Genomic DNA, 56927 nt, shown 5'->3' with positions numbered 1-56927 from the left:
GACGCCTGCACGTCTGCCGACCTCGGCCAATTCGGCGTGAACTTGCTCGCGGCTCAAAGAACCCGCAGCACCTCGAACTGCTGTCGGATGGGAGCGACGTGTATCGACACCTCATCACCCTCGCATTTGCCCAGCATTGCCCTGGCCAAAGGGGCTTCGCTGCTGATGACCTGAACAAGCTGAGCGCCGCTGACCAATTTCATGCTGCCCCCATCCGGGCCGAGAAAAAGCTGTTGCTGCCTGTCGTCGGAATCGACCAGGCAGACCAGCGAGCCGAGCTGTATGCCTTTGATGGCGTCGTAGGGCTGCGGGCGGAATCGGCGCCAGTTGGCCATCGCCTGGCGTATGGCTTCGGCGCGCCGAGCCTGGCCGGTGGCCAGGTAGGCGGCTTCGAGTCCCAAGGTGTCGTATTTGTTCTCGGCGATGTTTTCTTCGTGCGTCGCCGTTTCATGGGCTGCCCGCACTGCCTGTTCGGCTTGCAGCAGGTCTTCGGCGAGCCGTTTCAGCACCTGCTGTTGCAGCAAGAATTTATCCATGACGAAGGTCGGCATTTCGAACAAGCAAAGGGCTGGTTTTAATTGTGACGGGCTCCAGAAACCTTCTACGTTTCTGTTGGCTGCGGGTCAAATTCGGCTTCTGGCCGAAGCTGTGTGAAGACGCTCGAAGGGCGTGTTCGAGGGTAGCCAAATCATTCTCGAAGCCTTGATCGTCGATCCTGGCGCGACCTGAGAGGTCGACATTCACGCGAATGACGCAACACCAGCGTTTTCACACAGCCTCGGCCGGAGGCAGTCCGATCCAATTCAGAGTTTGAGATCTCTTGAAGGTAATGAGGGCGCTCCTTCAACACAAACCTCGGCTGGATAGTTTTCAAGCACCTGAACCAACTCGGCCGGACACTCTGGATAGATCCATCTGCCCCAGTTCTCAACCACCCATGGCGTGGACAAAGCTCGAACATTCGCTTCCGATCGTGCCTCTACCGGAAGATGAACGAGGACCAAGCCTGCCTTGTATCCGGTGACTACGATGACAGAAAGTCCACTTGGCGAATTCGGAAGTTCAACGAGCATGAAATCGACGATTTTTTCGTAAGGCCATGCCGCATTGCATCGAAAAACCGTGCCTCGAAACAGTGCCGCCGGCTCCCACTCAAGAAGCTTGCTCCACTTTGCAATTGCGCCCTCGACGGCAGCACCTTTTGTCTGCATCAGTTCATCGCTCCGCCTTGTTTCGTTATGGCCGACAAGTTGATTTGTGTGACAGCTCCTGGCCGAGTATGTGTGCTGCCTTCATCGAACATATGCGGCAAGCTCCTCCACGAGCTTGTCTGCATCGTGCAGGCCATCCAGCATGAGCGGCGGCGCACCCGCAAGAACCAATTTTATTGGCTCGAATTTTGACGCCTGCTCGACCGACTGCAGTTGATCGAGTCTGATGCGTTGCTCACCGACTGCAGAGCGGTAGATGAGCTGATGAGCGAGAACTTCGACTTCAACATGCCGCGCCGCCGCCACCTTGAGGACATGGAACTGATTGAGCTTCTGGTGGTAGACCGCGGCGATAACGAAAGCCGCGATGCCGATGAGTGCCGCCAGGAGGCCGAATTGCCATATCCCTACAACGCAGATCGCGGAAGCAATCGCGTAAGCATAGAAAAGCTTTGAATTCCGCTCGCTTTCCAAGCGGCTCAAATAGGCCGTACTCAACCGATAAATCACTTCTTAACCCTCTTGACGACCTGACTTAGCCGTGAACTTCCAGCAAAGAAGCTGGACAACCGTGACGGATGTCTTCTGCTGGCCGAGGCTGTGTAAAAACGCTGCTGTCATGCTGATCTCTTGAAAGGCGAACTCTCAGATCGCACCAGGATCGACGATTGGGACTTAGCGAATGGTTTGACCACCAACGAAAACACGGCCGTCGCACTTTTTCACACAGCCTCGGCCGAAAGCGGAAGTCTATCCCCGGCCAGCGATGGTCAGCTTGCACTGCGGAACAGACACTCGCAATGTCTGTCGATGATCAGCAATGGACTGAGTCGCTGCCACCGAGGCCACTCCCTACAAGCAACCTCAACCAACCCAAATTCGCGCCATCGCTGGAGCATCAGCCATAGCGCTCAAAGCCCCCCGCTCTCCAGGCGGGCCGCGAAACACGCAGCCCGCAGACCAGCCGCTAGCTGCCGGTCTCAGGCGCTCCGCGCCGCGCCTTCTCGCTCATCTGAAACAGTTCTCCAGCCTTGCGAGCAAGTTCAGCCGCAAGCCAAAACAGGTTGTCCAGTTGCCGAGGCCCGCTGCAGCTGCACCAATCGATGTCTTCCCCGTGGCAGACCCACAGGAGCGCTTCGAGTTGGGCGAGGGTGTTTTCGAGAAGATCCGCCGGGTCTTGGGCGTTGTCTTCGGAAGTGCCGGGCGTGGGTGGCCGGGCTATAGTCTTGGTAGCCATTTTTGTGCGTTCCTTCAGAGGTTGTTGCACTGATTTGGTTAGACGGTCGGGGTGCTAGTAACACCCTGGCCGTCGCCTTTGATACCTCGCATACGCATCGATGCTTTCGCACCGACGACCTGCCGCGAGGCAAGCAGCCTTCAAACATTCAGTGGCTGTGGGTGTAGCGCCTTCCTTGTTCCCTTGTTGGGTTGTTGAGTGACAGGGGCGTTCACTTTAGAGAAGAGCGCGCCAAATTCGCCGTTCCGCGCGGCAGGAAAGTCTCGGCAACCGCCAACAAATACAGCTTCCGCAACGCGCCGCGTGCCGGCTTCATCGGCGCGGTGTCGGCGACCGATCAGGCAGGGCGCAACGCGACCGGAATTCCACAGCGGCGTTGAACGCTCACGCCGATGGGGTGCCTTGCGCAGCGAAATAAAGGAGGAGCCGCAGGCGGGGGACATTCGCGGAGCAAGGCACCCCGTCGGCGTGAGCGCCGCCCTGAACAAGCGGCGTCGAATCAGCCCGCCGAAGCGATCTGAGCCAGCGCGTCGGCGATGGATTGGCTGTCCTCAGGGCGCACGAGCTTCGCCACTTCCTTGCCATCGCGCATGAACACCAGCGTGGGCCAAAGCCGCACGTTGAAAGAGCGGCCCAGCGGCCGCCCGCTGCCGTCTTCCACCTTGATGCGGGGCACGTCCGGGTACTTGGCGAAGGCCTCGGCAATATTGGGTTGCGCAGCCTTGCAGATGCCGCACCAGTTGGTGCCGAACTCGACCACGGCGGGGCCGGTGCGTGCGTCGATCTCGGTGCGTTCGGGTTGCTCGGTCTTGTATTCGGAGGTCATGGCGGATGTCGTTCCTGTGTGCCCTGTGGCTCGGCGGTTGAGCCCGTCATTGCATCAGAAACTCAGGCGGCCTGCAGGCCATAGCCCGACAGCAGCGCCGGCAATTCGGTCATGTCGCTGAACACCCGCGCCACGCCCACGCTCAGCAACGGCCCGGGGCCGCTGTGGCCCGACTCGCCGGTGCTGTAGCCGAACACCGTGGCACCCGCTGCCACGCCGGCCATTGCGCCGGTGACGGTGTCCTCGACCACGGCGCAACGCTTCGGGTCCACGCCGAGGGCTTCGGCCGCGGCCAGGTACACGTCGGGGTGCGGCTTGGAACGGGGCATTTCATGGCCGCTGAAGATGCGGCCTTGAAAGCAGTCGAGCAGGCCGACCTTGGCGAGCTGCAGCTCGACCTTGTGGCGATCGGCGCCCGAGGCGCAGGCGATGCGGCCCTTGAGCAGGGTGTGAATCTGGCGAATGGCCGCGGGGGCGTGCGGAATGGCGACCAGGTCGCGCTCCAGCGCCTCGTTGCGGCGAGCCCTGAAGTTCTTGAGCCACTCGTCGGTGATCTTCACGCCGGTCTTCGACTCGATGAGCGCGGCTTCGTCCTTCACGGCCTTGCCGGTGAAGGTGTTCATCGACTCTTCGGTGCTGAGGTGCCAGCCGAGTTCGCCGAGCATTTCGGCGAGCACGCGGTTGGTGATGGGTTCGGAATCCACAAGGACGCCGTCGCAGTCGAAGAGAACCGCGGCGAAGGGAAACGGGGGAAAAGGGGTCATTGCGGTGCAGGAGTTCGGGGGTTGGCCCGATGGTAGCAACGCCCCTTTTCGCATGGGGGAACTCAGGGGATCGCGCGTATCGGGATGTACATCTCGCCACCGCCGGCCATGAATTCCTTCGACTTCTCTTCCATGCCTTCGGCCACGGCCGCCGCCTCGGCCACGCCCTTCTTGGCCGCGTACTCGCGCACTTCCTGCGTGATCTTCATGGAGCAGAACTTCGGTCCGCACATCGAGCAGAAGTGCGCCACCTTGCTGGAGTCCTTGGGCAGCGTCTCGTCATGGAACTCGCGCGCCGTGTCGGGGTCCAGGCCCAGGTTGAACTGGTCTTGCCAGCGGAACTCGAAGCGCGCCTTGCTCAGCGCGTCGTCGCGCGAGCGCGCACCCGGATGCCCCTTGGCCACGTCGGCCGCATGCGCGGCGATCTTGTAGGCAATGATCCCCTGCTTCACGTCGTCGCGATCGGGCAGGCCCAGGTGTTCCTTGGGCGTGACGTAGCACAGCATCGCGGTGCCGGCCCAGCCGATCATCGCCGCGCCGATGGCGCTGGAAATGTGGTCGTAGCCCGGCGCGATGTCGATGGTCAGCGGCCCGAGCGTGTAGAACGGCGCCTCGTGGCAGTGCTTGATCTGCTCGTCCATGTTGGCCTGGATCATGTGCATCGGCACGTGGCCCGGGCCTTCGATCATGGTCTGCACGTCGTGCTTCCATGCAACCTTCGTCAGCTCGCCCAGCGTGCGCAGTTCGGCGAACTGCGCCTCGTCGTTGGCGTCCGCGCCCGAGCCGGGGCGCAGGCCGTCGCCCAGCGAAAAGCTCACGTCGTACGCCTTCATGATGTCGCAGATGTCCTCGAAGCGCTCGTACAGAAAGCTCTCCTTGTGGTGCGCGATGCACCACTTGGCCATGATCGAGCCGCCGCGCGACACGATGCCCGTCATGCGGTCGGCCGTCAGGTGAATGAACGGCAGCCGCACGCCCGCATGGATGGTGAAGTAGTCGATGCCCTGCTCCGCCTGCTCGATCAGCGTGTCGCGAAAGATCTCCCAGGTCAGGTCTTCGGCCACGCCGCCCACCTTCTCCAGCGCCTGGTAGATCGGCACCGTGCCGATGGGCACGGGCGAATTGCGCACGATCCAGTCGCGCGTGGTGTGGATGTTCTTGCCGGTCGACAGGTCCATCACGTTGTCGGCGCCCCAGCGAATGGCCCACACGAGCTTCTCGACCTCTTCCTCGATGCTCGAGGTGACGGCCGAATTGCCGATGTTGGCGTTGATCTTCACCTTGAAGTTGCGCCCGATGGCCATCGGCTCGACTTCGAGGTGGTTGATGTTGGCCGGAATGATCGCGCGGCCCCGGGCCACTTCGTCGCGCACGAACTCGGGCGTGATGATGCGTGGAATGCTCGCGCCCATCGGGTTGCCGGCCACGCGCTTCGCACGCTCCTCGTTGGCGAGGTACTCAGCCATCCACTCGCGCTTGCCGTTCTCGCGCAGGGCCACGTATTCCATCTCGGGGGTGACGATGCCGCGGCGCGCGTAGTGCATCTGCGTGACGTTCGCGCCCGACTTGGCGCGGCGCGGCGTGCGCTGCAGTGCCGAGGCACCCGCGCGCAATTCGGCCAGCCGCTGGGCTTCGTGGTCGTCGCGGCCCTCCGCGTGCTTCAGGCCTTCGTCCAGCGCCTGGTGCGAGCGGCCTTCGTAGCTTTCGGTGTCGTTGCGCTCGGCGATCCATGCGGCGCGCACATCAGGCAGGCCGCGGCGCACGTCGATGTCGACCTTGGCGTCGGTGTACGGGCCCGAGGTGTCGTAGAGCGACACGGTTTCGCCGTTGGTCAGCAGTACGTCGCGCACCGGCACGTTGAGGTCGGGCCGGCTGCCCGGAATCAGGCACTTGTGGGAGGCGGGAAAGGGCTCGCGGGTGAGCGAAAGCAGCGTGGTGAACTTGTCGGGCGCATTCATCGGGGGGCACTCCTTGTTGAGGGAAAGGGTGCTCCGCAATCGCTCGGTGGACTTCGGCAAAAGCCCGTCACGGAAGGGGGAGTGACGGACCGAAGTCAGGGAGTGCAGCTCTTCTTACGCCGGTATGACCCGGATCAAGTTCGCGGGTCGGCTGCTTTGCCATCTCAGCACACCACATGTGTGCACCCCGGAGCGGGGCTGATTGTGCGAGCCGCGGCCCGGCGCGTCAAGCCAGGGGTACTTGCAGATCGCCGTCAAGGTAAAACCAGCGATCGCCTTCGCGCACGAAGCGGCTGCGCTCGTGCAGGCGGGTGGCCGTGCCGGTGCTGCTGCGCTGGCGGGCGACGAATTCGACCTCGGCATGGTCGGCGTCGAGCACCGAGCGCGAGCGGATGTCCAGCCCCAGCCATTTGACGCCCGGCTCGAACTCGATCGAGGCCGGCCGTCTGGCGGCGTCCCAGGTGGCGAGCAGGTACTCGGCGCGTTCCAGCACGAAGGCCGAGTAGCGCGAGCGCATCAGCGATTCGGCGTCGGGCGCGGGCGTGTTCCCGAAATCGTCGAGGTAACGGCCGCAGCACAGGGCATAGCCGATGGGCTTGTCGCGGCGGTCGGTGCGGCCGCAAGGGCAAGGTCCGGTGGGAGGGTCGATGGCGCTCATGAAGACCGCTATTGGAACATCTCGCGGCCCTCGGGCCGACAGGACAAGCCCGAAGCCGCCCGGAAAGGCCGTCCCAGGCCCGGCCCGCGGCCCTTCGTTCAAGCCAGCGCGCGCTGGATCAGCAGCTTCTGGATGTCCGACGTTCCTTCGTAGATCTGGCACACGCGCACGTCTCGGTAGATGCGCTCCAGCGGAAAGTCGTTCACATAGCCGTAGCCGCCCAGCGTCTGGATGGCGGCGCTGCACACGCGCTCGGCCATCTCACTCGCGAAGAGCTTGGCCATGGCTGCCTCCTTCAGGCAGGGCCGGCCGGCGTCGCGCAGGCTCGCGGCGTGCCAGATCAGCTGGCGTGCGGCCTCGATCTGCGTCGCGCAGTCGGCCAGGCGAAAGCCCACGGCCTGCTGGTCGAAGATGGCGCCGCCGAAGGCCTGGCGCTCCTTGGCATAGGCCAGCGCCACGTCGAAAGCGCTGCGCGCCATGCCCACGCTCTGCGCGGCAATGCCGATGCGCCCGCCCTCGAGCGCGCCGAGTGCGATCTTGTAGCCCTCGCCTTCCGCGCCGATGAGGTTCTCGCGCGGAATGCGGCAGCCGTCGAAATTGATCTGCGCGGTGTCGCTGCTGTGCTGGCCCAGCTTGTCTTCCAGGCGGGCCACGTTGTAGCCTGGCGCACTGGTCGGCACGATGAAGGCGCTCATGCCGCGCTTGCCGGCGCCCTTGTCGGTCACCGCGATGACGATGGCCACCTGGCCGTTCTTGCCGCTGGTGATGAACTGCTTCACGCCGTCGATCACGTAGCCCTCGCCGTCCTTGCGCGCCGTGGTGCGCAGGCTCGACGCATCGCTGCCGGCCTGCGGCTCGGTGAGGCAGAAGGCGCCGAGCATCTGCCCTTGCGCCAGCGGCTCCAGCCATTGCTTCTTCTGCTGCGCATTGCCGTAGCGCATGAGGATGGCGTTGACCGGGCAGTTGGTCACGCTGATGGCGGTGCTGGTGCCGCCGTCGCCGGCAGCAATTTCTTCCAGCACCAGCGCCAGCGTGAGGTAGTCGAGGCCGGCGCCGCCATGCTCTTCGGGCACGCAGATGCCGTAGGCGCCCAGCGCCGCAAGGCCCTTGTGCACTTCTTTCGGAAAGCTGTGCTCACGGTCCCACGTAGGGGCGTGGGGCCAGAGTTCGGCTTGCGAAAAATCGCGCACCGCGTCGCGAATGGCTTCCTGGTCGGCGCTGAGCAGCATGGCGTTGTCTCCTGTCTTTTTTTGGTTCGGGGCTTGCTGGCTTACTTGCCGGCGCCCAGGTCCATGATCAGGCGCGCGGCCATGTACAGGCGGCGCGGAATGGCGCTGATGTCCACGTACTCGGCCTTGTCGCTGTGGTAGCCGAAGCCCGGCAGGCCCAGGCTTTCGATGACCGGCTTGCCCGAAAGCGCCGCGTAGGCCGCGTCGGTGCCGCCGCCGGTGCGCTCTTCCACGCCCAGCGTGCCGCCGGCTTCCTTGTAGAAGCCCACGGCCTTGTCGACCAGCTTCTTGCCGCCTTCGCCGGCATTGAAGGCCGGGCGGCCGCGCGTGACGAGCACCTTGACGTCGGCCTCGGGCAGCTTCTTCTGCTGCGCGCGCTCTTCCAGCGTCTTCATGGCGGCGTCGAAGTCTTCGTTGCGTGCGTAGCGCACGTCGGCGTTCAGCGTGGCGCTGGCCGGGATGATGTTCGACACGTTGCCGGCCTTGGCAATGGTCCAGTTGAAGCGCAGGTTCTTGGCCTTGTCGTCGATGTTCATGGTGCGCAGCACCAGGTCGGACGCCTCGACCAGCGCATTCACGCCCAGCTCGGGCGCGGCGCCCGCGTGCGAGGCCTTGCCGGTGATGTTGACCTGCACGTAGGCGATGCCCGAGGTGCCCAGCGAAAGCTTCTCGTCGCCGGCGCTGGTGGGCTCGAAGGAGAGCACGTAGTCGGCCAGCCTGGCTTCTTCCTGGATCAGCTCGCGCGAACCGAAGGAGCCCTTCTCTTCGTCGGTGTTGAACAGCACGGTGATGGTGCCGTAGTCGCGCACGCCGTAGTCCTTCAGCAGCTTGAGCGTGTGCAGGATGACGGCGTTGCCGCCCTTGTCGTCGGCAATGCCGGGGCCGTAGGCCTTGTCGCCCTCGACCTTGAACGGCGCCTTCGCGAGCGTGCCCTTCAGGTACACGGTGTCCATGTGCGACAGCAGCAGCAGGTTCTTGCCGCCGCGGCCCTTGATCTTGCCCACGATGTTGTCGCCTACCACGATGCCGGCCGACTTGCTGCGCGTGACGGTGAAGCCCAGGCTCTTGAGTTCGCCCTCGAGGTAGCTGCCGGCGGCGGCGATGCCTTCGGCGTCACCGGTGCCGGTCTCGATGTTGACCAGCTTCTCCAGCGTCTTGATCACCGCGGGCTGCTCGTCGGTGGCAGCCTGGAACAGCACGTTGTCGCGCTTCTGGGCCCAGGCGGCGGGCGCCAGGAAGGCGGCGGCCAGCACGGCGCTGAGGGCGGTAACGGCGGTACGGTGGATGGAAGGGCGCATGAAATCTCCTGCTCTATGCATTGTTGGAATCGAATGTCTGAATGAAAAAAGCTGGTGAGCGCCCGTACCCGGACGCTCCCAGCCACTGCGCTTATAGCAATTCGAGTGCCACCGCGGTGCCTTCGCCCCCGCCGATGCACAAGGTGGCCACGCCGCGCTTCTTACCGCGTGCCTTCAGCGCATGGATCAGCGTGACCATGATGCGCGCGCCGCTGGCGCCGATCGGGTGGCCCAGCGCGCAGGCACCGCCGTGCACGTTCACGATCTCGTGCGACACGTCGAGCTCGTGCATGAGCGCCATCGGCACCACCGCGAAGGCTTCGTTCACTTCCCACAGGTCCACGTCCTTCACCGCCCAGCCGGTCTTCTTGAACAGCTTGGCGACAGCACCCACGGGCGCGGTCGAGAACCACTCGGGCTGCTGCGCATGCGTGGCGTGGCCGATGATGCGGGCGATCGGCCTGGCGCCGATCTTCTTCGCATGCGACTCGGTCATCATGACCAGCGCGGCGGCGCCGTCGTTGATCGACGAGCTCGAGGCGGCGGTGATGGTGCCGTTTTCTTTCTTGAACGCGGGCTTGAGCGTGGGGATCTTGTCGAGCTTGACCTTGCCCGGGCCTTCGTCGATGGAGATCACGGTGTCGCCGCCGCGGCCCTTGACCGTGACGGGCGTGATCTCGTCCTTGAACAGGCCGGTTTCGGTCGCCTTCTTGGCGCGCTCGACGCTGGCGATGGCAAACGCGTCCTGCTGCTCGCGCGTGAACTTGTACTTGGCGGCGCAGTCTTCGCCGAAGGTGCCCATGGAGCGGCCGGGCTGGTAGGCGTCTTCCAGGCCGTCGAGCATCATGTGGTCGAAGATGCGGTCGTGGCCCATGCGGTAGCCCCCGCGCCCCTTGAGCATCAGGTAGGGCGCGTTGGTCATGCTTTCCATGCCGCCCGCCACCATCACTTCGTGCGTGCCTGCGAGCAGAAGATCGTGCGACAGCATCGCGGCCTTCATGGCCGAGCCGCACATCTTGCTGAGCGTGACAGCGCCCGCGCTGTCGGGCAGGCCGCCCTTGTAGGCCGCCTGGCGCGCCGGCGCCTGGCCCTGGCCGGCCATCAGGCAGTTGCCGAACAGCACCTCGCCCACGCTGTCGGGCGCAATGCCGGCGCGCTCCACCGCGGCCTTGATGGCGGCGCCGCCCAGGTCGTGCGCGGACAGCGAAGAGAAGTCGCCCTGGAAGCTGCCCATGGGGGTGCGGGCCAGGCCGACGATGACGATGGATTCGGACATGTGGAGGTCTCCTTCAGGAATGTGGAAGCGAAGCAAAAAACAAGAAAACGGCCGCTCAGAAGTGCGTTGCGTGACCTTCGTGCTGGAAGCGCTGCGACTCTTCGTAGGGGAACACATCGAGCATCTGCCCGGCCTGGATGCGTTCCTTGTGGTGCTGCCAGAAGGCGGCGTCGAGCAGGTCGGCGTGGTGCGCCATGAAGGCGGCGCGCACGTCGGGGTTGCCCAGCAGGAAGGGCTCGAAAGTTTCGGGGAACACGTCCTTGGCGCCCACCGCGTACCAGACCTCGCCGCTCATCTCTTCTTCCTCGTTGCGCGGCGCGGGCACCTTGCGGAACTTGCAGTCGGTGACGTATTCGATCTCGTCGTAGTCGTAGAACACCACCTTGCCGCCGCGCGTGACGCCGAAGTTCTTCCACAGCATGTCGCCGGGAAAGATGTTGGCGGCCACCATGTCCTTGATGGCGTTGCCGTATTCGACCACCGCGTGCTCCAGCTGGTCTTTCGCGCGCTTCGCATGCGCCGGGCTCTCGGGCGCGGCCAGCGTGTCGAAGGCTTCCTGCAGGTAGATGTTCAGCGGGATCATGCGGCGTTCGATGTACACGTGACGCAGCACCAGCTCCATCTCCCCGTTGCCGTCGCGGTCGCCGATCTCGAGCTGGCTGGGCGCGAACTTGCGGATTTCGTCGATCAGCCCGGGCTCGAAGCGGTCGAGCGGAAAACCCACGTCGCTGTACTCCAGCGTGTCGGCCATGCGGCCCACGCGGTCGTGCTGCTTCACGAGCATGTACTTGCCCTTGATCTGCTCGCGCGTGGTGTCCTTCTGCGGCGGATAGAAGTCCTTGATGAGCTTGAACACGAACGGAAACGACGGCAGGTCGAACACCAGCATGACCATGCCCTTGATGCCCGGCGCAATGCGGAAGCGGTCGCTCGAATAGTTCAGGTGCGACAGAAAGTCGCGGTAGAACAGCGTCTTGCCCTGCTTGGCCAGCCCGAGCGCGTTGTAGATTTCGGCGCGCGGCTTGCGCGGCATGAGCGAGCGCAGGAACTGCACCCATGCCGAGGGCACTTCCATGTCGACCATGAAGTACGCGCGCGCAAAGCTGAACAGCATCTGCAGGTCGTCTTCGCCGAACAGCGCCGCGTCGATGTAGAACCTGCCGCGGCTGTCGTGCAGCACGGGCAGCGAGAACGGAATTTCGACGAAGCCGTTCATGATCTTGCCGACCACGTACGCGCCCTTGTTGCGAAAGAACAGCCCCGAGAGCACCTGCAGCTGAAAGTTGGCGCGCAGCTTGACCTGGTGAAAGCGGTTCGATATGACGTGCGCCACACGCTCGGCGTCGCGCCGCTTGTTCGCGAAGGTGCCCAGCAGCGCGAAGTCGTCGAGCATCTGCTCGACGGTGTCGGCCAGCGTCTCGGGCTCGGGGTAATAGGGGCGGTAGGTGGGCGCGCCGCGCGGCTCGATGTACTCGGTGCTGATGGCCGGGCGCACGAAGATGAAGTCGTTCTGGAAGTACGCGCGGTGCAGGATCTTGGTGGTCACCGAGTTGAAGAAGCTCTCGGCCAGCTCGGGCTGGTGGTGGTCCACCAGCAGCCCGATGTAGTGCAGCTTGGTTTGATGCCACACGTCCATCGGCTGCTCGCCGGCCTTGAACTCCTTCTCGAGCCGGGCCACGGCCTCGCTCACGCGCAGGTCGTAGAACTCGATGCGCTCGCGCTGCGCGCGCTGCTGACCGTGCCAGTCGGCGGTTTCGAAGCGGTGCTTGGCGCGCGCCGACTCCGCGCGAAACAACCGGTAGTGGCGGTTGAAGCCGTCCATCATCGCCTTGGCGATGTCATAGGCCAGCGGCGAGTCGAGGCGCTGCGGGAACATGGACGGCCCGAAGGGGAAACCGCCAGTTCAGGCGGCGGCGGGGCCGCCCGTGCCGCCGGCCTCGGGCTGCGGCGTGAGGGTCTGTGCGTCCTGCACGGCCTGGTTCACCTGCGCGCCTTGCGTGGTCAGCGCCTGGATCGCCTCGCCGGGCTTGCTCCACTTGTAGCGGATGCGCTGCACCGCGGCCTTGTACACGGCGTCCAGCGGCTTGGCGCCGTCGACGCTCAGGCCCAGGTCCTGCAGCAGGCCGTCGTGCACGCCGAAGGTCCAGCCGTGGATGCGCACCTTCTGGCCGCGCGCCCAGGCGTCGACCATCACCGTGCTGACGGCCACGTTGACCACCTGCTCGGCCACGTTGAGCTCGCACAGCGCGTCGACGCGCGCCTCTTCGGGCAGGCTTTCGAGCATCACGCTGTGGCGGTCGCGCACGTCCTGGATGTGGCGTATCCAGTTGTCGGCCAGGCCGATGCGCTTGCCGCTCAGCGCCGCCTTCACGCCGGCGCAGCCGTAGTGGCCCACGACCATGATGTGCTCGATCTTCAGGTGTTCCACCGCGAACTGGATCGCCGAGAGCGCGTTCAGGTCGGAGTGCACCACGATGTTGGCGACGTTGCGGTGCACGAACACCTCGCCGGGCTCCAGCCCGGTGATCTGGTTGGCGGGCACGCGGCTGTCGGAGCAACCGATCCACATGTAGCGTGGCGTCTGCTGCTTGACCAGCCCGGTGAAGAAGCCGGGGCGGTCGCGCTCCATTTGCGCGGACCACGCACGGTTGTGGGCAAAGAGGTCGTCGAGGTTGTCAGTGTTGTCGGCCATAGTGGGTCTATTGTCGATGAGTAGTGTGATGTTCAGGCCCTGGCGCCGGCGGGCTTTGCGGATCGGACCGCCTTGCCTGCCTTGTTCGCCTTCTGGGCCTTGGCCAGCGTGGCCTGTCCCTTTTTCTCGTGCGCGCGCACTTCCGCAAGGTTAGCCTGCAGTTCGGTCAGTTGCGCCTCGAGCTGGGCTCGGTGCGAGCCCAGCACGCCAAGAAACTTTTCCAGCTGCGGCACCGTGTCCCGCGGGCTGTCGTACATGTCGAGGATGTCCCTGGCCTGCGTCAGGCTCAGGCCGAGGCGCTTGGCGCGCAGCGTGAGCGTGAGCCGCGCCCGGTCGCGCGCGCTGTACACGCGCTGCAGCCCGGCGCGCTCGGGGGTGAGCAGGCCCATGTCCTCGTAGAAGCGGATGGCCCGCGTCGTGAGGTCGAATTCCTTCGCGAGCTGGCTGATGGTGAAGGTGGACGCGGGCATGGCAGCAGGCAGCGGTGGTGGCAAAAAGGGGGCGTTGCGGGGGCGACAGCAGATTCATGCGGCGATCCCTACAATGGTGCCCTTAACCCATGACGTTTACGTAAACGTCAATCTTACATGAACCTCCTCGAACGCGAACTCCACTACCCCCTAGGCGACACGCTGCCCCAGCCCGGCGAAGCGATGGAAGTGGCGCCCGGCGTGCGCTGGATCCGCATGCGGCTGCCCTTTGCGCTCGACCACATCAACCTCTGGCTGCTGCGCGACACCCTCGACGGCGTGACTGGCTGGACGGTGGTCGACTGCTGCATTGCCCACGACGAGTCGCGCGCGCAGTGGGACCAGATCTTCGAGACCCAGCTGCAGGGCCTGCCGATTTTGCGCGTGATCGTCACCCACATGCACCCCGACCACATCGGCCTGGCCCACTGGCTGTGCGAGCGCTGGAACGTGCCGATGTGGATCAGTTCCACCGACTACCACGTGGCCCGCGTGCTCAGCACCAACGGCGACACCCTGGCGGGCGGCGAACAGGCGGCACGCTTCTTCGCCTCGCACGGCATGACCGACCCCGAGGCACTGGCCAAGATCCGCGGGCGCACCAACTACTACGCCGAACTGGTGCCCTCGGTGCCGGACACCTTCGTGCGCATGCTCGACGGCGACACCGTCACCATCGACGGCCACGCCTGGCGCTGCATCGTCGGCTACGGCCACGCGCCCGAGCACATCGCGCTGTACTGCGACGAACTCAAGCTGCTGCTGGGCGGCGACATGATGCTGCCGCGCATTTCCACCAACGTGAGCGTGCACGCGGGCGAGCCCGAGGCGAACTCGCTGCGCCTGTTCCTGGACAGCATCGACAAGTTCAAGGCGCTGCCCGCCGACACGCTGGGCCTGCCCTCGCACGGCAAGCCGTTCACCGGCATCCACCGCCGCGTCGAGCAGTTGCAGGAGCACCACCGCGACCGGCTCGCCGAACTGTTCGAGGCCTGCACGGCGAGCCCGATGACCGCGGCCGAAGGCCTGCCCATCCTGTTCAAGCGCGCGCTCGACGTGCACCAGATGACCTTTGCCATGGGCGAGTCCGTCGCCCACCTGCACCTGCTGTGGTTCTCGGGCCAGGTGAAGCGCGAGCTGGGCAAGGACGGCATCTACCGTTTCGGCGCCAGGTAGGGCGCCGCGGCAGGACATTGCAGGCGATTTAGACTCGCCGCATGAACACGCTGGCTGAGCTCCGCGCGGGCCAGCTGGCAGGCGCACAACGAATCGATCTCTCGTGCGGGCTCACCGAGTTTCCGCGCGAAATTTTCGACCTTGCCGATTCGCTCGAGGTGCTCAACCTGTCGGGCAATGCGCTGGCCGCGCTGCCCGACGACCTGCACCGGCTGCACCGGCTTCGCGTGCTGTTCTGCTCGGACAACCGCTTCACCACGCTGCCCGAAGCCATCGGCCGTTGCCAGGGCCTGGACATCGTCGGCTTCAAGGCCAACCGCATCCACACCGTGCCGGCCGCCTCGCTGCCGCCGTCGCTGCGCTGGCTGATCCTGACCGACAACCTCATCGAGGAGCTGCCCGGCTCGCTCGGCCACTGCACACGCATGCAGAAGCTGATGCTGGCGGGCAACCGGCTGCGTGCGCTGCCGCCTTCGATGGCCGGCTTCGGGCAGCTCGAACTGCTGCGCATCTCGGCCAACCGCTTCGAGACACTGCCCGCCTGGCTGCTGTCGCTGCCGCGCCTGTCGTGGCTCGCCTGCGCGGGCAACCCCTTCGACACGCAGGCCGAAGACGCCGCGATCGCCGCGCAGCCGGTACCGCACGTCGACTGGCGCGAACTGACGCTGGGCCGCAAGCTGGGCGAAGGCGCCTCGGGCGTGATCCACCAGGCCACGCTCGGCAAGGCGCAGCAAGTGGCCGTCAAGCTGTTCAAGGGCTCTGTCACCAGCGACGGCTGGCCGCACAGCGAAATGGCCGTCTGCATCGCGGCCGGCGCGCACCCCACGCTGATCGCCGCGCAAAGCCGCATCGACGGGCATCCCGACGGCACGCAAGGCCTGGTGATGGGGCTGGTCGATGCGGCCTTCGTCACGCTCGCGGGGCCGCCGAGCCTGGCGTCGTGCACGCGCGACGTCTACGCGGACGACGCGCGCTGGCCGTGCAACGTGGCCTTGCGCATCGCACGCGACATCGCCTCGGCCATGCAGCACCTGCATGCGCGCGGCCTTCTTCACGGCGACCTCTATGCGCACAACATCCTGTGGCATGCGCAGCGCGGCGGCCGGCTCGGCGACTTCGGCGCGGCATGGATGACCGGCGCGCTGCCCGCCGCGCAGGCGCGCGCCTTCCAGGGCCTGGAGATGCGCGCCTTCGGCTGCCTGCTGGAAGAGCTGATCGAACGCTGCACCGACGCCGTGCCGGCCTCGGTGGCCGCGCTGAAAGACCGCTGCCTGCAGCCCGACGCCGCCGCGCGGCCTTCGTTCGCCGAGGCGCTGCGGTTGCTGCAGCAGGCGTCTTCCTCGCCATGAGCCGACGCCCGCCGCCCCAGTTGCCGCTGCCCACGCGCGACGGCGTCGGCCCGAGCTGCGTCGGTCTTCCGTGCGGCCCCTGGCCCACCATCGCCGAGTTCCTGATCGAGCGCTTTCCCGCCATCACGCGCGAGGCATGGATCGCGCGCATCGAAGCCGGCGACGTCGTCGACGAGCACCACGAGCCCGTGACGGAGGCGCGGCGCTACCAGTCGCCGCTGCGGGTGTACTACTACCGCGCGCTCGACAACGAGGTGCGCATTCCGTTCGAAGAGCGCATCGTGTTCCAGGACGACGAGCTGCTGGTGGTCGACAAGCCGCCGTTCGTGCCCGTCACGCCCACCGGCAAGTACCTGCAGCAGAGCCTGCTGGTGCGCCTGAAGCGCAAGCTGCAGATCGACGACCTGGTGCCGATGCACCGCATCGACCGCAGCACCTCGGGGCTGGTGCTGTTCTCGGTGCGGCAAGCCACGCGCGGCGCCTACCAGGCGATGTTTCCGGAGCGCCGCATCGACAAGCACTACGAGGCGGTCGTGCCCTGGCAGGCCGGCGTGTCCTCGGTGCCCGAGGTGTACCGCAGCCGGCTGGTCGACGACGACGACCACTTCATGCGCGTGCGCGAAGAACCCGGCGAGCCCAACGCCGAGACGCGCATCGAGGTGCAGGAGGTGCGCGACGGCCATGCCCTGCTGAGGCTGTCGCCGGTCACGGGCCGCAAGCACCAGTTGCGCGTGCACTGCCAGGCGCTGGGCATGCCGATCGTGAACGACCCGATCTACCCCGTGCTGCTGCCCGAGGGGGCGGACGATTTCGGCAAGCCCTTGCAGCTGCTGGCGAAGTCGCTCTCGTTCGTCGACCCGCTCACCGGTGAGCTGCGCAGCTTCACGAGCCCCCGGAGCCTGTCGCTGACACCGAGGTGACGCGCGCGCGGCGGTGCGCGCACTAAGCTCGTTTCCTGAAAATATTTCATTCAGGAGACACCTGCACCATGGACACCACCCAACTCTTCTCGCTGAAGGGCCGCACCGCCCTGATCACCGGCGGCTCGCGCGGCATCGGCCGCATGATCGCCGAGGGCTACCTGGCCCAGGGCGCGCGCGTGTACATCTCGGCACGCAAGGCCGCGGCCTGCGACCAGACGGCGAAGGAGCTGTCGGCCTTGGGGCACTGCGTGTCGCTGCCGGCCGACGTGTCGACGCTGGAAGGCGCGCAGGCGCTGGTCGCGGCCTATGCGAAGCACGAAGACTCGCTCGGCATCCTGGTGAACAACGCCGGCGCCGCCTGGGGCGCGCCGTACGAAGAGTTTCCGGAGAGCGGCTGGGACAAGGTGGTCGACCTGAACCTGAAGACCCCGTTCTTCCTGACGCAGGCGCTGACGCCGATGCTGAAGAAGGCGGCCACGGAGCACCTGTCGAAGGTGATCAACATCGCATCGATCGACGGGATCTCGGTCAACCCGCAAGAGACGTACTCGTACGCGGCCAGCAAGGCGGGGCTGATCCAGCTGACGCGCCGCATGGCGCTGCGGCTGGCGCAGGACCGCATCGTGGTGAGCGCGATTGCGCCCGGGGCGTTTGCTTCGGACATGAACAAGGATGCGCGGGATCACGGCGACGTGGTGAAGGAGCGCATTCCGGCGGGGCGCATCGGGACGCCTGAGGACATGGCGGGGGCTGCGATCTTCTTGGCGTCGCGTGCGGGGGACTATGTGATGGGGTCTACGTTGGTGGTGGACGGGGGGGTTACGCACGCTCGTTGAGTTTTTGCTTTCCGGGGCCGGGTCTCGCCCCGGCGGGCGACTCACTTTCTTTGCTTCGCCAAAGAAAGTAAGCAAAGAAAGGCGACCCCTGCTGGCTGCGTCCCTGCGCTTCGCTCCGGGCAACCTGCGGTGCTCACGTTTCGCGGGGTCTCGCCCAAACTCGCTTCGCTCAAACAAGGGCGAGCCCTGATCCGCGAAACGCTCCGCTCCTCGGCGCATCCAGAAGGGGTTGGGATACCAGCGGGCCTTCGCTGCGCTCGGCCCGGAACAGCCGGCAGCGAAAGGCCAAGACCAAAGACAAAAGACAAAAGACCCGATACCAAGCGGCTGCTGCGGCTTGGTGGCCGAGCACCGCAGGTTGCCCCGTAGCGCAGCGAAGGGGTCGCAGACAGTGGGGTCGCCCGCCGGGGCGAGTCCCGGCCCCGAAAAACAAAAGAACCCCCTCACCACCGAGGAACAGCTTCATCCTTCAGCTTCTGCCGCAGAAAATCGTAATCAGGCAAGACGCTCTCGACCGTCTCCCAGAACCGGTGCGAGTGGTCCATCACCCGGAGATGCGCCAGCTCATGCGCCACCACGTAGTCGATCACCCGCGGCCCGAAATGAATCAGCCGCCAGTTGAGCCGAATCGACCCATCCGCACTCGCACTCCCCCACCGCGTCGCCGCGTTGGACAACGACAGCTTCACCCATCGCACCCCCAGCAGCGGCGCAAAGTGGTCCAACCGCTCGATGAACAGCCGCCGCGCCTGCCGCATCAACCAGGCCTGCGCCGCATCGCGAATCTGCGAAGGCTCCGCGTTCTGGGCAACGGCGAGCCGCAGCGTGCGCGGACCGTCGGCTTCGGCCGCATCGAGCGTACCGCCGACGCTTGCGAACCCGTGTTTCGGGTCGAGTCGAATCATCACCGGCTCGCCCATGAACGGAAACAGCGCGCCGTCGCGCCAGTCGATGCGCGTGGCCTCGACGCGCGCGTGACGCTGCTGCGTTTCGGTCAGCTTGCGCAAGATCCAGTCGGCTTTTTCCTGGATGGCCGTGTCGACGTCGCGCAGCGTGACCCAGCGCGGCGCGCGCACCGACAGCCCTTCGGCGCCGACGAGAAAGCCGATGGTCTTGCGCTTGCCGCGTTTGAACTCGTAGGCCACGCGCGCGGCGCCGAGCACCACCTCGCGCGAGGCCTGCGGATGCGCGAAGCGCGCCAGCGTCAGGGTGTCGGCAAGCGGCACCGCGGGCGGTGCGTGCGGGTCCACGGGTTCGGGCGGCGTGGGCGAGACGAAAGGCATGGCGGGGGGCGCCACCAGCCCGGGCTTCTTCACGCGCGGCGGCCGCGCCGGTGCGGGCGCCGGCGGCGCAAACTCGCTGCCCAGCCCCTCGAACAGGTCCATCGTGAACTGAAGCAGTCCCGCCATGCCGAGCTCTCTCGCCTTCAGCGCACCGCTTCCCGCGCGGGCTGAGGGTTGTCGACGTACGCCTCGGGGTCGAGGCGGCGCATCTCGGCCTCGATCCACGCCTCGACCTCGCGCATCAACTCGTCGGGCTTGCGCCCCACGCTGGGGATCGCCGGGCCGATGGACACGTCGACCACGCCCGGGCGCTTGATGAAGGCCTTGCGCGGCCACACCTTGGCCGAGGTGACGGCGATGGGAATCACCGGCACGCCGGTCTCGCACGCGAGCCGCGTGCCGCCGCTCTTGTAGGTGCCCTTCTGCCCGCGCGGAATGCGCGTGCCCTCGGGAAACATGATGATCCAGATGCCCTGCGCAAGCAGCTTGCGGCCCTGGTTGACCACCTTGTTGAAGGCCTGCGCGCGCTGGCTGCGGTCGATGTGGATCATGTCCAGCCGCGCCATCGCCCAGCCGAAGAACGGCACGTAGATCAGCTCCTTCTTGAACACGTAGGCCAGCGGGTGCGGCATCAGCGTGGGCATCAGGAAGGTCTCGAGCGTGGACTGGTGCTTGACCAGCAGCACCGCGCCGGCGAGCGCGTCGGTCGGCAGGTTTTCCATGCCGGTGACCCGGGTCTTGATGCCCAGCAGCACGCGCGCGCCGCCGATGGCCCAGCTGAGCCATTGCTCGGCCATCCAGTACAGCGGAATGCCTCGCTTCCAGATCGAGCTGACGCACATGATGATGCCCCAGGGCACCACGGTGACGAGCATCCAGAGTGCATGGAGAACGGAACGGATAAACGCCATCAGACAGCCACCTGCAGTGCAGCCCGCGCTTCGCGCGCAAGCAAGAAATCGACAAAGGCGGGAAGGTCGTTGTGGACCAACGTGTTCGCCGGGTATTCGGAAGGCAGCGGATCGACGCCGCGGCAGGCCGCGCCCATGCCCGTGAGCAGCAGGTGCGGCTCGCAGCCGGCGGCCGCGCCGGCCTGCATGTCGCGCAGGCTGTCGCCGCAGGTCGGGGTGCCCTTCAGGTCGATGCCGTAGCGGTCGCCGATCTGCAGGAACAGCCCCGGCTTGGGCTTGCGGCATTCGCAGCCCTCGTCGGGGCTGTGCGGGCAATAGAACACCGCGTCGACCTTGCCGCCCACGGCCGCGAGCATCTTGTGCATCTTGGCGTGCATGGCATTGAGCGAGGCCATGTCGAACAGCCCGCGGCCCAGGCCCGACTGGTTCGACGCGATCACCACGTGCCAGCCCGCATGGTTCAGCCGCGCCACGGCCTCGAGCGCGCCGGGCAGCGGCGTCCACTCGATGTCGCTCTTGACGAAGTCTTCGCGGTGCACGTTGATGGTGCCGTTGCGGTCGAGGATGACGAGTTTCATGGGGCAGTCCCTTCAGACTCCAGCTTGCGCCGCTCTACCCAAGCAACCAGATGCTGGAGCGGGTATTTGGCGCCGTTCAGCATTCCAATGCGTTCAGCCAAGGTGGCAGCGGACACCAACCCGTGCTTCAACAGTTCACGGACAAAATCGGCATCCTTCTCGCGCCCTGCCACGCACTTCGAAACAACGAGATCGTGCAGGTCCGGACAGATGGCAGTGATGTCGCCGATGTAGTGCAGGCTCGCCCGACTCATCCAGTCGGCGGGCATCACCGCTGTCTCAGGACCGACGCCGTCGGCGAAATAGCCGAAGGTCTCGTGAAAGCTCGAATGCATGCCAATTGCGCCGTCGATGAGGTCCGCGCGCTCGGGATGCAACGCAGGATACAGATCGATCTCTCTGGACACGAGGAGTGCTTCAGGCGGGTGATCGAGCAGGAGCAACACAGCCTGGCTGCCGACAACGACAAAAGAATTTTCCTTCGAGATCGCCGCGGAGGCCCGAAGCACATGCTGCAGTTCGTCCAGCTTCATTGAATTGCAGCTTGTTCGCGCGCCTGCTTGAGCAGCGTCATTCTTTCGCTCTGCGAGACGAGTCCGCCAAGCGGAGACACGCTGCGCATGAGCTGACCGTGTTCGGACTCGCCGAGGGCGGCGTTTTCGAGAACGACAAACTCGTCAGCGAGAAGCAGCGCCCATTCATCCCACAGTGCATCAGACCGTGTCGTTCCCGACTGTTGACGCCAACGCGCCAAGGTCTTTCGCGCATGGTCACGCAATCCAGGTTCATGGCGCAGGGCATCCAGCGCTCGCCGATGCAAGGCGAGGGAAAACTGATCCAGTTGCTGTTGCCGGTTCATGTGCAATTATTGAACGAGGGAACTCAGACAGCCAGCCGCTCGAGCTGCGCCACGCGGTTCATCGCCGCATGCAGCGACTTGAGCAGCCCCAGCCGGTTCAGCCGCAGGTCGGCCTGCTCGGCGTTGACCATCACGCCGTCGAAGAAGGCATCGACAGGCTCGCGCAGCGCGGCCAGCGTCTGCAGCGAGGCGGTGTAGTCGCCGGCGTCGAACTGGGCGTTGGCGGCGGGCACGACCTCGCCCATGGCGGCGTGCAGTGCCTTTTCGGCGGGCTCCTGCAGCAGCAGCTCGCTGACGTGCGCGTCGGCTTCGGGGGCCTTCTTCAGGATGTTGCCGATGCGCTTGTTGGCGGCGGCCAGCGCAGCGGCGGCGGGCAAGGCGGCGAAGGCGCGCACGGCCGCCAGCAGCTTGGGCACTTCGCCCAAGCGCTGGGGCCGGTTCGCCAGCACGGCGTCGACCTCTTGCGCGCTGGCGCCCTGCTCGCGCAGGCTGCCGGCAAGGCGGTCGAGAACGAAGTCCTGCAGCTCGACCGTGGCCTTGCCGCTGTCGAAACCCGCGATGTCGTTGAACTGCGCGGCAGCGTCCTGCAGCAGCGCGTCGAGCCCCAGCGCGAGGTCTTTTTCGATCAGCATGCGCAGCACGCCCAGTGCATGGCGGCGCAGCGCGAACGGGTCGCGGTCGCCGGTGGGCAGGTTGCCGATGCCGAACATGCCGACCAGCGTTTCCAGCTTGTCGGCCAGCGCCACCACCAGGCCCACGGTGTTGCGCGGCAGTTCGTCGCCGGCAAAGCGCGGCTTGTAGTGGTCTTCGATGGCGTCGGCCACCGCGGCATCGAGCCTGTCGTGCAGCGCGTAGTAGCGGCCCATGGTGCCCTGCAGCTCGGGGAACTCGCCGACCATGTCGGTCACGAGGTCGGCCTTGGCCAGTTGCGCGGCCTGCGTTGCCTGCGCGGCGACCTTTGCATCGCCGAGCTTCTCGGCAATGCCGCGCGCAATGTGCATCACGCGCTGCACACGCTCGCCCTGCGTGCCCAGCTTGTTGTGATAGACCACCTTGCCCAGCGACTCCACCCGCGAGGCCAGCGACTTCTTGCGGTCCTGGTCGAAGAAGAACTTGGCGTCGGCCAGACGCGGGCGCACCACGCGCTCGTTACCCTGCACCACCGCGCTCGCGTCGTCGGGCGTGATGTTGCTGACGACCAGAAAGTTGTGGGTCAGCTTGTTCGACGCATCGAGCAGCGGAAAGTACTTCTGGTTGGCCTTCATCGTGAGGATCAGGCATTCCTGCGGCACTTCGAGAAACTCCGGCTCGAAGCTGCAGACCAGCACGTTGGGGCGTTCGACCAGCGCGGTCACCTCGTCGAGCAGCGCGTCGTCGTGGATCGGCACCGCGCCGCCACCGACCTTGACGGCCGCGGCGGCCAGCTGGCGCGCGATGTCGGCACGGCGGGCCTCGAAGCTCGCGATGACGGCGCCTTCTTCCTGCAGCTGCAGCGCATAGCTGTCGGCGTCGCGCAGCACCACCGGGTCGACCGCCGCCTCGAAGCGGTGGCCGTGCGTGGCGCGGCCGGCCTTCAGGCCCAGCGCCTCGATGGGCACCACGGCGCTGCCGTGCAGCGCCACCAGGCCGTGCGCGGGGCGCACGAAGCTCACGCTGCTCCAGCCCGGCAGCTCGCAGCCGCTTTCGAGCTGGTAGCTCATGACCTTCGGAATCGGCAGCTTGGCGATGGCTTCGGCCAGCGCCTTCTGCAGGCCTTCGGCCAGCGTGGCGCCCTTGGCGGTGCTTTCGTGGAACAGGGCTTCGGCCTTGCCGTCCATCGCGCGCTTCAGGCCGGACACGGCCGAGGCGTCGGCGCCCAGCGCCCCCAGGCGCTTGAGCAAGGCGGGCGTGGGCTGGCCGGCGGCGTCCAGGCCCACGGCCACGGGCATGAGCTTTTGCGACACGGCCTTGTCGGCGGCGCGCTCGGCCACGTGCGAGAGGTGCGCGGCCAGGCGGCGCGGCGAGGCGTAGGCGGTGAGCACGGCGCCGGGCGCGGCCAGGCCTTGCGCCACGAGCTGGTCGCGCAGGACGCCGGCAAAGGCGTCACCGAGCTTCTTCAGCGCCTTGGGCGGCAATTCCTCGACAAACAGTTCGACAAGAAGGCTGGCAGACGACATGGCTCAGAGGGATAGGACGAAAACTGCGCCGCGAACGGCGCCGGTCACGGGCGCGCAGCGATGCGGCACCGTGGAAGGGAAGAATTGAAACGGGCTCATGCAGCGACGGCCCCGTTGTTGCGCCGGTCCGCGGCACGGCGCGCCACCAGCACGGCCACCGAGGCCACCAGCAGCGGTGCCCACACGACGACCATCTCGTTGAGCAGCACCGCCGCGCCGCGCGGCGAGAAGAAGCGCTTCAGCGCGATCGGCGACACCTCGATGGGGCGCCACGGGCTGAAGTAGCGCACGTCGCTGAACGGCCAGAAGATGGCGATGCCGATGCCGCCGTTGGTCAGCATGTCCAGCAGCGCGTGCGACAGGGTGCACAGCGCGATCCATGCCCAGCCGACGGCCCGGCGCATGCCCCAGCGCGGCGCGAGCCACCATCCTGCAAGGCCCAGCAGCAGCGCGAACGCCAGCGTGTGCGTGAAGCCGCGGTGGCCCGACATGCCGCCATAGGCGATGCCGAGCTTGAAGGCCAGTCCGTCGAAGTCGGGCGCAATGGCCGCGAGCATGCCCGCGAGCAGCGCCGGCACCGGCACGCGCCGCGTGCCCAGCGCAATGGCTGCGCAGACGGGAACGGCGACGTGGGTGAAGACGGTGGGCATGGGCAGGCAGGCGAATCAGGCGGCCTTCCTGGCCGGCATCTGCGCGACCCATTCGCGCGGTGCCATCGGAAAACCCAGGCGCTCGCGGCTCTCGTAGTAGCTCTGCGCCACGGCACGCGCCAGGTTGCGAATGCGCCCGATGTAGGCCGCGCGCTCGGTCACGCTGATGGCGCCGCGCGCGTCCAGCAGATTGAAGCTGTGCGCTGCCTTCAGCACCTGCTCGTAGGCCGGCAGCGCGAGCTGCTCGGTCATGAGGTGTTTGGCCTGCTTTTCGTGCGCGTTGAAGGCGGTGAACAAGAACTCGGCGTCGCTGTGCTCGAAGTTGTAGGTCGACTGCTCGACCTCGTTCTGCTTGTAGACGTCGCCGTAGCTCAGGCCGTCGGTCCATGTCAGGTTGTAGACGTTGTCCACCCCCTGCAGGTACATGGCCAGCCGCTCCAGGCCGTAGGTGATTTCGCCGGTGATCGGCTTGCAGTCGATGCCGCCCACCTGCTGGAAGTAGGTGAACTGCGTCACTTCCATGCCGTTGAGCCACACCTCCCAGCCCAGGCCCCAGGCGCCGAGCGTGGGGTTCTCCCAGTCGTCTTCCACGAAGCGGATGTCGTTCTTCTTCAGGTCGAAGCCCAGGGCTTCGAGGCTGCCGAGGTACAGCTCCAGGATGTTGCTGGGCGCGGGCTTCAGCACCACCTGGTACTGGTAGTAGTGCTGCAGGCGGTTGGGGTTCTCGCCGTAGCGGCCGTCCTTGGGGCGGCGGCTGGGCTGCACGTAGGCGGCCTTCCAGGGCTCGGGGCCGAGGGCGCGCAGGAAGGTGGCGGTGTGCGAGGTGCCCGCGCCCACTTCCATGTCGTACGGTTGCAGCAGCGCGCAGCCCTTGTCGGCCCAGTACGACTGCAGTTTGAGAATGATTTGCTGGAAGGTCAACATGAAGCTGGCCGGCGGGGCCGGACATTGGACGGGTAGCGCGGCGAAGCACCGCGAAAGCGGGCGATTTTACGGTCGGAGGGCAACTCTCCCACAGCGGCTCGGGAAGTCGCCTGCTGGCAGAGTCGCACGGCGGGTGCGACAACGTCCAACCCGTCGCGTGCGACGCGCCCGCGGACGCACCTTCGCGCTTGCCTCACGCCTCTTCCCGCCGTTCCACACCCCGCCCTCCCAGACATGCCCTTGCCCGAGATCGCAACCGACGCCCCCCTGTTCATCGTGCTCAACGCCGGCTCCGGCAGCGAGGACGCGGCCGAGGCCCGCCGGGTCATCGAGGAGGGGTGTGCCGCGGCCGGCCGCCGGCACCGCATCTTCTTGATCGACGGGCCCGACCGGGTGCAGGCGCTGGCGCGCGAGGCGGTCGAGCGGGCGCGCGCGGCCGGCGGCGTGGTGGTGGCCGCGGGCGGCGACGGCACCATCAACGCGGTGGCGCAGGCCACGCTGGGCAGCGGCTGCGCCTTCGGCGTGCTGCCGCAGGGCACCTTCAACTACTTCAGCCGCACCCACGGCATTCCGCGCGACACGGCGCAGGCGCTGCGCATCCTGCTGACCGAGCAGCCCCGACCGGTGCAGGTGGGGCTGGTGAACGACCGGGTGTTCCTGGTCAACGCCAGCATGGGCCTGTACGCCGAACTGCTGGAGGAGCGCGAAACCTACAAGGCGCGCTACGGCCGCAGCCGCTGGATCGCCTTCGGCGCGGGCCTGATGACGGTGCTGCGCGGGCGCCACCGGCACTGGAACCTGCGCATGGCCTGGCGCGGCAAGGAGCGCGACATTCGCACGCCCACGCTGTTCGTCGGCAACAACCCGTTGCAACTTCACCAGGTCGGCATTCCCGAGGCCGACGTGCCCGAGCAGGGCCAGCTGGCGGCCATCGCGCTCAAGCCGGTGGGGCTGCTGTCGATGCCCGGCCTGCTGGTGCACGGCGCGCTGGGCCGGCTCGGCGACGCCGACCAGGTGCTGAGCTTTCCGTTCGAGTCGCTCACGGTGAAGGCCCGCCGGTCGCCGGGCTCACGCCGCGTGAAGGTCGCGACCGACGGCGAAATCGGCTGGGTCGACATGCCCCTGCTGTTTCGCGTGTCGCCCGAGCCGCTGTGGCTGGTGCGCCCGCCAGAAACCGCGCCCGAGCTCGAAGCGGCGCGCGCATGAGCTGCCTGCTGCAGATTTCAGACCCCCACTTCGGCACCGAGCGGCCCGACGTGCTGCAGGCGCTGGAGCAGTTGTCGACGGCGCTGGCGCCGGGCCTGGTCGTGCTGTCGGGCGACATCACCCAGCGCGCCACCGCGGCGCAGTTCGCGGCGGCGCGGGCCTTCGCCGACCGGCTGGGCGCGCCGGTGCTGGCGATTCCCGGCAACCACGACATTCCGCTGTACCAGCTGGCGGCGCGCGTCTTTGCGCCCTACGCCCGCTACCGCAAGGCCTTCGGCGACGCGCTGGAGCCGGTGTTCGAATCGCCCGAGTGGCTGGTGGTGTCGGTGAACACCACGCGCTGGTACCGGCATGAAGACGGGGCTGTCTCGGCGGCGCAGGTCGAGCGGGTGGCGCAGAGGCTGGAGGCCGCCACACCTTCGCAGGTGCGGGTGGTGGTGACGCACCAGCCGGTGATGGTCACGCGCACGCAGGACATGGGCAACCGCCTGCACGGGCGCGAACGGGCCGTGGCGCGCTGGAGCGCGGCGGGCGCCGACCTGATCCTGGGCGGGCACATCCACCTGCCCTTCGTGCGGCCGCTGCACGACGCGTTCTCGGGTTGCGCGCGCACGGCATGGGCGGTGCAGGCCGGCACGGCCACCTCGTCGCGCGTGCGGGCGGGCCACCCCAATTCGGTGAACGTGGTGCGCGCGGACATGGCAGGCGGCAAGCGCGCCTGCCGCGTGGAACGCTGGGACTACGTGGCGAGCGACAAGGCCTTCGGCTGCGCTGAAGTATTCGGGCTTTCCCTTGCCAGTGAAGCGGCGCGGCCTTAGGGTGCGCCGCATGTCGACGCAAGCCCCTCTCGCCCCCCTTGTTCTTGCTGCCCAGCAGCTCGGCGCCCATGCGCTGCCCTGGTTCATTTCACTCCTCGCGGTCGCGGTGCTCGGTGCCGGCGCGGTCTGCCATGTGCTGCAGAGGCGCCACTTCAATGCGCGCGACACCGAAGAGCCCAGCGAACCGCGCATCGCGCTCGGGCTCGCGTCGGGCTTCGTGCTGATTCTTCTGGCCGCCAGCCTGTTCGCCTGGATCGCCTCGAACATTTCCGACGGCCGCATGCTGGGCCAGGCCGACCATGCGCTGACCGACACCATCGCCGCGCAGTTGCCGTGGGCCGCGTTGGTGGTGTTCAGCTGGGTCACGCACCTGGGCGACGCGGAATTTCTCGCGCCGGTGTGCCTGGTGGTGGCCGCCACGCTGTGGTGGCACAGGCACCGCGCCCTGGCGCTGGGCTGGATGCTGGCCCTGGGCGGCATCGTGGTGCTGAACCCTGCCCTCAAGCACATCTTTGCGCGGGCGAGGCCGCTGCACGACCACGGCCTGGCGCTGGAAACCAGCTACAGCTTTCCCAGCGGCCACAGCGCGGGCGCGATCGTGAGCTACGGAATGATGCTGTACCTGGTGCTGCGCACGCTGCCGCCGCGCTGGCACGTGCCCGGCGCGATGGCCGCGGCGGGGGCCATCGTCACCATCGCGTGCAGCCGCATCTTCTTGCAGGTGCATTTCGCGAGCGACGTGGCGGCCGGCCTGCTGACCGGCCTGGCCTGGCTGCTGGTGTGCGTGGGCAGCCTGGAATACGCGCGGCACCGCACACAGCGGCGCGCGTTGGCCTGAGCTTCGCCGCGAGGTCTTTGCGAGGAACACCGCGGAACCGGCTTCGCCGGGCCGCAGGTGTTGCCCCCGGAAGGGGGAAGGAGGCTACGCGAAGCGAGCAAGCCTGGGGGGGGGATCAATATTCCCAGAAGATGCGCTGCAGCTCTTTGGTGTCGCTGGTCTTCGTGAGCGCAACCATCGCCAGGATGCGCGCCTTCTGCGGGCGCAGGTCGTGCGCCACCACCCAGTCGTACTTGTCGTCGGGCTGCTCGGCGTTGCGGATCACGAAGCCGTCGGGCACGCGCGAGCTGCGAATGACGACGACGCCGTCGGCGCGCGCCTTCTGCAGGTTCGGCACGATGCGGTCGGCCACCGAGCCGTTGCCCGTGCCGCCGTGGATCAGCGCCTTGGCACCGCTTTTGGCAATGGCGTCGATGGCCACGGAAGACACGCCCTCGTAGCCCATGGCAATTTCCACCGGCGGCAGCGCGTTGATGCTGTCGATGTCGAACTCCGAGTTCATGGTGTGGCGCTTGACCGGTGCGCGGAACCAGTAGTTCCTGCCCTCGACGATCATGCCCAGCGCGCCCCATTGGCTGGAGAAGGCGTTGGTCTTGATGTTGACGTTCTTGCTCACGTCGCGCCCGCTGTCGATGTTGTCGTTCATCGTCACCAGCACGCCCTTGCCCATGGCGTCCTTGCTGCCCGCCACGTTCACCGCGTCGTACAGGTTGAGCGCGCCGTCGGCCGACAGCGCCGTGCCCGGGCGCATCGAGCCGACCACCACGATCGGCTTGGCCGTGTGCACCGTGAGCGTCAGGAAGTAGGCGGTTTCTTCCAGCGTGTCGGTGCCGTGCGTGATGACGATGCCGTCCACGTCGGGCTGCTTCGACAGCGCCGAGACGCGCTTGGCCAGCGTCAGCAGGTTGTCGTTGGTCAGGCTTTCGGACGCCACCTGGAACACCTGCTCGCCGCGCACGTTGGCGACCTTGGCCAGCTCGGGCAGGCCGGCGATGAGCTTCTCGACACCGACCTTGGCCGCCGCGTAGGTGGCGCTGTTGACGGCCGAGGCGCCTGCCCCGGCGATGGTGCCGCCGGTGGCCAGGATCACCACATTGGGCAAGGCCTGCTGCGCCTGCGCGAGCGCGCTGGCCGCCAGCAGTGTGGTGCCGGCCGCGAAGGCCCTGAAACGGGGAGAAAGGTACATGGAGAGCTCCTTGTTGAAGTGGATTCTTTCGAGGCGGCGAGGAAGATACATGAACCGTGCCCGCATGCGCCGCGCGCCCATGCCGCCATGGCATGCGGCCATGCGCGAGGGTTACCATCGACCGCGCGCGTCCGCTCCACGCGCCGCGCACACAGCCGCTTCCCCCTGCGCTCCCCCGTCATGAACGCCGATTCCGCCGCCCTTCCCGTCCCCGTCTCCGCCGCCCAGGAAATGCCCGCCCCCGACGGCCCGCTGTCGCGCGCGCGGCCCGGGCGGGAACGCATCATGGCGGCGATACGCACCGCAGCGGTCACCGAGTTCAGCCTGCACGGCCTGAAGGGCACCTCGACCCAGGCCATCGCGGCGCGCGCGGGCCTGACCAAGCCCCAGCTGCACTACTACATCGTCGGCAAGGAAGAGCTCTACGAAGAGCTGCTGATGCAGGTGCTGCACGCGTGGAAGGTGGTGTTCTCTTTCGAGGACGCCAGCGACCCGGCCACCGTGCTGGGCGACTACATCCGCAAGAAGCTCGACCACGCCATCGACAGCCCCGAGATGTCGCGCATCTTCACACGCGAAATCCTGGACGGCGGGCGCAACCTGGACCGCTACTGGCCCAACGCGCGGGCCTGGACGCAGAAGAAGGTGGACATCATCAACGGCTGGATCGCACGCGGGCTGATGCGCCCGCTGGACGCGCGCATCTTGCTGATGCACATCTGGGCCATGACCCAGAGCTACGCCGACTACGCGATTCAAACGCGCGTGATGCTCGGCCTGCCGCCTGAGGCGCCCATTGAGCGCGAACCCATCGCGCGCGAGCTCGTGGCGTTCGTGCTGGGCGGCTGCGGCATCAAGGCATAGATTGCCGCCGGGGCGCGCCCCGTCTTTTTTAGTCTTCTGCGACTTTCAACGGGCCTTGGCACGCCCCGACTCGACGTTCGACTCAAAACGTCGACTTGTTCCGGAACTCCGTCCCGTTAGAGCTCGCTTGCTGCAAGACGCGCCGATTTCGTTGAGTTTTTCACGAATCGGCTGCAGGAAGTTCTTCTGAAAAGGGACATGCATCTCTTTCAAGGGATGCGCCGCCGGGCGAAAAAAACAAAGATAGCCCCCTTGGAATATTGCAGGGGCAAGTTCCGCCGGATTCACCCACACCCATGCAAGCCGGTTGCTGTGTGTGTCGATGACGGCACCCCGTCGAGGGGTCGGGCGACCTCGGTGCGCATGCACACGCCGAAGGGCACCGCACTTTCCCGACGAAGCATCTTTTTTCTCTGCGTTCCTTATCCCTGGCGCCATCTGCTCGCGTGAGCTCGACCTCACGGCGCGTGAACGTGCCTTCAACCATCGCCTGTCGATTTTTTGCTCGAAGTCCGAACCTCATGAACAAGTCATTCAAAAGCATCTGGAACGAATCGCTCGGCGCGTGGGTCGCCGCATCTGAACTCGCCTGCGGGCGGGGCAAGCGCAGCAAGTCGTCGGCGGCGGTTGTCGTGGTGAGCGCGCTGCTGCTTGCCGGCGGGGTCATGGAGGGTGCGCACGGGCAGGGCACGGCCGTCGGGGGCGCCGGCAATGTCGGTGGCAAGGACGGTCTCGCTGTCGGCCCCGGGGCGACGGCAGGACCTCGGGGCGTCGCCGTTGGATTCGGCGCGTCCGCCGATGTGCGCACCGAGACCACCGCAGTTGGCGCGGGCGCAACCACTGAAGGCGACCAGGGCACCGCGATTGGTGCCAGAGCCCTCTCCCAAGGCACCGGATCCATCGCAGTGGGGTCCGGAACCAGAGCCAACGGCAACAACAACATCGCGTTCGGTACAGCGAACACAAAATCCCTCGGCGAGTTCTCGATAGCCATCGGCGACGGTGCTGTCGCCGACGGCAATGCCCGTCAGAGCATTGCCATGGGAATCGGGGCGAAGGTGACGGGGAGCAACACCATTGCCATCGGCAATACCGCGAACGCGACCACCCTCAATTCCATTGCCATCGGCTTCCAGAGTACGTCGACCGGAGATCGCGCTCTGGCGATGGGGTCTGGCGCCAATGCTTCCGGTGCGTTCGGGACGGCGCTGGGCCGTCTGGCCAATGCCATAGGAACAGGCTCCACGGCGCTGGGCAACAACGAAACCGCGGGCGCAAGCGCGGGCGGTATCAACTCGATCGCCATTGGGGGCGAGTCCAATGTGGCTTTGACGGCTGCTTCGGGTATTGCCATCGGCGCGCGAGCCAAAGCGGGCGATATCGCCGCCATCGCCCTGGGCGAATCTGCCAACGCGTCGAAAGAATCCGCAATGGCCCTGGGGCGGAACAGCCAGGCCTTTGGCGTCTCTGCAACCGCCCTCGGCAGCGGGGCGCAGGCCACCCTGGACGCCGCCACGGCGACCGGCGCAGGTGCCAACGCCACCGGCACGTTCTCGTCCGCGTTCGGCTTCAAAGCAAATGCCGCAGTGAACGCCGCCACGGCAATCGGCGCAAGCGCCAACGCCACCGGCACGTTCTCGTCCGCGTTTGGCGTCAATGCAAATGCCGCAGGCTCGAACGCAGTGGCAATTGGCACAGGCGCCAAGGCAACCGAGCAGAACTCGTCCGCGCTTGGCCTCAATGCAAATGCCGCAGGCTCGAACGCAGTAGCAATTGGCACAGCGGAGGCGTCCGGCATAGCAGCGATCGCGGTCGGCCCGAGGGCCAAGGCAGTCGAATTTGCGATTGCCTTCGGTCAGGCAGCGCAAGCCACCAGCAGCAGTTCGATCGCCATTGGCGCGCAAGCGAAGGCCTCTGCATTGGGCGCTACGGCACTCGGTACCAATGCGAGTGCGGGAGCAGCTGCGGGCGGGGTCGACTCGATCGCCATCGGCGGGCAAGCCAGCGTGGCTTCAACCGGCGCGTCGAGCATTGCCATCGGCCGGGGTGCGACGGTCAGCGGGAGTTTCAGCATCGCCCAAGGCGACGGGGCCACAGTGACAGGGAACAGCGCAGTGGCAGTGGGGGCGGCCGGCGTGGCGCGTGGACTGCAATCGTCGGTGTTCGGGGTTTCCGCCGCTGCCACGCAAGACTTCAGCACTGCCCTGGGTAGCCAGGCTGTGGCCTCTGGCCTCGGTTCCACGGCTGTGGGGACCAACTCGGCAAAGGGAGCAGCCGCCGGCGGGCTCGACTCGATCGCCATCGGCGGGCAGTCCAGTGTTGCTGCGACGGCCAATTCGGGCATTGCCATTGGCAGGGGAGCGGAGGCAAGCAACGCGTTCGCCATCGCCCAGGGCGACGGGGCCATCGCGTCAGGCAACAGCGCCCTTGCCTTCGGTTTTGGAAGCCGTTCGTCAAATACTGGCGCGGTTGCCATCGGCTTGAGCGCCAATTCCAGAGGAGTCGGCACCGTGGCCTTGGGCCGCGAATCGAACGCGATTGGCGACTTCAGCGTGGCATTGGGCGTATCGAGCGTCGCCGACCGGGGCGCTGCGGTGTCGGTCGGCTTCACGGGTTTCCAGCGCCAGATCATCAATGTGGCTGAGGGAACCACCGCCACCGATGCGCTCAACAAGGGGCAACTGGACAGGTTGATCGCCTTTCAAACTGCCACCGTCGTCACGGCCCCCACCACCGTGGGGGGCGGTTCATTGGCGATCGCGTCCGGCGCACGCGCCAACGGTGCGACCGGGGGTGATTTTTCTGCGATTGCCATCGGCATCAGTTCGCAGGCGAATGGCAAGGCGACCATTGCGATGGGCGAGGCATCGAACGCGACCGGCGACCGTTCGATCAGCATCGGCAATTCGTCGGGTGTTGCGGCCGCCAACGCCGTGGCGCTCGGCGCCGACGCCACGGTCACAAGCACCGGCGCCGGCTCCGTGGCACTGGGGCAGGGAAGCATTGCGGACCGGGCCAATACGGTGTCGGTCGGCACGGCGGCTGCCCAGCGCCAGATCGTCAATGTGGCGGCCGGCACGGCCACTACCGACGCGGTGAACGTCGGCCAACTGAAGGCGACCAACGCCAACGCGAGCGCCGCACTGGGTGGCGGCGCCGATGTGGCCAACGGCAAGGCGCCGACGTACGCCGTGGCGGGCGGCAGCTTCAACAATGTCGGCAGTGCGCTGGGCGCATTGGACGCGGTTGCCAACAAGGGCTGGAACCTGAGCGCCAACGGCGCAGCTTCTGGGAAGGTTGCTCCGGGCGGCACCGTCGACTTCATCAACGGCAGCAACACGACGGTCTCTCGCAGCAATGACAACAAGATCACGGTGGATGTGTCCAAGACGCCGGTCTTCGAATCGGTGACCGCGGGCACCGGCAAGGCGGGCACGCCCGGCAGCGCCACGCTGGGTGCCAACGGCCTGACGACCGTCGGCAAGGACGGCGCGGCCGGGCCCAGCGTCACTGCTGCCGGCATCGATGCCGGCGGCAAGAAAATTGCCGGCGTCGGCAGAGGGACGGACAAGAACGACGCGGCCAACGTCGAGCAAATGAATGAAGTGGGCGCCAAGGCAGACAACGCCCTGCAGTACGACCCGAAGGGCGGCAACCCGGGCAAGGAAAGTCTGACGCTGGGCGGGCTCAAGCCCGACGGCACACCGGCGGTAACGGCGGGTGTGAAGCTGGCCAACGTGGCCGACGGCGTGGCGCCCAAGGACGCAGTCAACCGCGGGCAGCTCGACACCGTGAGCGCAACCGCCAACAAGGGCTGGAACCTGAGCGTCAACAGCGAAACGACGACACAGAACATTGCCCCCGGCGGTTTGGTCGATTTCATCAACGGCAGCAACACAACGGTCTCTCGCGACGGCAGCAAGATCAAGGTCGATGTGTCCAGGACACCGGTCTTCGACTCAGTGACTGCGGGCACCGGGGCGGCGGGCACGCCCGGCAGCATCACGCTGGGCGCCAACGGCCTGACGACCGTCGACACAAAAGGCAACGCCGGGCCCAGCGTCACCGCAGAGGGGATCAAGCTAGGCGGCAAGAAACTCGGCGGCGTGGGCGCGGGCACTGAAGACTCCGACGCGGCCACTGTGGGCCAGGTCAAGCTCGCTCAGGCTCAGGCCGGCAATTCCATGCAGTACGACGGCACCGACAGGAGCGCGGCGACGCTGGGCGGCACGGCATCCAAGGATGGCGGCAAGACCGGTGGCACCAAGTTGTCGAACGTGGCGCAGGGCGCGCTCAACGACAAGTCGACGGACGCGGTCAACGGCGCCCAGCTGAATGCGACCAACACCAACGCGAGCGCCGCCCTTGGCGGCGGCGCAGATGTGGCAAATGGCAAGGCGCCGACGTACGCCGTGGCAGGCGGCAGCTTCAACAATGTCGGCAGTGCGCTGGGCGCGTTGGACGAGGTTGCCAGCAAGGGTTGGAACCTGAGCGCCAACAGCGCGGATGCCCTGAAGATCGCCCCGGGTGGAGTCGTCGATTTCATCAACGGCAGCAACACGACGGTGACCCGCACGGGCAACAAGATCAATGTGGACGTGTCCAAGACACCGGTCTTCGACTCCGTGACTGTGGGCGCAGGGGTGGCGGGCACGCCCGGCAGCGCCACGCTGGGCGCCAACGGCCTGACGACTGTCGGCAAGGACGGCACGGCCGGACCCAGCATCACTGCAACCGACGGCATCAATGCCGGTGGAAAGAAAATTGCCGGCGTCGGCAGAGGCACGGACAAGAACGACGCGGCCAACGTCGAGCAAATGAACGAGGTGGGCGCCAAGGCCGACAACGCCTTGCAGTACGACCCGAAGGACGGCAAACCGGGCAAGGACAGCCTGACGCTGGGCGGCCTCAACACCGATGGCACACCGGCGGTAACGGCGGGTGTGAAGCTGGCCAACGTAGCCGACGGCAAAGTGGCTGCGGGCTCCAAGGACGCCGTCAACGGCGGCCAATTGAACACAGTGAGCGAGATCGCCAACAAGGGTTGGAACCTGAGCGCCAACGGCGCAGCCTCCGGGAAGATTGCTCCGGGCGACACCGTCGACTTCATCAACGGCAGCAACACGACGGTGACCCGCACGGGCAACAAGATCAATGTGGACGTGTCCAAGACACCGGTCTTCGAATCGGTGACGGCAAGCGCCGGTACGCCGGGCACACCCGGCAGCAGCAGCGCCACGCTGGGCGCCAACGGCCTGACGACGACCAGTGCCGGCATCGCCGGCCCCAGCGTCACCACCGACGGCATCAATGCCGGCGGCAAGAGAATTGCCGGCGTCGGCAGGGGCACAGAAAAGGACGACGCGGCCAACGTCGAGCAAATGAACGAGGTGGCCGCCAAGGCCGGCAACGCCTTGCAGTACGACCCGAAGGACGGCAAACCGGGCAAGGACAGCCTGACGCTGGGCGGCCTCAACACCGATGGCACACCGGCGGTAACGGCGGGTGTGAAGCTGGCCAACGTAGCCGACGGCAAAGTGGCTGCGGGCTCAAAGGACGCGGTCAACGGCGGGCAACTGAACACGGTGAGCGAGATCGCCAACAAGGGCTGGAACCTGAGCGCCAACGGAGAAAAGACGCCTCTGAACATTGCCCCCGGCGGTGTCGTCGACTTCATCAACGGCAGCAACACGACGGTGACCCGCACGGGCAACAAGATCAATGTGGACGTGTCCAAGACACCGGTCTTCGACTCCGTGACTGTGGGCGCAGGGGTGGCGGGCACGCCCGGCAGCGCCACGCTGGGCGCCAACGGCCTGACGACCGTCGGCAAGGACGGCACGGCCGGACCCAGCGTCACCGCCGACGGCATCGATGCCGGTGGCAAGAAACTGACCGGCGTGGGTACGGGCACGGACGACACCGACGCGGCCAACGTCAAACAAATGAATGCCGTGGGGGCCAAGGCCGACAACGCGCTGCAGTACGACGCGAAGGACGGCAAACCGGGCAAGGACAGCTTGACGCTGGGCGGACTCAAGGCCGACGGCACGCCAGCCACGGCGCCCGTGAAGCTGGGCAATATCGCCGACGGCAAAGTGGCTGCAGGCTCTAACGATGCAGTCAACGGCGGGCAACTGAACGCCGTGAGCGAGATCGCCAACAAGGGCTGGAACCTGAGCGCGAACAGCGTCGATGCCCTGAAGATCGCTCCAGGCGGCGTCGTCGACTTCGTCAACGGCAGCAACACGACGGTGTCGCGCACGGAAAACAGAATCAAGGTGGACGTATCCAAGACGCCGACCTTCGAGTCTGTGACTGCAAGCACGGGGACGCCGGGCGCGCCCGGCAGCAGCAGCGCCACACTGGGCGCCAACGGCCTGACGACCAGTGCTGACGGCAGGGCCGGCCCCAGCGTCACCACCGACGGCATCCATGCCGGTGACAAGAAACTCACCGGCGTGGGCAGAGGCACGGACGGCACGGACGCGGCCAATGTCGAGCAAATGAACGAGGTGGGCGCCAAGGCCGACAACGCCTTGCAGTACGACCCGGCGAAGGACGGCAAACCAGCGAAGGAAAGCCTGACGCTGGGCGGGCTCAAGGCCGACGGCACCCCCGCCACTGCGCCCGTGAAGCTGGGCAACGTAGCCGACGGCAAAGTGGCTGCGGACTCCAAGGACGCCGTCAACGGCGGCCAGCTGAACACCCTGGGCACAGGTCTGAGCAACGTGCTGGGCGGCACCTACGCCGGCGGTGTCTACACCCCGCCGACCTACATCACGGTCGGCGGCGGCACGGCCACGACGGTGCAGGGCGCGCTCGACAACCTCGGCAAAGCGGTCTCCAACGGCACGGTGGGCCCGGTCCAGCGAACCGGCCGCGACGACCAGCTCGCACTGGTGGCCCCGGGCGCCAGCGGGGCGGCGCCGGGCGCCGCGCAGCAACTGACCAACGTGAAGGCCGGCACCGTGTCGAGCACGTCGAGCGACGCGGTCAACGGCAGCCAGCTGCACGCCGTCAACGAGGCCGTGGCGGCCGTGGGTGCCAAGGCGGACAACGCCCTGCAGTACGACGCGAAGGACGGCAAGCCGGGCAAGGAAAGCTTGACGCTGGGCGGGCTCAACCCCGACGGCAAGCCCGCCACGGCGCCCGTGAAGCTGGGCAACGTGGCCGACGGCAACCTGGCTGCGGGCTCGAAGGATGCGGTCAACGGTGGCCAGCTGTTCACCACCAACCAGAACGTGACCAACCTGGGCAACGACCTGAAGACCCTGAGCACGAACATCGACAACGGCAAGGTCGGCCCGCTCCAGCGCAGCGACACCGCCGACGCGCTGGTGCTGGTGGGCAAGGGCGCGACGGCCGCCGCCCCCGGCGCAGCGCAACGCGTGAGCAACGTGGCCAACGGCACGGGCGCAGGCGATGCCGTCAACTTCGGCCAGCTGACGGACGTGGCGAAGACGGCGAACAACTCGCTGCAGTACGACAACGCCGACAAGAGCGCGGTGACGATGGGCGGCACAAAGTCCACCGACGGCGGCAAGACCGGCGGCACCAAGGTCGGCAACGTGGCACAAGGTGCGCTCACCGACACGTCGACCGATGCGGTCAACGGCGCGCAGCTGCACGCCGCGAACACGGCGGTGTCGAAGGCGCTGGGCGGCGGCGCGAACCTGAACGAGGGCAAGGCGCCGAGCTACACGGTGCAAGGAAAGACCCACGACGACGTGGGCGGTGCGCTGGGTTCGGTGAACGAGAACCTGACCACGGTCAACAACGCACTCAACGGCGGTGGCATCAAGTACTTCCGCGCCAACTCGACCTTGCCCGATGCGGTGGCGAGCGGCACCGATGCGGTCGCCGTGGGGCCGAACGCGAAGGCCATCGAAGCAGCGTCGGTGGCCGTGGGCTCGGGCGCGAAGGCCTCGGCTGTCAACGGCACGGCGGTGGGCTTCAACGCGGTGGTGCAGCAGGCGGGCGGCGTGGCGCTGGGGTCGGGCTCGGTGGCATCGACCGCGGCGGGTGTCGCCGGCCACGTGCCTGCCGGCGCAAGCGCCGAGCAGGCCGCGGGCGTGCGGGCCACCACGAGCACGCAGGGCGCGGTGTCTGTGGGCGATGCGGCCAGCGGCCAGTACCGCCAGATCACCGGCGTGGCGGCGGGCTCGGCCGACAGCGATGCCGCCAACGTGGCGCAGCTGAAAGCCGCGGCCGGCGCGGCCAAGGCCGGCAGCGCGCAGTACGACACCCACCCCGACGGCTCGACCAACTACGGCCAGATGACGCTGGGCAACGGCCAGGCGCCGGACGGCACGCGCATCGGCAACGTGGCGCCGGGCGTGCTGCCGACCGATGCGGCCAACGTGGGGCAGTTGAACCAGGTGAAAAACCAGTTGCAGAGACAGCTCGGCGACGTGGCGCGCGTTGCCTACTCGGGCACGGCCATGGCCTTGGCGATGTCGGGCACGTCCCTGCCGCCGATGGCAGCCGGCGAGAAGGCCGTGGGCGTGGGCTTCGGCAACTACAAGGGCTACAGCGCCCTGGCGCTGACCTTCAAGGCCCTGGCGGAAGACGGCCAGATGTCGTGGGGCGCGGGCCTGTCGACCACGGGCAAGGAATGGGGCGTCAACGCAGGCATCGGCTGGAAATGGCGGTAACGCGCCGCGCCGGCGGCTACAGCCCGTAGACGATCCACGCCCCGTCCGGCGACGCGGGCAGCTTGAGCGTGTTCTCGCCGATGCGCTCGAACCGGTAGGCGCGAGCGCCGATGACGATCGACTTCATGTTGGTCCACACGCGGTAGTCGTAGCCCTCGGCGGTCGGCGTGACCTGCAGCACGCGGAACACGGGCGGCACGACCACGGTGATGCGCAGCCGGGCGCTCGCGCTCGCGCTCGCGCTTTCGCTGCCGTTGCCGGACTCCGCCGCGCACGGCAGCGGCACGAGCGTCAGCAGCGCAAGGAGCAACGCGGTCGCCGCGACATGAAAGCGGCGCCCGGTTGGAAGCCGACTTCCCGTCATAAAGCCCGATCCGTCAATCCAGAATGGAGGGGCGCCAGCACGGCACCCTGCCCTCGCATATCGGCAGCGCGGGGGAAAGTTGAAGACTGCCGACGCGCACTGCAGGCGTTCGGCTTCATCGCAACCGGCCCTGCGGCCTACGTACGGGGCGCGATACGGGGGCTAGAACCGGAGGTTTCCAACGTCCCCTCCAGGAGCACACCCATGGCCAGCAAATCGAAAACCACGCCCGCACGCGCCGAGGTCCAGCCGGACCTGAAGCAACCCAGCCACGAGACCCAGCGCTACGGCGAGATCGTGAAGCTGCCGAACGGCCTGTCTGAAAAGGTCTGCAAGCAGAGCGTGGCATTGCTGAACCAGTGCCTGGCCGACACCATCACCCTGCGCGACATGTACAAGAAGCACCACTGGCAGGTGGTGGGCCCGACCTTCAACCAGCTGCACCTGATGTACGACCAGCACTTCGAAGGGCAGGTGCTGCTGGTCGACATCCTGGCCGAGCGCATTCAGCTGCTGGGCGGCATTGCGCTGGCCATGGCCGGTGACATTGCCGAAACCACCAAGATCCCGCGCCCCCCCCGCGGTCGCGAGCCGGCTGCCGTGCAGCTGCGCCGCCTGGCCGAAGCGCACGAGCAGATCATCATCGAGGCGCGCAAGGCGGCCGACGAGGTGGACGAAGCCGGCGACCCGGGCAGCAACGACGTGTTTGTGAGCAACGTGTTGCGCACCAACGAGCTGCAGGTGTGGTTCCTGACCGAGCATCTCGTTGCCGCATCGCCTGTGACCGCCTGATGCGCTGAACGCCTGGCGGGGATCAGCCCCGCCGGGTGGTGGTTCTTTCGCGCGGGGCCGCACGGCCCGCTGCGCGCCCCAAGCCGGTGCACCCGAATTGGCACGTCGCTTGCATAACCTGACCACTTGCTCTGATTAAGCGGTCAAACACCATGCGCGTGCTCGTCGTCTATTGCCACCCGGTCGAAACCAGCTTCCATGCCGCCCTGCACCAGGAGGTGTTAAAAAACCTGCGCGCCGCCGGGCACGAGGTGGACGACTGCGACCTGTACGCCGAGGGCTTCAACCCGGTGCTGTCGCGCGAGGAACGGCTCGGCTACCACGACGTGCCGGCCAACCAGCTGCCGCTGAAGTCCTATGTGGACCGGCTGCAGTGGGCCGAGGGCATCGTGTTCTGCTTTCCGACATGGTGCTTCGGCCTGCCGGCCATGCTCAAGGGCTACTTCGACCGGCTCTTCATGCCGGGCGTGGCCTTCGACATCAGCGACCCGGCCAACGTGAAGCCGATGCTCACGCACATCAAGCGCATCAGCGCCGTGGTCACCTATGGCCGGCCGCGCTGGGTGGCCATGTACATGGGGGACCCGCCGCGCAAGATCGTGACGCGGTACATGAAGCGGCTCACCGGCTGGGGCGCCAAGGTGGACTACCACGCCCACTACCACATGAACGTGGCGACCGAGCCCCAGTTGAAGCGCTTCATGGCGAAGGTCGGCAACGCGATGGCACGCTTCGCATGAATGCGCCGACCCTGCTCGACAACGTGCGGTTGCCGCGCTGGCTGCTGCCGCCCGACTGGCCTCGGCGCGACGGCGTGCCGGTGCTGGCGCGCGTGGCGATCGAAGGCGGCCGCGTGCAGTCGGTGCGCCCGGTGGCCGACACAGGCACCCACACCGCCTCGGGCCGGGATGCGTGGGATGTGGCCGGCACGCTGGCCCTGCCCGGCTTCGTCGACGCCCACACGCACCTGGACAAGGCCTTCACCCTGCCGCGCATGAAGCAGGTGCAGCCCGGCCTGCTGGGCGCCATCGATGCGATGCTGGCCGACCGCGTGCACTGGAGCCCCGCCGACGTGCGCGAGCGCGCCGCGCGCGGCCTGCAGTGGGCCTGGGAATGCGGCACCACGCACGTGCGCACGCACGTCGACTGGTGGGAACCCGACACGCTGCCCATGGCCTGGCCCGTGATGGCCGAGCTGGCGCAGGCGTGGGCCGGCAAGGTGCGCCTGGAGCAGGTGAGCCTCATCAAGCTGCCGCTGTTCGAAGACGCGGCGCAGGCACTGCGGCTCGCCCGGCAGGTAAAAGCCACCGGGCCGCATGCGCTGCTGGGCGGCTTCGTGCACTCCACCAACTGGAGCGAGAACGCGCTGCGCAACCTGCTGGTGTCGGCCCAGGCCTGCGACCTGGACATCGACCTGCACGTGGACGAGGAGCTCAACGCCGCGGCGGTCGGCCTGCAGACCACGGCGCGCATCCTGCGCGAGATCGGCTACGAAGGCCGCGTGGTTTGCGGCCACATCTGCGCGCTGGCTGCCCAGCCCGAGGCGCAGGCCTTCGCCACGCTCGACGCGGTGGCGCGCGCGCCGATCACGGTGGTGTCGTTACCCGCCACCAACCTGCTGCTGCAGGACGCCGTCACCGGGCGCACGCCGCGGCTGCGCGGCATCACGCTGGTGAAGGAAGCGCGCGAGCGCGGCATTCCGCTGCTGTTCGCGAGCGACAACGTGCAAGACCCCTTCTGCCGGCTCGGCAGCTTCGACCCGGTGGAGGCGCTGGGCACGGCCGCGCTGGTGGCGCAGCTGGACGAGCCCTTCGACACCTGGTCGCAGGCACTGTGCCGCGGCGACTGGCTGCGGCGCTCACCGGCGCCGGCCCACCCCACGCTGGTCGGCCAGGCGGCCGACCTGGTGCTCTTCACCGACGCCGACCGCCACGGCTGGCCCTCGCGCACTGCATCGCGCGTGGTGCTGCGCGACGGCGCCGTGGTGCGTGGCGGCGTGCCGGCGGCATGGCGCACCGGCCCACCGGACTGACGCGCCAGCGCCCCGCCCCTCACACAGACAACACCGAACAACCCCAAGGACCTTCCCATGCTCCACGGCTACATCCCGCCCCACCGCTTCCTGCCCTACCTGAGCTGGACCGAAATCGCCGCGCTGCCCGACCGCGAGAACACCGTCATCGTGCTGCCCTGCGGCGCCATCGAGCAGCACGGCCCGCACCTGCCGTGCTCGGTGGACAGCGTGATCAGCTCGGGCGTGATGGGCAAGGCGCTGGAAAAGCTGCCGGCCGACGTGCGCGCCTTCGCGCTGCCGACCATCACCTACGGCAAGTCCGAAGAGCACCTGCACTTTCCCGGCACCATGACGCTGACCGGCACCACGCTGCTGGCCACCGTGATCGAGATCGGCGAGTCGGTGTACCGCTCGGGTTTTCGCAAGCTGCTGTTCGCCAACGGCCACGGCGGCCAGCCGCAGGTGCTGGAGATGGCGGCGCGCGAACTGCGCCTGCGCCACGGCGACTTCGTGATCGTGCCGCACGGCGTGTCCCGCCTGCCCAGCGCGGCGAGCAAGCAGGTAAGCGAGCAGGAGAAAAAGCTCGCGATGCATGCGGGCCATTCCGAGACCGCGCTGATGCTCGCGCTGGCGCCCGACACGGTGCACATGGAGCGTGCGGTGGCCAACTTTCCGCCGCCCTTTCCCATCAAGCTGCTGTCGGCCGACGGCCGCCCGGCCTGCGCCTGGACCGCGCGCGACTTCGGCCCGAGCGGCGTCATCGGCGACCCGACCACGGCCACGCGCGAGCAGGGCGAGGAAATTCTGGACACGCTTTCCGACAGCTGGGCCCAGGCCCTGACCGAGCTGTACGCGCTGCGCTGGGTGGTGCGCGAAGAGGCGACCTGGGAGCGCGGCCACCAGCAGGGCTTCATTCAACAGCGCTTCGAGCCGGCCTGAGCCTGCTTCTTGCATCGACCCTTTCACCGGTTTTCTTTTCACTTCACCCAGCCTTCAAGAGGTCCATTTCATGCGCTCCTTCGCACTGTCCCTGGCCGGCGCCGCCGCCATCGCCTGTCTTGCCGCCGCACCCGCGCAGGCCGAAGACAAGTTCACCTACATGACCAACTGGTACGCGCAGGCCGAGCACGGCGGCTTCTACCAGGCGCTGGCGCAGGGCATCTACAAGAAGTACGGCCTGGACGTAACCATCAAGATGGGCGGCCCGCAGGTCAACATCACGCAGATGATGGCCGCCGGCCAGGCCGACTGCATCATGGGTTCGAGCGACATCCAGATGATGCAGGTGCGCGAAGGCGGCGTGCCGGTGGTGAACGTGGCGGCCTTCTTCCAGAAGGACCCGCAGGTGCTGATCGCGCACGAAGACGTGAAGAAGTTCGAAGACCTGAAGGGCAAGACGCTGCTCATCGGCGCGCAGGCCCAGCGCGGCTACTGGCCCTGGCTGAAGGCCAGGTTCGGCTTCACCGACGAGCAGACGCGCCCCTACACCTTCAACATCCAGCCCTTCGTGGCCGACAAGAACGCCGCGCAGCAGGGCTACCTGACCTCCGAGCCCTACGCCATTCAAAAGGCCGGCGTGAAGAGCACGGTGCTGATGTTCAGCGACCACGGCTTTCCGGCGTACGCCACCACGGTGTCGTGCATGGAAAAGACGCTGAAGGACCGCAACAAGCAGGTCGCCGCGTTCGTGAAGGCCTCGGCCGAAGGCTGGAAGAGCTACCTGGCCGACCCGGCGCCCGCCAACGCGCTGATCAAGAAGGACAACCCCAACATGACCGACGACCAGCTGGCCTACAGCGTGGCCAAGCTCAAGGAGATGGGAATGATCACCGGCGGCGACGCGGCCAAGCTGGGCATCGGCGTGATGACCGACGCGCGCGCCAAGGCGAGCTACGACTTCCTGGTGACGGCCAAGCTGCTGGACCCGGCCAAGGTCGAGCTGGCCAAGACCTACACGACCGAGTTCGTCAAAGACGCCAAGGTTCTGCCCTGACCCCCTGGACCTTGTTCAGCCCTGAAACCAGGCGGCCGCGCGTTGCGGCCGTTCTCGAAAGGCACTACGCATGAATCGCATCGAACCCCACACGCTGGCGCCACCGCCCGGCCTTGCACTCGCACCGTCGGTGCCCGCCGTCGAAATTCTGTCGGCCGACAAGACCTACCCCAACGGCACGCAGGCGCTGCTGCCGGTGGACCTGTCGATCGCCGAGGGCGAGTTCGTCACCTTGCTGGGGCCCTCGGGCTGCGGCAAGAGCACGCTGCTGAAGATGGTGGCGGGCATGCTCGAACCCAGCGACGGTCGCCTGCTGGTGTGGCGCAAGCCGGTGAGCCAGCTGCACGACAGCACGCGCAAGATGTCCTTCGTGTTCCAGTCGGCCACGCTGATGCCCTGGGCCAGCGTGCAGACCAACGTGCGCCTGCCGCTGGACCTGGCCGGCGTGCCGCGCAGGGAGGCCGATGCGCGCGTGGCGGAATCGCTCGAGCTGGTGGGGCTGCAGAAGTTTGCCCACGCGCTGCCGCGCGCGCTCTCGGGCGGCATGCAGATGCGCGTGTCGATTGCGCGCGGCCTGGTCACGCAGCCCGACCTGCTGCTGATGGACGAGCCCTTCGGCGCGCTCGACGAAATCACGCGCCACAAGCTGGACGCCGACCTGCTCGACCTGTGGCGCAAGAAGAAGCTCACGGTGATCTTCGTGACGCACTCCATTCACGAGGCGGTGTTCCTGTCGAGCCGCGTGGTGATGATGGCCGCGCGGCCGGGCCGCGTGGTGGAGCAGTTCCAGATCGACGAGCCCTATCCGCGCAGCGCCGACTTCATGGTCACGCCCGAGTTCGCGCGCTACGCCAAGAAGCTGCAGGACAGCCTGCTGCGCGCCAGCACCACCGAAGAGGAGGCGGCGCCATGACATCCGCGAAGAAGCCGAGCCGCCCCCTGCTGAGCCAGCCGCGCGTGCAGCGCGTGCTCTACCCGGTGCTGATCGGCGTGGTGCTGGTGGCGCTGTGGCAATGGATGGTGGTGGCGATGGAGCTGCCGCCCTACCTGGTGCCCTCGCCCTGGCTGATGATGCAGACGCTGGTGACCGACTGGGCGCCGCTGGGCAGCGCGCTGCTGGTCACGCTGAAGATCACGGTGCTGTCGTTCCTGCTGGCCACGGTGGCGGGCGTGCTGATCTCGTTCCTGTTCGTGCAGAGCAAGCGCATCGAGACCGCGCTCTTTCCGTACGCGGTGCTGCTGCAGGTGACGCCCATCGTGGCGGTGGCGCCGCTGATCATCATCTGGGTGAAGAACCCGGTGGCGGCCATGACGGTGTGCGCGGCGCTGGTGGCGCTGTTCCCCATCATCAGCAACACCACGCTGGGGCTGCGCAGCATCGACCCCGACCTGCAGAGCTACTTCAAGCTGAACCGCGCCACGCGCTGGCAGCAACTGGTGCGCCTGCGCATTCCGAGCGCGCTGCCTTACTTTTTCGGCGGGCTGCGCATTTCCAGCGGGCTGGCGCTCATCGGCGCGGTGGTGGCCGAGTTCGTGGCCGGCACGGGCGGCTCGGGCGCGGGGCTGGCGTACCAGATCCTGCAGGCGGGCTTCCAGCTGAACATTCCGCGCATGTTCGCCGCCCTGCTGCTGATTTCCCTTACCGGTGTCGCGCTTTTCGTGCTGATGGCCTGGCTCACCAAGGTGGCGCTGGGCTCGTGGCATGCGAGCGAACTTTCCCAGGATTGAACTTGACCATGAACGCTCCCGCATCCGTCATCGAGCAACTGCTGCTCGAACTCCCCGACCTCGACTGGATCACCGACGAAGGCCGCGTCACGCGGCTGTCGCAAGACTTCTCGTGGTTCAGCCCGGTGCTCACGCGCCAGCTGAAAGACAAGCGCGCCGACGTGGTCGTGCGCCCGCGCACCGAGGAAGAAATTCGCGCCGTGGTGGGCGCCTGCGCGCGCCGCGGCGTGCCGATCGTCATTCGCGGCAGCGGCACCGGCAACTACGGCCAGACCACGCCGCTGGCGGGCGGCGTGGTGCTCGACATGACCGGCTACAACGCCTGCCTGTGGGTGCGGCCCGGCGTGGCGCGCGCCCAGGCCGGCATCCGCCTGGGCGAGCTCGAAAAACAGACCAAACCCACCGGGCAGGAGATGCGCTGCGTGCCCTCCACCTACCGCAGCGCGACGCTGGGCGGCCTCTTCGGCGGCGGCTTCGGCGGCGTGGGCTCGATCAACTACGGGCCGCTGAGCGCACCGGGCAACGTGATCGGCATCCGCGCGATGACCATCGAGGCGGAGCCGCAGATGGTCGAGCTGCGCGGCCCCGACGCCATGCGCATGCACCACCTGTGGGGCACCAACGGCCTGGTGCTGGAACTGGAGATTGCGCTGGCACCCGCGCACCCGTGGCTCGAGACGCTGGTGACCTTCGACGACTTCGAGAACGCGCTGAACTTCGCGGACAAGCTGGCGAACGCGCCGGGCATCGTGAAGCGCGGCGTCACCTTCTTTGCGGCGCCCATCGGCGAGCACCTGGCGCAACTGGCGGCACATCTGCCCAAGGGCTGCCACACGGTGCTGTCGCTGGTGGCCGAGTCGAACGAGCCCGCCATGATGCTGCTGGTGGAAGCGCACGGCGGTACCGTGGGCTACCGCAAGACGGCCGCCGAGGTGCAAAAGAGCAACCGCACGCTGATGGAGTTCACCTGGAACCACACCACGCTGCACGCACTGAAGATCGACCCGACGCTGACCTACCTGCAGAGCGGCTTCATTCCCGGCAGGCACATCGAGCAGATCATCGAGATGGAAAAGCTGCTGGGCGGCGAGGTGATGATGCACGTCGAGTTCCTGCGCAACGTGGGCGGCCTGCTGACCTGCAGCGGCCTGCAGCTGGTGCGCTTCAGCACCGAGGAACGGCTCAACGAGATCATCGACATCCACCGCGCGCACCACGTGCACATCAACAATCCGCACGTGAACATCGTGGAAGACGGCAAGGCCGGCGGGCCGCTGCCGCCGGAAGTCATCGAGGTGAAGAAGCGTTTCGACCCGATGGGGCTGCTGAACCCGGGCAAGCTGCGCGACTGGCCGGTGAAGCCGGCGCGCACTGCCTGAGCTTCAGCGGCGGCGGCGGCCGAGCACGAAGGCCGCGGCCACGATGGCCAGCGCCAGGCCCCACAGCGGCCACAGGCCGAAGGGAGCCACCCAGCGCGCGTACGGCGTGAGCCCGCGCCGGCCTTCGACGCTCGCTTCGAGCACCCCGCGCGTGAGGCGCGGCAGCGCGTGCGTCACGCGGCCTTCGGCGTCGATGACGACCGTGGCGCCGGTGTTGGTGGCGCGCACCATCGGCCGCGCGAATTCGAGTGCCCGCATGCGCGAGATGGACAGGTGCTCGTCGATGGCCACCGAGTCGCCGAACCACGCGATGTTGCTCACGTTGAGCAGGATGGTGGGGGCGGTGGCCTCGTCCCTGAAGTTGGCGCCGATCTCGTCGCCGAACAAGTCCTCGTAGCAGATGTTCGGCGCGATGCGCTGGCCCTGCCACAGGAACTGCGCCTGCGCGAGCCCGCCGCGCGCGAAGTCGCCCAGCGGAATGTTCATCATCTGGATGAACCAGCGAAAGCCCGTGGGAATGAATTCGCCGAAGGGCACGAGGTGGTGCTTGCTGTACGTGTAGGCCTGCGCGGCGCCGGGCTGGAAGCCGAGCACCGAGTTGCTGTAGGTGCCCTGTCCACCCATCGGCAGGCCGACGATGGCGGCCTGCGTGCCCTGGCTGTAGCGCGCCTGGATGGCTTCGAGGTAGCCGGCCGGCAATTGCTGCGGCAACAGCGGCAAGGCGGTCTCGGGCGTCACCACGAGCGAGGCCTTGGCGTCGCGCAGCTGCTCGCCGTACCAGCGCAGCGCGGTCTCGATGCCGCCACCGGGAACGAATTTTTCGTCCTGCGGGATGTTGCCCTGCAGCAGCGCGACCTGGAGCTTGCCGGTCGCGCCCTTGTCGCCCTGCACGTCGCTGCGCAGCGCAGGCACCAGGTGCGGCACGGCGAACACCAGCGCGAGGAGCACCAGGCCTTGCGCGAACTCGACGGTGCGAACCGGCCGGTGCAGCGCGACCAGTGCCGCGACCAGCGCCGACGCCGCGCCGATGCCGTACACGCCCACCCACGGCGCCAGCGCCGCCAGCGGCCCCTCGACATGCGCATAGCCGCCGGCGCCCCATGGGAAGCCGGTGAACCAGCTGCCGCGCACGAGCTCGGCCAGCGTCCACGACGCTGCGAAGACGAGCGCGCCCGCCACCCGCCCCTTCGGACCGCGCACCACGAACCATGCGGCGGCCGCGGCGTAGTAGAGCCCGAGCGCTGCGGCCAGTGCCACCACGGCGATGACCGCCAGTGGCGCCGGCAACCCGCCGTAGGTGTGCAGGGAAATGAAGAGCCACCAGAAGCTGCCGGTGAGCCAAACGGTCGAGAAGAGCCAGCCGTGCAGGCCGGCACGGCGCCAGCCAGCGCCCTGCGCGCGCAGGCCGTCGAGCAGCCACACCAGCGCGCCCAGCGACAGCAGCTGCAGCCACCACAGCGGCTTGCCGCCCGCAGGCGAGGCCATCGAGAGCGCCTGGGCGAGCCCGGCGGCGCCGAAGCCGAGCAGGCGGAACCAGGCGATCGCGGAGGGGGCGGAGGAAGCTTGCGGGGTGCGCGCCTTCGCTGCGGCGGGCAACGGCATCAGTCGGCCGCGTCGCCGCCGCGGGCCGGCGACACCTTGAACCAGCGCACGGCGCCGCCCTTGGTGTGAAGCACCACGAAGTCGAAGCCGCCCATGGCGTGGTGCTCGCCGCGCTTGGGCACGTGGCCCATCTCGTGCGCGACCAGGCCGCCGATGGTGTCGAAATCTTCGCTGAGCTGTTCTTCGTCGAACACGATGCCGAAGGCTTCGGCCACGCGCTCGATGGGCGTGTCGCCCGACACCCGGTAGGTGTGGTCGGCCAGGCCGAAGATGTCGCCCTCGTCCTCGGCGATGTCGAACTCGTCCTCGATCTCGCCGACGATCTGCTCGAGCACGTCCTCGATGGTGATGAGCCCGGCCACGCGGCCGAACTCGTCGATCACGATGGCCAGGTGGTTGCGGTTGCCGCGGAACTCGCGCAGCAGGTCGTTCAGGCCCTTGCTCTCGGGCACGAAAGTGGCCGGGCGCAGCAACGCGCGAATGTTCAGGCCCGGCGCGCGCTGCAGCTTGAGCAGGTCTTTCGCGAGCAGGATGCCGATGATGTTTTCTTTTTCGCCCTCGTACACCGGAAAGCGCGAGTGCGCGGTGTCGATGACGAGGTGCAGCAACGCGTCGTAGGGCGCGTCGATGTTCACCAGGTCCATGCGCGGCGCGGCGACCATGACGTCGCCGGCGGTCATGTCGGCCATGCGCAGCACGCCTTCGAGCATCACGCGCGACTCGGCGCCGATCACCTCGTTGTCCTCGGCGTCCGCCAGGGTTTCGATCAGCTCGTCGCGCGAGTCTGGTCCGGGGTGGATGAATTCGGCGAGCTTTTGAAGGAAGCCGCGTTTGTCTTCCCGTTCAACGGGAGCGCGTTCAGGGTGAGGTTCGGCCACTGCGGGAGGGCTTAGTTGAGGAGGGGCAAGGATAACGGATTGCACATGACAGGCGCCATCGGACGGGCGGCGCCAGCGGTGCGGCGCCCCTGCGGGAGGCTCAGGAGCCCGATTTTCTGCGGGCGGCGCGCATGCCGCTGCGCACTTCCTGCAGGCTGGCCAGGAAAGACCAGAACTGCTTGGCGCGGCTCTTGAGGGCGAAGTCGACCGCGGCGTAGTGCGCCAGGGCGATTTCGCTCATGCGGCTGTCGAAGGTGGCGCTGGGCAGCTGCAGGTGGGCTTCGGCCTCGGCGCCGCTGCGCACCACGGTGGCACCGGCGTTGCGGGCGATCTTCAGCATCGCGGCGTTTTCGCTCAGCGCATGAATGAAGAGCATGCCCACGCCTTCGTTGCGGGCCACGACCACGGCGCGCTCGAACAGGCGGGCACCGTAGCCCCGGCCGCGGGCGTGCGCCGAGACGGACACGCCGAACTCGGCGCAGTCGCTGTGCTGGTCGCCTGGCGCGAAAGCCAGGTGCGCCATGGCGATGAGGTCGAGGCGTCGGTTGTAGATGCCGAAGAGCTCGTCGCGCTCGAAGTCGAGGCCGTCCACGTAGCGCTGCACCTGTTCGTCGGCCGCCGCGTAGCCGAAGCGCAGGTAGCGGTCGTGCGGTGTCAGGTCGAGCAGGTGGCGCGCGATGCGCTCGCGTTCGCGCGGGCCGATCGAGCGGATCGGCACCATCACGGGTTGAGGCGCGCTGGTGGCGCGCGGTTGCGCCTCGACCATCGGCGCCTTGAGGAAAGAGCCGAGGCCGAGAGACGCTTTGAGGAGGGTCTTGGCGGTGAGCATGGTTCGAATGTAAGGGTTTTCCCTTAATCAACAAGCCAGCAAGGTCAATCGCCGGACACATTCGTGACCCAATGCCGAAGCGCGTGGCGCTCACGCAACCGGATGTGGCTAAACCGGCACAGCCGTGGTGGCCTTGACACGGTCGAGCACGAAGCTGGTCTTGCAGTCCTGCACGCTGGGGTGCTTGAGCAGGGTGTCCATGATGAAGCGGCTGTAGTGCGCCATGTCGGCCACCACCACGCGCAGCAGGTAGTCCATGTCGCCGGTGAGCGCCGCGCACTCGACCACCTCGGGCCAGGTCTGCACGCTGGCGCGGAACAGGTCCATCGGGTTGCGCTTGTGGCTTTCGGTGTGCTTTTCGAGCCGCACGTTGAGGTAGGCGGTGAGCCCGAGGCCGACGGCTTCGGGGGGGACCAGGGCGACGTAGCGGTCGATCACCTTGTGTTCCTCCAGCCGCTTGACCCGGCGCAGCACCGCGCTGGGCGACAGGCTCACCTGTTCCGCAATTTGGTCGTAGGTGGCGCGGCCATCTGCTTGCAGCATGCGCAAAATGAGTCGATCAATCTTGTCCAATGCTTCCATTGCTCTATTTTTGCAGCTTTACTGCGCAAGAGCCAATCATGGCGCCCAAAAACGCAGAAAACCTGAGCGCTGTCCGCCCTACAGTACATGAACGGCCGACTTCACCCCGACATCGCGCCTTATTCATCGAAATCCCCACCTCTTTCGGAGACCGCACATGAGCCATGCCGACGCACCTGCCTTCACCCCCTGGGACAACCCCATGGGCACCGATGGTTTCGAATTCATCGAGTACGCGGCACCCGATCCGGTCGCCATGGGCAAGGTGTTCGAGCGCATGGGCTTCACGGCCGTGGCCAAGCACCGCCACAAGAATGTGCTGCTGTACCGCCAGGGCACGATCAACTTCCTCATCAACGCCGAGCCGGACTCGTTCGCCCAGCGTTTCGCGCGCCAGCACGGCCCCAGCGTCTGCGCCATCGCCTTTCGCGTGCAGGACGCCAAGCTCGCCTATGAAAAGGTCACCGAGCTGGGTGCCTGGGGCTTTGCCGGCACCGCCGGCCCGGGCGAGCTGAACATTCCCGCCATCAAGGGCATCGGCGACAGCATCATCTACCTGGTCGACCGCTGGCGCGGCAAGAACGGCGCGCAGCCCGGCGACATCGGCAACATCGGTTTCTTCGACGTCGACTTCGAGGCCCTGCCCGGGCTGTCGGCCGAAGAGGCGCTGGCGCCCGCGGGCAACGGCCTGACCTACATCGACCACCTGACGCACAACGTGCACCGCGGCCGCATGAACGAATGGGCGAGCTTCTACGAGCGCCTGTTCAACTTCCGCGAAGTGAAGTACTTCGACATCGAAGGCCAGGTCACGGGCGTGAAGAGCAAGGCCATGACCAGCCCCTGCGGCAAGATCCGCATCCCGATCAACGAAGAGGGCAAGGAGCAGGCCGGCCAGATCCAGGAATACCTGGACATGTACAACGGCGAAGGCATCCAGCACATCGCAATGGGCTCGGACGACCTGTACCAGACGGTCGACGCGCTGCGCGCCAAGGGCGTGACGCTGCTGGACACCATCGACACCTACTACGAGCTGGTCGACAAGCGCATTCCCGAGCATGGCGAAAGCGTGGCCGAACTGAAGAAGCGCAAGATCCTGATCGACGGCAAGAAGGATGCGCTGCTGCTGCAGATCTTCAGCGAGAACCAGCTCGGCCCGATCTTCTTCGAGTTCATCCAGCGCAAGGGCGACGACGGCTTCGGCAACGGCAACTTCAAGGCGCTGTTCGAGAGCATCGAGCTCGACCAGATGCGCCGCGGTGTGCTGAGCGCCGCAAAATAAGCTCCCTTCCTTTTTGCTCCAGGAGCCCGGCATGCGCAGCTGCACGTTTTCGATCGGTCTGACTTCCTTCGCGGCGGCAGCCGCCGTGTTGTCCGGTTGCGCCATGGGGCCGTCGGCCTTGGTGACACCGGCGGCCATGCCGCTGGTGGCGGGCTCGCACCTGGACGCGGTGCAGAAGGCGGCGGTGCTTCGCATCTGCACGCCGGGCGACTACAAGCCCTTCAGTTTCCAGAAGGCCGACGGCGCCTTCGAGGGCATCGACGTCGACCTGATGGCGGGCTTCAGCGCCAGCCTGGCCGCCAAGCCCGAGTGGGTCAAGACCACCTGGGCCAACCTGCTGCCCGACCTGGCCGCGGGCAAGTGCGACATCGCCGTGGGCGGCGTGTCGGTCACCACCGAGCGGCAGAAGCGCGCCTTCTTCAGCGCGCCCTACATGGTCAACGGCAAGACACCCATCGCGCGCTGCGCCGACGTGGGCAAGTACCAGAGCGTCGCTGCCATCGACCAGCCGTCGGTCCGCGTCATTTTCAACCCGGGCGGCAGCAACGAACGCTTCGCCCGCGCCAATTTCAAGCAGGCCAAGCTCACGCTGCACGGCGAGAACGTGACGATCTTCGACGAGATCCTCGCCAACCGCGCCGATGTGTTCGTGACCGAGGCGGCCGAGGCCATCACGCAGCAGAAACTCAAGCCGGGCCTGTGCGCGGTCAACCCCGACAAGCCGCTGCAGTACGGCGAAATGGCCTGGATGCTGCCGCGCGACGACGTGGCCTTCAAGTCGTACGTCGACCAATGGCTGCACCTGCAGCAGGCCGGCGGCGACTTCCAGCGCACGATGGACCGCTGGCTCAAGTAACTCTTTCAAGATCGTTTTCATGGACACCTCCGCCGCCGCAGTCGTCACCCCCGCCGTCTACGGTGCTTCCGACCGCCCGCCGCGCGGCGACTACTCGCGTGGCGGCACCGTGCTGGCCGACTACACCTGCCCGCAGGACTGGGCGAGCTACACGCCGGCCGACCATGACACCTACAGGCGGCTCTACGAGCGGCAAGCAGCGCAACTGCCGGGGCTGGCATGCGACGCCTTCATCAAGGCGCTGCCATCGCTCGGCGTGAAAGACCGCATCCCGCGCTTCGACGAACTCAACGAGCGGCTGCACCGCGCGACCGGCTGGGAAATCGTGGCGGTGCCGGGCCTGATTCCGGAACTCCCTTTCTTCACCCTGCTGGCGAACCGCAAGTTCCCCGTGACCGACTGGATCCGCAAGCCCGAGGAGTTCGACTACATCGTCGAGCCCGACGTGTTCCACGACCTCTTCGGCCACGTGCCGATGCTGTTCGACCCGACCTTCGCCGACTATGTGCAGCGCTATGGCGTCGGCGGCATCAAGGCGCACGAACTGGGCGCGGGCGAAAAGCTGGCGCGGCTCTACTGGTACACGGTGGAGTTCGGTCTGATTCGCCAGCCGGAGGGCCTGCGCGCTTATGGCGCCGGCATCCTGAGTTCGGTGGGCGAGCTGAGGCATGCGGTGCTCAGCGACGAGCCGCGCCGGCTGCCGCTGGACCTGCTGCGCACCATGCGCACGCGCTACAAGATCGACACCTACCAGGCCAACTACTTCGTGATCGAAAGCTTCGCGCAGCTGTTCGACCTGACGGCACCCGACTTCACGTCGCTGTACGAATCGCTGGCGTTGGCGTCCGACGTCGAGGCCGGGGTGCTGCTGCAGGGGGAGTCGGGCAAGGCCTGATTTCTTTGAGGGGTTGATCGCCGCGCAGGTATCGCGCGCGCGACATCCCGTGCGCGGTCCCTAGGACAAGCCCGCTGGCGGGAGAGGCACAGTGCCTCTCACAATCCGCGCCAAAGGAGCTTGCATGCAAACATCCGCGCAACACAGCTATCCGGCAGGCGTACCGCTCGAGATCGACCCCGAGCAGTACCGTTCCCTGTCTCACATGTTCGACGAGGCGTTCAGCCGCTATGCCGACCGCCCGTTTTCGGTGTGCATGGAACGCTGGATGTCGTACGGCGAGCTCGACACGCTGTCGAAGGCGCTGGGCGCCTGGCTGCAGTCGCGCGGGCTAGAGCCGGGCGCGCGGGTGGCGATTATGCTGCCCAACATCCCGCAGTTCGCGGTCACCATGTGCGCGGTGCTGCGCGCAGGCTACACCTGCGTGAACGTGAATCCGCTGTACACCGCACGCGAGCTGGAACACCAGCTGAAGGATTCGGGCGCCACGGCGATCGTCATCCTGGAGAACTTCGCTGCCACGCTCGAGAAGGTCATCGAGCGGACACCCTTGAAGCATGTGGTCATGACGTCGATGGGCGATCTTCTGGGCGGGCTGTATGGCGCGTGGATCACGACGGCCGTGCGACATCTGGCGAAGATCGTGCCGGCCTACAAGCTGCCATTGAGCGACGGTCGCACGGTGACGCCGTTCAACCAAGCCATTTCTGAAGGACGCGGGCGCACGCTGGGCCCCGACCAGAGCACGCTCGATTCGATCGCGTTCCTGCAGTACACGGGCGGAACGACCGGCCTGTCGAAAGGCGCTGTGCTGACGCACCGGAACATTGCCGCGGCCACGTTGCAAGCCGAAGCCTGGTTCACGCCAGCGCTGGCACGCGCCGGAGACCTGGCAAAGGTCAACAGCATCGCGGCGCTGCCGCTGTATCACATCTTCGCTCTGACCCTGTGCCTGCTGGTGATCCGCCAGGGCTCGCACATGACGCTGATTCCGAACCCGCGCGACTTCAACAAGTTCATCGCGGTGCTGAAGAAGCGGCCGTTCCACATGTTGCCGGCGGTGAACACGCTGTTCAATGCGCTGCTGATGCACCCGGAGTTCAAGACCGTCGATTTCTCCACGCTGTTTGTCTCGCAAGCAGGCGGCATGGCCGCCTCGGAAGGCACAGCGCGAAAGTGGTTCGAGGCCACAGGCTGTCCAATGATCGAGGGCTGGGGCATGAGCGAAACCTGCGCGATCGGCACCAACAATCCGGTGTCGAACACCAGCTTCACCGGGACTATCGGGCTCCCGTTGCCGAGCATCGAGATTGCGATCAAGGACGACGACGGGAATTCAGTGCCCGTGGGTCAGTCTGGCGAACTCTGCATCAAGGGGCCGAACGTGATGACCGGCTACTACAACCAGCCAGCGGAGACTGCGGCGGCGTTCACGGCAGATGGCTTCATGCGCACGGGTGATATCGCCGTGATGCAAGAAGATGGCTACAGCCGCATCGTCGATCGCAAGAAGGACATGATCCTGGTGAGCGGTTTCAACGTATTTCCGAACGAGCTCGAGAATGTGATTTCGCTGTGTCCTGGCGTGGTGGAATGTGCAGCCGTCGGCGTGCCGGACGAGAAGCAGGGCGAGGCCATCAAGGTGTTCGTGGTTCGCCGGGATACCGCGCTCACCGAAGAGGCCGTGCTTCAGTACTGCCACTCCCAACTCACTGGCTACAAGCGACCAAAACACATCGAGTTCAGGGAGTCGCTGCCAAAGACCAACGTCGGCAAGATCCTGCGTCGTGAACTTCGCTCCAGTGTGAGCGCCTGAATGAGCGGCCATTCAGCGGCGGGCGCCGGATTGCCAGCGAATGTCGTGGTGTTCGAGCGGGGCTGGCTGTCGTCGAACAATGTGCTGTTCGTGGGAAGCGAGGAGACCGCGGTGGTCGATACCGGGTACTCGACGCATGCCGAGCAGACGTTGGCGCTGATCGCGTCAGTGCTGGTCGAGCGGCCGCTCGACCGCATCCTGAACACGCACCTTCATAGCGATCACTGCGGAGGAAATGCGGCGTTGCAGGCGCGCTACCCCGGGGTTTGCACCGACATTCCGCCGGGAGAGGCTCAGTTCGTCGAGCGGTGGGACGAAGAAGCACTGAGTTTTGTGGCAACCGGGCAGGTCTGTCCGCAGTTCGGGGCGACTGGCTTGCTGCGGCCGGGGACGGATTGCTTGCTGGGTGATCGTCACTGGCAGATTCATGCAGCGCCAGGGCACGATCCTCACTCGGTCATTCTGTTCGAGCCGATCTCTCTAACGCTGATTTCTGCAGATGCTTTATGGGAGAGTGGGTTCGGTGTGGCATTTCCGGAGCTGGCTGGCGAGCCCTCTTTCGGGGATATGGCTGCCACGCTGGATTTGATCGAGACGTTGGCGCCGCGTCAGGTCATTCCTGGGCACGGCGCCGTCTTCGGCGATGTCGACACATCCTTGGCCATTGCACGTCGTCGGCTCGATGGTCTGCGCCGCAATCCTGTGAAGCACGCACGGCACGCCATCAAGGTGCTGATGAAATTCAAGCTGCTCGAACTGCAGTCAATTCGACTTGATCAGTGGGACGGCTGGCTGAAAAGCACGCCCTATCTCGCGAGCATTCACGCGCGCTTTTTTAGCGACGTTGAATTGGAGCGATTGACACGCGATATCTTGGATGAATTGATTGTTGTCGGTGCGGCTTCAATGGATCGCTCATTTGTTCACAACGCCTGAGCCGTCAAAATTGTCTTTCAGCCGCCGCAAAGCAAAAAACCCCAGTCATCACTGACTGGGGTTTTCTGGGCTGTAAGAGCCTGACGATGACCTACTTTCACACGGGAACCCGCACTATCATCGGCGCTGAGTCGTTTCACTGTCC

50 protein-coding genes and 1 riboswitch are annotated in these 56927 nt (G+C 66.7%); of the genes, 22 read left to right on the top strand and 28 right to left on the bottom strand.

Annotation, left to right across the window (positions count from 1 at the left end; genetic code table 11):
- Positions 1–53: 53 nt before the first annotated feature.
- The 14 genes from ACSFA5_RS26945 to ACSFA5_RS26880 all read right to left on the bottom strand — a co-directional run bounded on the left by ACSFA5_RS26945 (position 54) and on the right by ACSFA5_RS26880 (position 13619).
- Positions 54–536 (bottom strand): GreA/GreB family elongation factor, encoded by a 483-nt coding sequence (locus tag ACSFA5_RS26945; protein ID WP_435447578.1) that lies wholly within the window; start codon positions 534–536, stop codon positions 54–56.
- 267 nt (positions 537–803) lie between these two features.
- Positions 804–1211, bottom strand: a complete 408-nt coding sequence (gene imm45 / locus ACSFA5_RS26940) for an Imm45 family immunity protein (protein ID WP_435447119.1) — start codon at positions 1209–1211, stop codon at positions 804–806.
- Between the two features lie 81 nt (positions 1212–1292).
- Positions 1293–1721: a hypothetical protein gene (locus ACSFA5_RS26935; RefSeq protein WP_435447118.1), complete on the bottom strand. Its 429-nt coding sequence runs from the start codon at positions 1719–1721 to the stop codon at positions 1293–1295.
- 457 nt (positions 1722–2178) lie between these two features.
- On the bottom strand, positions 2179–2448 hold the full coding sequence (locus ACSFA5_RS26930; RefSeq protein WP_435447117.1) for a hypothetical protein: 270 nt from the start codon (positions 2446–2448) through the stop codon (positions 2179–2181).
- 499 nt (positions 2449–2947) lie between these two features.
- Positions 2948–3274, bottom strand: a complete 327-nt coding sequence (locus tag ACSFA5_RS26925; RefSeq protein WP_435447116.1) for a thioredoxin family protein — start codon at positions 3272–3274, stop codon at positions 2948–2950.
- Between the two features lie 62 nt (positions 3275–3336).
- Positions 3337–4038 (bottom strand): HAD family hydrolase, encoded by a 702-nt coding sequence (locus tag ACSFA5_RS26920; RefSeq protein ID WP_435447115.1) that lies wholly within the window; start codon positions 4036–4038, stop codon positions 3337–3339.
- A 62-nt stretch (positions 4039–4100) separates the two neighbouring features.
- Positions 4101–5996 (bottom strand): phosphomethylpyrimidine synthase ThiC, encoded by a 1896-nt coding sequence (thiC, locus tag ACSFA5_RS26915; protein ID WP_435447114.1) that lies wholly within the window; start codon positions 5994–5996, stop codon positions 4101–4103.
- A 94-nt stretch (positions 5997–6090) separates the two neighbouring features.
- A riboswitch (TPP riboswitch) is annotated at positions 6091–6196 on the bottom strand.
- Between the two features lie 26 nt (positions 6197–6222).
- Positions 6223–6654, bottom strand: coding sequence for a YchJ family protein (locus tag ACSFA5_RS26910; protein ID WP_435447113.1), 432 nt, complete (start codon positions 6652–6654; stop codon positions 6223–6225).
- 98 nt (positions 6655–6752) lie between these two features.
- Positions 6753–7883, bottom strand: coding sequence for an acyl-CoA dehydrogenase family protein (locus ACSFA5_RS26905; protein WP_435447112.1), 1131 nt, complete (start codon positions 7881–7883; stop codon positions 6753–6755).
- 41 nt (positions 7884–7924) lie between these two features.
- The gene (locus ACSFA5_RS26900; RefSeq protein WP_435447111.1) at positions 7925–9181 is read right to left on the bottom strand and encodes a glutamate carboxypeptidase; all 1257 of its coding nucleotides are present in this window, start codon (positions 9179–9181) and stop codon (positions 7925–7927) included.
- A gap of 91 nt (positions 9182–9272) precedes the next feature.
- Entirely contained in the window at positions 9273–10457 is a 1185-nt protein-coding gene (locus ACSFA5_RS26895) for an acetyl-CoA C-acyltransferase (RefSeq protein ID WP_435447110.1), read from the bottom strand.
- Between the two features lie 55 nt (positions 10458–10512).
- On the bottom strand, positions 10513–12333 hold the full coding sequence (aceK, locus tag ACSFA5_RS26890; RefSeq protein WP_435447109.1) for a bifunctional isocitrate dehydrogenase kinase/phosphatase: 1821 nt from the start codon (positions 12331–12333) through the stop codon (positions 10513–10515).
- Positions 12334–12360: 27 nt separating this feature from the next.
- Positions 12361–13149: a carbonate dehydratase gene (gene can / locus ACSFA5_RS26885; protein ID WP_435447108.1), complete on the bottom strand. Its 789-nt coding sequence runs from the start codon at positions 13147–13149 to the stop codon at positions 12361–12363.
- Positions 13150–13181: 32 nt separating this feature from the next.
- A complete protein-coding gene (locus tag ACSFA5_RS26880; protein WP_435447107.1) occupies positions 13182–13619 on the bottom strand; it encodes a MerR family transcriptional regulator in 438 nt (145 codons plus the stop codon).
- 117 nt (positions 13620–13736) lie between these two features.
- On the opposite strand from ACSFA5_RS26880, the gene ACSFA5_RS26875 reads away from it, so the two are divergent.
- The 4 genes from ACSFA5_RS26875 to ACSFA5_RS26860 all read left to right on the top strand — a co-directional run bounded on the left by ACSFA5_RS26875 (position 13737) and on the right by ACSFA5_RS26860 (position 17903).
- The gene (locus ACSFA5_RS26875) at positions 13737–14795 is read left to right on the top strand and encodes an MBL fold metallo-hydrolase (protein ID WP_435447106.1); all 1059 of its coding nucleotides are present in this window, start codon (positions 13737–13739) and stop codon (positions 14793–14795) included.
- 41 nt (positions 14796–14836) lie between these two features.
- Entirely contained in the window at positions 14837–16144 is a 1308-nt protein-coding gene (locus tag ACSFA5_RS26870; RefSeq protein ID WP_435447105.1) for a leucine-rich repeat-containing protein kinase family protein, read from the top strand.
- A complete protein-coding gene (locus ACSFA5_RS26865; RefSeq protein WP_435447104.1) occupies positions 16141–17064 on the top strand; it encodes a pseudouridine synthase in 924 nt (307 codons plus the stop codon). The genes ACSFA5_RS26870 and ACSFA5_RS26865 overlap by 4 nt, the downstream gene beginning before the upstream one ends.
- Before the next feature lie 68 nt (positions 17065–17132).
- Positions 17133–17903, top strand: coding sequence for an SDR family oxidoreductase (locus ACSFA5_RS26860; RefSeq protein WP_435447103.1), 771 nt, complete (start codon positions 17133–17135; stop codon positions 17901–17903).
- 443 nt (positions 17904–18346) lie between these two features.
- Here ACSFA5_RS26860 and ACSFA5_RS26855 read toward each other — a convergent pair whose 3' ends face one another.
- The 8 genes from ACSFA5_RS26855 to glyQ form a co-directional block, all read right to left on the bottom strand.
- Positions 18347–19288 carry a M48 family metallopeptidase gene (locus ACSFA5_RS26855; RefSeq protein WP_435447102.1) on the bottom strand — a complete coding sequence of 314 codons (942 nt, stop codon included), beginning with the start codon at positions 19286–19288 and terminating at the stop codon, positions 18347–18349.
- A gap of 41 nt (positions 19289–19329) precedes the next feature.
- Complete coding sequence (locus ACSFA5_RS26850) at positions 19330–20097, bottom strand: lysophospholipid acyltransferase family protein (RefSeq protein WP_435447101.1); 768 nt, start codon at positions 20095–20097, stop codon at positions 19330–19332.
- Entirely contained in the window at positions 20097–20675 is a 579-nt protein-coding gene (gmhB, locus tag ACSFA5_RS26845; RefSeq protein WP_435447100.1) for a D-glycero-beta-D-manno-heptose 1,7-bisphosphate 7-phosphatase, read from the bottom strand. Before gmhB ends, ACSFA5_RS26850 begins: the two co-directional genes overlap by 1 nt.
- A complete protein-coding gene (locus ACSFA5_RS26840; protein ID WP_435447099.1) occupies positions 20672–21208 on the bottom strand; it encodes a DUF6036 family nucleotidyltransferase in 537 nt (178 codons plus the stop codon). Before ACSFA5_RS26840 ends, gmhB begins: the two co-directional genes overlap by 4 nt.
- Complete coding sequence (locus ACSFA5_RS26835; protein ID WP_435447098.1) at positions 21205–21534, bottom strand: hypothetical protein; 330 nt, start codon at positions 21532–21534, stop codon at positions 21205–21207. The genes ACSFA5_RS26840 and ACSFA5_RS26835 overlap by 4 nt, the downstream gene beginning before the upstream one ends.
- Before the next feature lie 23 nt (positions 21535–21557).
- A complete protein-coding gene (glyS, locus tag ACSFA5_RS26830) occupies positions 21558–23690 on the bottom strand; it encodes a glycine--tRNA ligase subunit beta (protein ID WP_435447097.1) in 2133 nt (710 codons plus the stop codon).
- 95 nt (positions 23691–23785) lie between these two features.
- Entirely contained in the window at positions 23786–24340 is a 555-nt protein-coding gene (locus tag ACSFA5_RS26825; RefSeq protein ID WP_435447096.1) for a metal-dependent hydrolase, read from the bottom strand.
- A 15-nt stretch (positions 24341–24355) separates the two neighbouring features.
- Complete coding sequence (gene glyQ, locus ACSFA5_RS26820) at positions 24356–25264, bottom strand: glycine--tRNA ligase subunit alpha (RefSeq protein ID WP_435447095.1); 909 nt, start codon at positions 25262–25264, stop codon at positions 24356–24358.
- Between the two features lie 234 nt (positions 25265–25498).
- On the opposite strand from glyQ, the gene ACSFA5_RS26815 reads away from it, so the two are divergent.
- Genes ACSFA5_RS26815 through ACSFA5_RS26805 form a run of 3 tightly spaced genes read left to right on the top strand, consistent with a single transcriptional unit; the run spans position 25499 to position 28126 of the window.
- Positions 25499–26470, top strand: coding sequence for a diacylglycerol/lipid kinase family protein (locus ACSFA5_RS26815; RefSeq protein WP_435447094.1), 972 nt, complete (start codon positions 25499–25501; stop codon positions 26468–26470).
- Positions 26467–27288 carry a metallophosphoesterase family protein gene (locus tag ACSFA5_RS26810; protein ID WP_435447093.1) on the top strand — a complete coding sequence of 274 codons (822 nt, stop codon included), beginning with the start codon at positions 26467–26469 and terminating at the stop codon, positions 27286–27288. The genes ACSFA5_RS26815 and ACSFA5_RS26810 overlap by 4 nt, the downstream gene beginning before the upstream one ends.
- A 10-nt stretch (positions 27289–27298) precedes the next feature.
- The gene (locus ACSFA5_RS26805) at positions 27299–28126 is read left to right on the top strand and encodes a phosphatase PAP2 family protein (protein WP_435447092.1); all 828 of its coding nucleotides are present in this window, start codon (positions 27299–27301) and stop codon (positions 28124–28126) included.
- 115 nt (positions 28127–28241) lie between these two features.
- Here ACSFA5_RS26805 and ACSFA5_RS26800 read toward each other — a convergent pair whose 3' ends face one another.
- Complete coding sequence (locus ACSFA5_RS26800) at positions 28242–29312, bottom strand: asparaginase (protein WP_435447091.1); 1071 nt, start codon at positions 29310–29312, stop codon at positions 28242–28244.
- A 180-nt stretch (positions 29313–29492) separates the two neighbouring features.
- On the opposite strand from ACSFA5_RS26800, the gene ACSFA5_RS26795 reads away from it, so the two are divergent.
- Positions 29493–30176 (top strand): TetR family transcriptional regulator C-terminal domain-containing protein, encoded by a 684-nt coding sequence (locus tag ACSFA5_RS26795; protein ID WP_435447090.1) that lies wholly within the window; start codon positions 29493–29495, stop codon positions 30174–30176.
- Positions 30177–30649: 473 nt separating this feature from the next.
- Entirely contained in the window at positions 30650–38833 is an 8184-nt protein-coding gene (locus ACSFA5_RS26790; protein ID WP_435447089.1) for an ESPR-type extended signal peptide-containing protein, read from the top strand.
- A 16-nt stretch (positions 38834–38849) separates the two neighbouring features.
- Here the strand turns inward: ACSFA5_RS26790 and ACSFA5_RS26785 are convergent, their stop codons facing one another.
- Positions 38850–39143 carry a hypothetical protein gene (locus ACSFA5_RS26785; protein WP_435447088.1) on the bottom strand — a complete coding sequence of 98 codons (294 nt, stop codon included), beginning with the start codon at positions 39141–39143 and terminating at the stop codon, positions 38850–38852.
- 258 nt (positions 39144–39401) lie between these two features.
- Between ACSFA5_RS26785 and ACSFA5_RS26780 the strand changes: the two genes are divergently transcribed.
- From ACSFA5_RS26780 to ACSFA5_RS26745, 8 genes are all read left to right on the top strand, one after another.
- Positions 39402–39989: a Dps family protein gene (locus ACSFA5_RS26780; RefSeq protein ID WP_435447087.1), complete on the top strand. Its 588-nt coding sequence runs from the start codon at positions 39402–39404 to the stop codon at positions 39987–39989.
- A 152-nt stretch (positions 39990–40141) separates the two neighbouring features.
- Positions 40142–40729, top strand: a complete 588-nt coding sequence (locus tag ACSFA5_RS26775; protein ID WP_435447086.1) for an NAD(P)H-dependent oxidoreductase — start codon at positions 40142–40144, stop codon at positions 40727–40729.
- Positions 40726–42021, top strand: a complete 1296-nt coding sequence (locus tag ACSFA5_RS26770; protein WP_435447085.1) for an amidohydrolase family protein — start codon at positions 40726–40728, stop codon at positions 42019–42021. Before ACSFA5_RS26775 ends, ACSFA5_RS26770 begins: the two co-directional genes overlap by 4 nt.
- 57 nt (positions 42022–42078) lie before the next feature.
- Positions 42079–42942 (top strand): creatininase family protein, encoded by an 864-nt coding sequence (locus ACSFA5_RS26765; protein ID WP_435447084.1) that lies wholly within the window; start codon positions 42079–42081, stop codon positions 42940–42942.
- A gap of 70 nt (positions 42943–43012) precedes the next feature.
- Positions 43013–43996, top strand: coding sequence for an ABC transporter substrate-binding protein (locus ACSFA5_RS26760; protein WP_435447083.1), 984 nt, complete (start codon positions 43013–43015; stop codon positions 43994–43996).
- A gap of 70 nt (positions 43997–44066) precedes the next feature.
- The gene (locus ACSFA5_RS26755) at positions 44067–44909 is read left to right on the top strand and encodes an ABC transporter ATP-binding protein (protein WP_435447082.1); all 843 of its coding nucleotides are present in this window, start codon (positions 44067–44069) and stop codon (positions 44907–44909) included.
- Complete coding sequence (locus ACSFA5_RS26750) at positions 44906–45724, top strand: ABC transporter permease (RefSeq protein WP_435447081.1); 819 nt, start codon at positions 44906–44908, stop codon at positions 45722–45724. The genes ACSFA5_RS26755 and ACSFA5_RS26750 overlap by 4 nt, the downstream gene beginning before the upstream one ends.
- An 8-nt stretch (positions 45725–45732) precedes the next feature.
- The gene (locus tag ACSFA5_RS26745; RefSeq protein ID WP_435447080.1) at positions 45733–47103 is read left to right on the top strand and encodes an FAD-binding oxidoreductase; all 1371 of its coding nucleotides are present in this window, start codon (positions 45733–45735) and stop codon (positions 47101–47103) included.
- 3 nt (positions 47104–47106) lie between these two features.
- Here ACSFA5_RS26745 and lnt read toward each other — a convergent pair whose 3' ends face one another.
- The 4 genes from lnt to ACSFA5_RS26725 all read right to left on the bottom strand — a co-directional run bounded on the left by lnt (position 47107) and on the right by ACSFA5_RS26725 (position 50994).
- A complete protein-coding gene (gene lnt / locus ACSFA5_RS26740; RefSeq protein ID WP_435447079.1) occupies positions 47107–48705 on the bottom strand; it encodes an apolipoprotein N-acyltransferase in 1599 nt (532 codons plus the stop codon).
- Complete coding sequence (locus ACSFA5_RS26735; RefSeq protein ID WP_435447078.1) at positions 48705–49583, bottom strand: HlyC/CorC family transporter; 879 nt, start codon at positions 49581–49583, stop codon at positions 48705–48707. Before ACSFA5_RS26735 ends, lnt begins: the two co-directional genes overlap by 1 nt.
- 100 nt (positions 49584–49683) lie before the next feature.
- Positions 49684–50412, bottom strand: coding sequence for a GNAT family N-acetyltransferase (locus ACSFA5_RS26730; RefSeq protein WP_435447077.1), 729 nt, complete (start codon positions 50410–50412; stop codon positions 49684–49686).
- A gap of 108 nt (positions 50413–50520) precedes the next feature.
- A complete protein-coding gene (locus ACSFA5_RS26725) occupies positions 50521–50994 on the bottom strand; it encodes an Lrp/AsnC family transcriptional regulator (RefSeq protein WP_435447076.1) in 474 nt (157 codons plus the stop codon).
- A gap of 157 nt (positions 50995–51151) precedes the next feature.
- Between ACSFA5_RS26725 and hppD the strand changes: the two genes are divergently transcribed.
- From hppD to ACSFA5_RS26700, 5 genes are all read left to right on the top strand, one after another.
- Positions 51152–52279, top strand: coding sequence for a 4-hydroxyphenylpyruvate dioxygenase (gene hppD, locus ACSFA5_RS26720; RefSeq protein ID WP_435447075.1), 1128 nt, complete (start codon positions 51152–51154; stop codon positions 52277–52279).
- A 31-nt stretch (positions 52280–52310) separates the two neighbouring features.
- Complete coding sequence (locus ACSFA5_RS26715) at positions 52311–53135, top strand: transporter substrate-binding domain-containing protein (protein ID WP_435447074.1); 825 nt, start codon at positions 52311–52313, stop codon at positions 53133–53135.
- 19 nt (positions 53136–53154) lie between these two features.
- Positions 53155–54030, top strand: coding sequence for a phenylalanine 4-monooxygenase (gene phhA / locus ACSFA5_RS26710; RefSeq protein ID WP_435447073.1), 876 nt, complete (start codon positions 53155–53157; stop codon positions 54028–54030).
- A gap of 124 nt (positions 54031–54154) precedes the next feature.
- The gene (locus tag ACSFA5_RS26705) at positions 54155–55846 is read left to right on the top strand and encodes an AMP-binding protein (RefSeq protein ID WP_435447072.1); all 1692 of its coding nucleotides are present in this window, start codon (positions 54155–54157) and stop codon (positions 55844–55846) included.
- Positions 55847–56782, top strand: a complete 936-nt coding sequence (locus ACSFA5_RS26700) for an MBL fold metallo-hydrolase (RefSeq protein ID WP_435447071.1) — start codon at positions 55847–55849, stop codon at positions 56780–56782.
- The last annotated feature ends 145 nt before the right edge of the window (positions 56783–56927 follow it).

It is taken from the genome of Variovorax monticola, from assembly GCF_051216855.1.
GTDB lineage: Bacteria > Pseudomonadota > Gammaproteobacteria > Burkholderiales > Burkholderiaceae_C > Variovorax.
The sequence above is the reverse complement of the archived record's forward strand: the minus strand, read 5'-3'. Positions and strand labels throughout refer to the sequence as shown.

Coding starts and splice junctions, on each gene's coding strand:
- ACSFA5_RS26945 (WP_435447578.1), bottom strand. CDS start 536: ATGGATAAATTCTTGCTGCAACAGCAGGTGCTGAAACGGCTCGCCGAA.
- imm45 (WP_435447119.1), bottom strand. CDS start 1,211: ATGCAGACAAAAGGTGCTGCCGTCGAGGGCGCAATTGCAAAGTGGAGC.
- ACSFA5_RS26930 (WP_435447117.1), bottom strand. CDS start 2,448: ATGGCTACCAAGACTATAGCCCGGCCACCCACGCCCGGCACTTCCGAA.
- ACSFA5_RS26925 (WP_435447116.1), bottom strand. CDS start 3,274: ATGACCTCCGAATACAAGACCGAGCAACCCGAACGCACCGAGATCGAC.
- ACSFA5_RS26920 (WP_435447115.1), bottom strand. CDS start 4,038: ATGACCCCTTTTCCCCCGTTTCCCTTCGCCGCGGTTCTCTTCGACTGC.
- thiC (WP_435447114.1), bottom strand. CDS start 5,996: ATGAATGCGCCCGACAAGTTCACCACGCTGCTTTCGCTCACCCGCGAG.
- ACSFA5_RS26910 (WP_435447113.1), bottom strand. CDS start 6,654: ATGAGCGCCATCGACCCTCCCACCGGACCTTGCCCTTGCGGCCGCACC.
- ACSFA5_RS26905 (WP_435447112.1), bottom strand. CDS start 7,883: ATGCTGCTCAGCGCCGACCAGGAAGCCATTCGCGACGCGGTGCGCGAT.
- ACSFA5_RS26900 (WP_435447111.1), bottom strand. CDS start 9,181: ATGCGCCCTTCCATCCACCGTACCGCCGTTACCGCCCTCAGCGCCGTG.
- ACSFA5_RS26895 (WP_435447110.1), bottom strand. CDS start 10,457: ATGTCCGAATCCATCGTCATCGTCGGCCTGGCCCGCACCCCCATGGGC.
- aceK (WP_435447109.1), bottom strand. CDS start 12,333: ATGTTCCCGCAGCGCCTCGACTCGCCGCTGGCCTATGACATCGCCAAG.
- can (WP_435447108.1), bottom strand. CDS start 13,149: ATGGCCGACAACACTGACAACCTCGACGACCTCTTTGCCCACAACCGT.
- ACSFA5_RS26880 (WP_435447107.1), bottom strand. CDS start 13,619: ATGCCCGCGTCCACCTTCACCATCAGCCAGCTCGCGAAGGAATTCGAC.
- ACSFA5_RS26875 (WP_435447106.1), top strand. CDS start 13,737: ATGAACCTCCTCGAACGCGAACTCCACTACCCCCTAGGCGACACGCTG.
- ACSFA5_RS26870 (WP_435447105.1), top strand. CDS start 14,837: ATGAACACGCTGGCTGAGCTCCGCGCGGGCCAGCTGGCAGGCGCACAA.
- ACSFA5_RS26865 (WP_435447104.1), top strand. CDS start 16,141: ATGAGCCGACGCCCGCCGCCCCAGTTGCCGCTGCCCACGCGCGACGGC.
- ACSFA5_RS26860 (WP_435447103.1), top strand. CDS start 17,133: ATGGACACCACCCAACTCTTCTCGCTGAAGGGCCGCACCGCCCTGATC.
- ACSFA5_RS26855 (WP_435447102.1), bottom strand. CDS start 19,288: ATGGACCTGTTCGAGGGGCTGGGCAGCGAGTTTGCGCCGCCGGCGCCC.
- ACSFA5_RS26850 (WP_435447101.1), bottom strand. CDS start 20,097: ATGGCGTTTATCCGTTCCGTTCTCCATGCACTCTGGATGCTCGTCACC.
- gmhB (WP_435447100.1), bottom strand. CDS start 20,675: ATGAAACTCGTCATCCTCGACCGCAACGGCACCATCAACGTGCACCGC.
- ACSFA5_RS26840 (WP_435447099.1), bottom strand. CDS start 21,208: ATGAAGCTGGACGAACTGCAGCATGTGCTTCGGGCCTCCGCGGCGATC.
- ACSFA5_RS26835 (WP_435447098.1), bottom strand. CDS start 21,534: ATGAACCGGCAACAGCAACTGGATCAGTTTTCCCTCGCCTTGCATCGG.
- glyS (WP_435447097.1), bottom strand. CDS start 23,690: ATGTCGTCTGCCAGCCTTCTTGTCGAACTGTTTGTCGAGGAATTGCCG.
- ACSFA5_RS26825 (WP_435447096.1), bottom strand. CDS start 24,340: ATGCCCACCGTCTTCACCCACGTCGCCGTTCCCGTCTGCGCAGCCATT.
- glyQ (WP_435447095.1), bottom strand. CDS start 25,264: ATGTTGACCTTCCAGCAAATCATTCTCAAACTGCAGTCGTACTGGGCC.
- ACSFA5_RS26815 (WP_435447094.1), top strand. CDS start 25,499: ATGCCCTTGCCCGAGATCGCAACCGACGCCCCCCTGTTCATCGTGCTC.
- ACSFA5_RS26810 (WP_435447093.1), top strand. CDS start 26,467: ATGAGCTGCCTGCTGCAGATTTCAGACCCCCACTTCGGCACCGAGCGG.
- ACSFA5_RS26805 (WP_435447092.1), top strand. CDS start 27,299: ATGTCGACGCAAGCCCCTCTCGCCCCCCTTGTTCTTGCTGCCCAGCAG.
- ACSFA5_RS26800 (WP_435447091.1), bottom strand. CDS start 29,312: ATGTACCTTTCTCCCCGTTTCAGGGCCTTCGCGGCCGGCACCACACTG.
- ACSFA5_RS26795 (WP_435447090.1), top strand. CDS start 29,493: ATGAACGCCGATTCCGCCGCCCTTCCCGTCCCCGTCTCCGCCGCCCAG.
- ACSFA5_RS26780 (WP_435447087.1), top strand. CDS start 39,402: ATGGCCAGCAAATCGAAAACCACGCCCGCACGCGCCGAGGTCCAGCCG.
- ACSFA5_RS26775 (WP_435447086.1), top strand. CDS start 40,142: ATGCGCGTGCTCGTCGTCTATTGCCACCCGGTCGAAACCAGCTTCCAT.
- ACSFA5_RS26770 (WP_435447085.1), top strand. CDS start 40,726: ATGAATGCGCCGACCCTGCTCGACAACGTGCGGTTGCCGCGCTGGCTG.
- ACSFA5_RS26765 (WP_435447084.1), top strand. CDS start 42,079: ATGCTCCACGGCTACATCCCGCCCCACCGCTTCCTGCCCTACCTGAGC.
- ACSFA5_RS26760 (WP_435447083.1), top strand. CDS start 43,013: ATGCGCTCCTTCGCACTGTCCCTGGCCGGCGCCGCCGCCATCGCCTGT.
- ACSFA5_RS26755 (WP_435447082.1), top strand. CDS start 44,067: ATGAATCGCATCGAACCCCACACGCTGGCGCCACCGCCCGGCCTTGCA.
- ACSFA5_RS26750 (WP_435447081.1), top strand. CDS start 44,906: ATGACATCCGCGAAGAAGCCGAGCCGCCCCCTGCTGAGCCAGCCGCGC.
- ACSFA5_RS26745 (WP_435447080.1), top strand. CDS start 45,733: ATGAACGCTCCCGCATCCGTCATCGAGCAACTGCTGCTCGAACTCCCC.
- lnt (WP_435447079.1), bottom strand. CDS start 48,705: ATGCCGTTGCCCGCCGCAGCGAAGGCGCGCACCCCGCAAGCTTCCTCC.
- ACSFA5_RS26730 (WP_435447077.1), bottom strand. CDS start 50,412: ATGCTCACCGCCAAGACCCTCCTCAAAGCGTCTCTCGGCCTCGGCTCT.
- ACSFA5_RS26725 (WP_435447076.1), bottom strand. CDS start 50,994: ATGGAAGCATTGGACAAGATTGATCGACTCATTTTGCGCATGCTGCAA.
- hppD (WP_435447075.1), top strand. CDS start 51,152: ATGAGCCATGCCGACGCACCTGCCTTCACCCCCTGGGACAACCCCATG.
- ACSFA5_RS26715 (WP_435447074.1), top strand. CDS start 52,311: ATGCGCAGCTGCACGTTTTCGATCGGTCTGACTTCCTTCGCGGCGGCA.
- phhA (WP_435447073.1), top strand. CDS start 53,155: ATGGACACCTCCGCCGCCGCAGTCGTCACCCCCGCCGTCTACGGTGCT.
- ACSFA5_RS26705 (WP_435447072.1), top strand. CDS start 54,155: ATGCAAACATCCGCGCAACACAGCTATCCGGCAGGCGTACCGCTCGAG.
- ACSFA5_RS26700 (WP_435447071.1), top strand. CDS start 55,847: ATGAGCGGCCATTCAGCGGCGGGCGCCGGATTGCCAGCGAATGTCGTG.